The organism is Arcicella sp. GW822-FHT02H01 (genome assembly GCF_058802005.1).
Genome location: NZ_JBXANT010000005.1, coordinates 1 through 57,671, shown reverse-complemented (window position 1 = coordinate 57,671; position 57,671 = coordinate 1). Strand labels below are relative to the sequence as shown.

Sequence of the window (57,671 nt, the reverse complement as noted above, 5' to 3'; positions counted from 1 at the left end):
TTATAGGGACGAGCATACAATGTTACTAGACTAAAATAGCTTAATGCTCTTAAAAACTTAGCTTCTGCGATGTATTGTTTAGTAAGTGTCGCACTTACTTTATTAGGGTTATCTGTCAAACCCTTAATAACAATATTAGCATTGTTGATAGCGCCATATCCTGCTGCCCAAAAACCCGCTACAAAGTTTGAACCCGAATTAAGGGTTTGATTCCAAGCTTCATAAGCTGTAAATGTATTGCTAGTACGGTTGATGAATTCTTCTCCACGAGCTTCCGTATAGGTATAATAATTCCCTCCGTAATAATTTCCATTCTTTACCGCTTTGTAAATACCATTGACTAAGCCTAAAATTCTTTCAGGCGTATCAAAGGCATTTGTTCCAGAAATAGAAGTAGCAGGCGTTGGATTTAGGTATTCTTGATCATTACAAGCAGTTGTTCCTAATACCAATGATAAACAAAAGATGCCGCTAATACGAGAAATATATGTGTGTTTTGTGAATGTTTTCATATTTAATACTATTTATGGATAGCCATTTTAGGCTAACGCTTTCGTTAAAAACTTACGTTTAGTCCCAAAGTAAATGTTCTTGCTTGTCCAACTGAATTTTTCTCTACACCTGGAGTAGTGTTTGAGTTACCATTTACAGACGATTCTGGGTCAGCACCTGTGTATTTTGTTATTAAGAATAGGTTTGCTCCTTGGGCATATACGCGCACTGAGCTAATGCCTATTTTTGTAAACAAAGCAGACGGGAGCCTGTATCCTAAAGAAAGATTTTGCAAACGAAGGAAATCAGCTTTTTCAGCATTGGTTGACACAGGGAAAGAAGAACCACTTGATAATTGGTCGTTATAAACCAGTCTTGGTACATCTGTAATGTCTCCCGGTTTTTGCCAGCGATTTAAGATTTCAGTAGAGTTATTATAAGCACGTTGGTCAAGCAAAGTAGCTCTTGTTCCATTCATGATATAGTTGCCTCCTGAGAATGAAAGATTAATTCCTAAATCAAAATTGCCATATTTGAAATTGTTTGAAAAGCCACCATACCAAGTTGGTAGTGCATTTCCGATTAAGTAATAATCAGCACCAGTAATAGCTGCTGCTTTTTCTCCATTTAGGTAAGTCCACTGACTTTGTCCAGGTAATACCACTTGGCTGTATTGTACTTGTTCTCCCTTTTTATTGATGAAAATTCTTTGACCATTCGCAGGGTTAACACCAGCCGTTTTTGCGCCATATAAACTACCTACTGAATAACCTACTCGGGTGATATTCGTCGTTTCGTAAGATACGTGCGTAGTACCAATGATGTCAGTATTTCCTTCAGCTAGTGCTGTTACTTTGTTTTCTAGCTTTGTGAAATTGAAAGAAGTATTCCATGAGAAATTGCCTTTGCGGATAACTGTCGCTGTAATTCCTAATTCAATACCTCGGTTATACATCGAACCCACATTACCTAAAATAGCATTGCCAGGAATCCCCTTCGATACTGCTTGTGGAGCGCTCAAAATCAAACCATTTACGTCGTTGTTAAAATAAGTCAGTTCTACTTGAACCCTATTATTTAATAATCCTAAGTCTGCTCCAATATTGGTTTGATTACTTGTTTCCCAACCTAAGTTCGAGTTGCCTGCTTGAGAAATTGCCCAAGTAGCAGCGTTTCCATACAATGAGCCACTGTATAATTCTAATGAACTGAAGGCATCGCTTAAATTACCATTGCCTACACGTCCCCAACTTGCTCTTAGTTTAACATTGTTCAAGACAGAAGAAATAGGAGATGATTTATAAAAATCCTCTTCTGAAATTGCCCAACCTCCAGAAACACCACCGAAGTTTCCATATTTTCTTCCAGAACCAAGCGCTGAGTTACCATCACGACGGAAGTTGAAAGTAAGGAAATATTTTTTATCAAAATCATAAGTCAAGCGAGAGAAAAAAGAAAGGAAGGCTCGTTCACTAATTTCGTTGTTTGTGGCCGAGATTGCTCCCCAGTTTCCTTGGTAGTTTTCAAAATAAGGGTCAGCACTTTGTGTTCTTGAAGCACCCCAAGCACTGTAATTGAATTTTTGTAAATCATAGCCCACTAAAGCTGAAACATTGTGCTTCTCAGCAATAGCAGTATTGTAAGTAAGGGTATTTGTCCAGTTCCAGTTATCTCTTACAGCCGAAACATTTGTTGCGTTTCCTTTACTAGAATATCCATTTCCTTGAATCGGACTGTCATAGCTATAAGTATCTGTTCTAAGGCGGTCAATTGCATAAGTCGTCGTAAATTCTAAGTTTTTATACAACTTAGCCACGGCTGCAAAACTCGCAATAACACGGTCGTTTTCAGAGGTATATTTGTTTTCACGAAGTAGGGCTACGGGATTCCCCCAGTTACTTACAAACTGATTATTACCAACACCAATTGTGTTTGGACTATTAGGGTTGATGTTATAAGAACCATCGGCATTGAATGCAGGTACATTTGGAGGTAAAGCCACCGCCAAGCGGGCAGCACCCACTAAGAAAAAGTTAGAGTTGGCCAAAGAACCAGAATAAGGCGATTGGTTAAAACTGGTATTATAAGAAAGACTACCTTTCAATTTCAACCAACCTGTAAGTTCTTGGTCAATATTAAAACGAGCAGATTTTCTTTTAAACTCATTCGTCACTAAAAAACCTTTTTGGTCTGTATAGTTAGCTGAAAAGTAATACGAAGTTGTTGGTGTTCCGCCAGAAACATTCACATTATGGTTTTGTGCAGTACCTGTTTGATAAATATAGTCATACCAACGGGTATCAATAGGGTTGTTGTTGGCATCGTAGTTTGGATAAAATAATGCTGACGCCACACTGTTATTATTGGCATTTCCTCCCAAAATTTTAGCATTTAAAACTGCTTCATTTTTAATAGCAATAAACTGCTCTGCATTTAATAATTTAGGTAAACGCACTACGTCAGAAACACCCGTCCAGCTATCAAAGCTAATACGAGGCTTTCCTGATTTACCTCTCTTTGTCGTGATTAATAATACGCCAGCCGCAGCTCTTGAGCCATAAATAGATGTTGACGCGGCATCTTTTAATACATCTATTGATTCAATATCAGCAGGATTGATATCTCCAAGTGGGTTGTTAGGTACGGCCGTGCTTGATGAAACATTACCCGTATTAATAGGAATACCATCTACTACAACTAATGGATATGAACTCAAGGAAATAGAGTTTACTCCACGAATACGAATAACAGGAGGGTTGTTAAGGACACCGTTAGGTTGTGCCACATTTACGCCAGCAGCACGTCCAGACAAGGCTTGGTCAAAACTTTGAATGGGCTGTTCTTTGATAGCTTCACCTGAAACCCTGACAGCAGAACCTGTAAATTCAGCCTTGGTTTGTGTACCATAGCCAACAACCCTAACTTCTGCTAATTCATTATTTGATGGAATCAAGTCTATAGAAATTATAGATTGATTGCCTACAGTTTTTTCGATATTAGCATAACCAATAAATGAAAAAACTAACGTCGCTTTTTCCGACACATTGATTTTATAATATCCTTTTTGATCTGTAACAGTTCCACTGCTTGAACCTTTAATCAAAACTGAAACCCCAGGAAGAGCATCTCCAGTTTCTTTGTCTTTGATAGTCCCTGAGATAGATTTTATTTGAGCAAACAGCGATGTGCTGAGGCTCAAAAATAGACATGTGATGATGTGTAATTGTCTGATTTTCATACGTGTTTTTTTGAGAAGTTTTAAATGAAAGTTAAGGGATTTCCAACTTGCTAAGGATTTAGCAAGTTGGAAACACATTGGGTAATAAATAAATTTAGTTGTACTTGCCAGCTTCCAAGGTACTTCTTGAAAGAGCATATTTTTTAGTATAGCGGTTTAAAGTAACGTGAATAGAATCTTTATTTTCGTTAATACCCGAAAGTAAAACCCTGTTTCCACCATCTAAAACGGTATACTTCAAAATCATTCGATTACGTTTGCTTGGCTTGCTTTCTGCTTTGATGCCTTTTGTACGACGAGAAGAGCGTGCGATGGCTTCTATCTTTGGGTCTTCTGAACCAATATTGGCTAATGCTTCTTTTGGAATCCAATTATCCGCCACTTCTTCTGCTTTTGGTTCTTTCTTTTTACGAACAGCCTCGCCTCCTAAATCACGATTGTTGACTAAAAACTCTCTGTTTTCTTGGTTGCGTGAGCCTCTATTTTTATCCTGCAAATACAATACTTTATTAACGGTGTCGGCTTCATAATAGAAAACTCGCTGTCCGCCAGCCACACCCGTTAGCTCAAACGTTCGGTTAATATCTCGCATTGGCGCACCCCCACCATTGGATAAATCTAATTCGACAAGCTTATTCACTTTAAAAGTAAGCGTTGTCCATTTTTCAAAAGTAGCTTGTTGCCATCTTACTGTGTCTGTAGGTGAGTAAGGGATAACCTGATTATTGATTTTGAACTCAGAAACCTCATAATTACCTCGTAACTCAGGGATACCTTTAAGTGCTGGTTGTTTATAAGGGTCGTATAAGAAATTAATGATGGCTAAATACAAGAATACAGGCAAAAACAAGATAATGGTAGTAGTCTTCAACGTAACTCTTGTGATTCGTTGCCACGCTTTGTCAAATACAGGGTAGTGAGTTACAGGAATCGTCAGACGTTCTAAAATCAGTAATTTATAAATTCTAGGTACATAATCAACCAATAAAAATGCTGAAAGTAATACAAAATATGAGCTGTAAACATGTACACCACCATCATAGGCGATGTTTACATACACAATATCAGCCAATGCTCCAAAGAGTAAGACAGAACCCCAGAAAGTGGTTGCTCTGAAAAATAACAATGCCCCAGCGGCTACTTCAACTACCCCCGTGAAAACTTCGTACCAAGGTACAATACCGATAGATAACCAATAGATTTTTTGAAGGGTTAAATCACCAAAATTTGTATTAAGGATTCCCCAAGATGGATAAGGTAATTGTGTTGGCGTTAGCTTAGTAAAACCAAAGCCAATAATCCCGATTCCTGCACGGTAACGCACTATTACTTTCAACCAATAGTATAGAAGATTATATTCTTTGGGTTCTTTCTTAAGAAAGTAAACGATAGCCGTCCATAGCAATCCTCCAACTACAGCAAAAATTAGCGTAATTATCCAAACAGCATACCCGTTGAGTGAAGACCCAAAAATTTTGTTACCAAAGAAATTTAGTCCCGAACCAAATCGTGCAATATCATATAAATCTCTGTAGTGTAAATGCAGCCAATTGAACGTAGCTATTTCCTTATACCATTCTAAAGTATTGGGTAGCGACATCGCCACAAAGAACACAAATGCAATACGAAAAAGCACTTTTTGCCAGCCAGTCCACGTTGTTTTTGGAGGGGTATTTTCTTGACTGTTTATGACATTTTCGGGCAATTCAATACCCAAATTCTCACGATCTAAATCGAAGTTTGAATGTGACATAATTTTATGGAATTTATGGTAAGAATTAAAGTTTAAGCACACCTCTACGTCCTAATTTTTGCGCTTCGAAAGTCAAATACTTTTTGTTGATTTTATTCAAAACAGCATAAACAGAATCATGTTGGGTATTTACACCCGACAAAACAAGCGTCGAATCGTTGAGTCTTTTAAATGATAAAGTGTATTTATCGCTCTGATGATTGACATTCTTATTACTAAGAGAAAGCGTTGATTTTGAAGGGTCTACACTATACTGATAGTAATGACGACCTTGCGAACCTGACAATTCATAAACCCGCAAAGAATCTTCTTTAAAAATTTCTTCGCTTGGTAAATGTTCTAATAATACAGTCTTGTTAGATTTTATGCTGATGGTATTCCATTGCTCAAATACTACATTTTGCCAACGAATCGTATCTGTTTTTGAATAAGGAATATTTTGGTTATTCCATTTAAACTCACTCACATTATAAAGCCCAGCAGTATTGTCTAGTCCCTTTTGAGCAGGGAAATGATAACCGCCTTTCTGGTAACCGCCATAGGTTTTTAAGCCATAAAATATTACGAAAAACAACACATAGCCAAATTTGATAGCAACTCTGGCCTGATTCCATTTTTTATTAAAAATAGGCTGAAAAGTGTTGGGTAGCGTAGGTTTTTCTAAAGAGAGCAAATTAAATAAACGAATAGCATCAAAGGCAAAAAGGTAAAGTGCCAAAGAGATTAAGTAAAAAGCATACACGTATTCACCACCTTCATAAGCAATATTCGAAATGGCAACATTTCCTGCAAATGGCAAAATTATTAAAGTAGCAATCGTCGTCGTTTTACGATTTAAGAGTAATAAACCTCCCACAATCTCAACTAGTCCCAAGAAAGATTGGTAACTTGGCACAACGCCCAAACCTAGTGAAAATAGTTTCCATGCCGTAAAATCACCATATTCGGTATTAAGGTTACTGATAGAAGGAATGGGCGATTGGATAGGAAAGAATTTGAGAAACCCATAAGCAATAACGCCTATGGCTAAACGATAACGCACTAAAACGCGTATCCAATAATAAAGTTGGTCATAGTTAATGTCTTTTTTGTAAATACTATCCCATACAAATGTTCCGATTCCCGCTATGATAGCAATGATGAGCCAGTTGATAAAATTGTCATTACCTACAAAACTTGGAGCATACTTTGATAAATAGAAAATATCAGCATAGCCTACGTTCAACCAATTGATAGAAAAAAGATGTTTGAAAAACCTTCCATCTAAAGGGAGTACCTGCAAGAAGAAATAGATACCAAAAAACTTGAAAGCGAGTTTCTCTGTATTTGTCCATTCGCTTTGTGCGTTAATTTCTAGTGTTTTAGCCATTTGAGTATTGGGTTTAAGCCACAGGCTAGTTGCCTAGCCTGTGGACTAAAAATTAATATCCTTTATTTTGTACCAATGATTTATCAATCAATAATTCTCCTGATGGAATCGGCAAAACGAATCTGTTCGCATCGCTAAGGTTAAATACCTGTGCGGCACGACCTGTTCTGACGATATCATACCAACGATGCGGTTCTAAAGCAAACTCTACTCTTCTTTCATTTTCAATGGCTAAGAGTACATTGTCTTTGTTTGAAGCAGTGCTTGCTACAAGGCCTGCACGGTCACGGACAGCATTTAAATCTGCAAGTGCGTCCGTAATTTTGTCTAGGTTAGCACGCGCTTCCGAGCGAATTAAATATAATTCTGCAATACGAATTACATAAGTAGGGTCGGCAGCAGGCGTTCTGTAATACAAATTGCCATACCAACGATTTTGGTTGTCTTTGGCAACTAGCGTACTGCGAGTACCACCCACAGCAGGGTCGTTGAGCAATGCTACAAGCGCATCATTGGGTGCCCATTGGCGAGTACCCCCGTTGGTTTGAGGTTGCCATTGGTTGCGGTGAGTATTAGGTTCGTTGGCACTATAGAAAATTTCAAAAACCGACTCTTGCGTTCCTCTTGCATCGTTAGTAAAAAAAGTATTGAATGGTTTCAGTAAACGATAGTTCGTATCTGTCAGCAATTTAGTTGCATATTCCTCTGCCTTTGCCCACTCCTTTTGGTATAAATGATAACGAGCACGCAATGCCCAAGCTGTTTTGCGAGTAGCTCTGTAGCGGTCTGTCGTAGCAGGCAATAATGGTTCTGCTGCCTCAAGGTCTTTCAATACTTGCGCATACGTTTCTGCCTGTGTACTTCTGCCAATGCCTCTGTTTTCAGTTGGGCTAGCTGTTGGTTTCGTTACGATAGGTACGCCTCCCCATGTACGAGCCAAGTCAAAGTAAGCCAAAGCCCTAATAAAATAAGCTTCTCCGATAATCTGATTTTTCAGCGCTTCTGTTAAAAGTGGGTCTGTTACTGCTGGTACTTTTGCTATAATATTATTAGCTCGGTTAATCGTAGTATATATAGCTGTCCATGCCCCTGAAATAGTTGAATTTTCAGCATTTACCTTTTTATTGATAAACTCCTGTACTTGCGATTGCGAGCCAGTCCATTGAATATTATCACCTGATAAATAGCCAATAGATTGGAACGTAGTGCCATAATAATTGCCACTAGCAAGTGCTGAATAAACACCCCTAATAGCTGTTTCAGATGACGTTTTATCATAAATAGTCTGTGCATCTGAGATAGATTCTAATGGCTTTACATCCAAATAGCTTGAACACGATGTAAATAAAGCGATTAGACCTATTGAATATATAAATTTGAATGTTTTCATACATCTATTATTTAAAAGTTGGTTGTCTGTTCTGATGCTTAAGTTGATTTAGAAAGTCAAATTAAAACCAGCTTGAAAACTACGAGGTTGTGGTGGTGTTCCTAAATCGATACCTTGGGCATTTTGGTCACTACTAGCACTAGACTCTGGGTCGAGTCCAGTATATTTAGTAATCAAGAACAGATTGGTACCATTTACAAATACCTTAAATGCTTCTGCACCGAGTTTTTTAGCAAAAGATTTTGGTAAGTTATAGCCTACATTTAACGAACGGAGACGTATAAACGAACCATCTTCTAACCAGCGACTTCCACCATCACGATAGTTATTTACATTAACGCCATCTGGACGAGGGACATCGGTGATGTCACCTGGTTTTTGCCAACGAGCTACGTTACTGGCAAAAATAATTCGAGCTGCATCTCTAGATCCACCGCCTTCGCCAAAGAACTTATTATGGTTATAGATTTTGTTTCCATACTGAAAAGCTAAAAATGCTGACACCTCAAAGCCTTTGTAAGTAAAATTGTTAGTAAAACCACCGAAGAACTTCGGCCAAATACTTCCTACAATTTGTCGGTCAGCCACAGTGATTTGTCCATCTTTATTTACATCTTCATACACCACGTTTCCTGTTTGAGGGTCAACATACAATTGTTTATATACCCAGAAAGAGTAAAGAGGAGTACCTTGTTGTTGAAGAATCAATTCTCTACTTCCATAACGAAGTGGATTTTCTAACTTCTCAATATTATTAATGTTTTGAGCAATATTTAAACTAGATGTCCAAGTAAAACCACCTTGTTGGATATTAGTAGTATTGATACTAAACTCAAAACCTTTATTGCTAATCTCGGCAGCGTTGCTCCAATAATTGGCAAAGCCAGTTGTGCTTGGTAAAGCCAATTGCAACAAGCCATCTTTGGTATATTTAGTATAATAATTTAATTCAAAGGCAATTTTTCCATTTAATAAAGAAGCATCTATACCCACATTAAATTGATTTGTCTTTTCCCATCTTAAATCTGGGTTAGCCAATTGCTGTGGCGCTGTTCCTGCACTTCCTTGGTATGGTGCACCGCCTGTCCACAAACCTTGCGAAGCAAAGTTCCCGATACCGTTTTGGTTACCCACAATACCATAACTTGCTTTTAATTTCAAGTCTGAAATAACAGTATTGTTTTTAAGAAAATCTTCCTGTTTTAATCGCCAAGCAGCACCTACCGCTGGGAAATATCCCCATTTTCGGTCTGTTCCAAAGCGTGAAGAACCATCTGCTCTCAGGCTTACATTGAATAAGTATTTGCCATCAAAATTATAATCTGCTTTCGCAAAAAAGGAAGCTAAATTGCTTTTACTCCAGTTTTGAGAACTAATTGTGGTAGCCGCTGAAGAAATAATTTTGAAAGAATTATTGGCAAAACCTCTTCCTTCTGCATACGTTCTGTTTAATACGTCACTTTGTAATGTATTACCAACCACAATACCAAAAGAGTGTTTGTCTCCCAATTTTTGGCGATAAGTAAGCGTTTGTTCATTCAATAATGAAGTAAATTGAGAAATCGAAGAAGTAGCCAAGCCACCTTGAGCTCCTAATAAAAGGAATGTATTCCAATACTCTGATTCATTATAATTGTTATAATCAACACCCCAACTTGAACGAAGTTTTAGGTTAGGAAGAAGATAAGCCTCTGCATAAATGTTACCAATATACCTTAAACTAGTAGAGTTTACGTCGTAGTTTTCTAGCAATAAAGTCAAGTTATCAAAGCCTGCACGACCCACTAAAACACCTTGTTCATTATAGGGTGATAAGTAAGTAGGCGTATGCAACGCTGCTTGTAATAAACCACCTTGTGGACCATCACCAGCACGAGCCTGATTACGGTAGGTTCTTGAAAAAGAGTTACTTACACCAATTTGTACTTTGTCGTTAATCTTCTGGTCTAAATTTACTTTAAAACTTGCACGATTAAAAGTGATTGGTTTAAGAATAGCTTCTTGTGAATTGAAACCACCACCAATATAATACTTAGTGGTTTTTGTACCTCCTGATAGCGATACATCATAACTTTGAAGCGTAGCTGTACGGAAAGCTTCGCTCAGTCTATCATAAGTTTGTTGTTCTTCGGGCAAGCCACGTCCACCTTCTGATACAGGTCTGAAAGGTCGGTTTGCTACCGTTCTGTTAAGCGATGGCGTATCTTTTCCTGTATTAATCCACCATTCGTTTACTAATTGAGCGTGTTCTGGGCCAGTTGTCAATTCCCAAAGTTTAGTAGCTTTTGCTTGACCAAAACTTGCGTTCACATTTACTTTTGGTGCTTGTTCAAAATTACCTCTTTTGGTGGTAATCAAGATTACGCCATTAGCACCCCTTGAACCATACAAAGCTGTTGCTTCAGCATCTTTCAGCACTTCAATGCTTTGAATATCAGTGGGGTTCAAGTCTGCAATAGGAGAAGTAGCTTTGCCACCTGTACCAATTGTTTGAAGGCTATTGCTATTGATAAACACCCCGTCTACTACATACAAAGGGTCGTTGTCGGCATTGATAGAAGTTGCTCCACGCACTCTTACATTAACTGCCTCGCCAGGAACACCCGTTGCAGACGAAATTTGTACACCTGATACTTTTCCTTGTAATTGAGCATCAATACTTCCCACAGGAATCGAACTAACATCTGAAGGGTTTACTTTAGTGATTGACCCAATCAAGTTTTTACGTTCTTGTGTGCCATAACCCACAACTACGATTTCATTTAACTCTTTATTATTTGCTTTAAGTTGAATTTCGATGTTGGCGGTTTTTACAATAACCTCTTTGGTATCATATCCTACATAATTTACTACAAGAATATAAGGAAATTTTTGACCAGTCTTAAAGTAAAACCTACCCTCTGCATCAGCTAATACACCATGAGTAGTTCCTTTAATTTTAATAGAAGCGCCAATGAGGGGTTCCCTTGAAGTTTCGTCTAACACTCTTCCCGAGAGTGTAGAATTAATGGTAGCATCGGTATTTTGGGCAAAAAAACCAAAAGGAACCAATAAAATACCTAGCCATAATACTACTAGTAATTTTTTTTTCATTTACTTTGTATTGGTTAAATTAAAAAATAAGGTACTGGGAGTACTGCTTTTGCGCGCTCCTGAATCATTCCACAATGAACCTTTTTTGAACCAGCCACTTCTGTTCCAGCAGAAGTGGCATTTTTATTTAAAACAGATAATCTTTTTTAAATCGCTTTATTTATATTTTTAGATTGTTGATTTTATATATAATCTATAGTTATTATAGATTATATATACAAAATTAGTTTTCTAAATTAAACTTTACAAACATTATTGAAAAAATTTAATATATAGGTAAAAATAGATGATTATAAAACTTGCTTTGCCCCTCCTATCTTTAGGATAATCTACATACTCGTTTTCTTTTAAGTAGTGATGTTTTTATTATTTTATAAATTTCCAACCTCCCTGATTCTCTTCAATATTTTGACAATACCTGGTATGTTGCTCTTTAATTGAAATGGTGCTTATTTTGAGCATATAATTCTGAAAGCAATATTATAGCAATTAATTTTTGAAAGAGGGTTTAGCCCTTAGGAATTAACATTTCATGTGGATATAGTTCAGATAAATATGCGATTTACCTGTGTCTCTGGACTCAAGCTCTATTAAATTATAGTCATTCTCGAGAAAAGGAGCTAATTGAGTGAGTGGTAGTAATTTTGAACGGAAACTAAACTACCTCTATCGTTTGTAACAGAGCCTCTATCCAAAATACTCTACGCCCTAAAAGAAATTTTATAAAGAGTTTCTTATAATAAATGTAGTAAAATCATCATGCTATAAACTATTTCATTCTCTAGTGATAGGGATAAGATAACACAAACTGTCTATATTGTTCTCATTCAATCAAACCCAATTTAGCCTTCAAATCGGCAATTTCGGCTTCTAAGTTTTTGATGTGTTCGTATTGAGGTTGTAAAACGGCTTCAATTTCTTCAACTGTAAATCGTGGTGTAATATGTTGTGGGCAATTCCAGTCGTAGGCTTCTACATGAAGTATCATTAGACGTTCTGGGCGAAACTTATACCCTTCTAAATCAAGCAAATGATGTAATTCTGGGTTATCTTTGAGTGCTACAATTTCGGCTTTAGCATATATTTTTAATCGTTTTTTGTTTGGGTAATCTACTAAAAACAGTGCTACTTTGTTGTTAGTTGCCATATTACCCACCGAGATATACTGCATATTTCCTTTGAAGTCAATAAACCCCAACCGATTTTCATCCAATACTTTTAAAAAACCCTTGGGGCCACCACGGTGTTGAATATAAGGAAAGCCATTTTCGCCCATAGTTGCCATATAAAAGCTATCTCTTTGGGCAATAAAATTTTGTTCATATTTGCTTAACCCTTCGTATATCGTTTGGCTTTCCATACGGGCATAGTTTGCTCTGCTACCAAATTGTTCTTGTAATTTTTTGGCAGCCGAGCTAAATCCGATTTCTGCAAAATTCTTTGCCATAGTTTTAATTATTTATCTGTGTCTTTATCTTCATATTGAGCCAAAACTTTATCCCATAAAGTATCACCACATTCATCAGGAATAACTATTTCTTCATCATTATCATGAAGTTGAACTTGTTTTGGCTGACTCTCTAATAATGTTGCTAAGTCTAATTTTTCCGGTTTCTTTAATGTATTTTTCATTGTTCTTTTGTTAAAAATAAATTTTAATTAAAAACAGACTTGTCTGTTTTATCTTTTGAATAAAAAACTATAATAATTTTTCTACGATTCTGCGAGTAGCTTCAATAGTCCAATCTTCTTTAAAAACTTTACTGCTTGCCAAAGCTCCTTCGAATAGTATATATAATTCATCAGCAAGGGCTTCATTATGAATAGGTTCAAGAATTTCGACAAACAACTCACGTATTTTATTCTTTTGGTCTTGAATTAAAATAAGTATGTCTTGGTTGTTTTGTGGAATTTCCGCTGCAATATTTAAAAAATGACAGCCGTTAAAGTTTGTTTCATTTGAAAATTTGACCAGAAAATCAAAGATACTAAGCACTTTTTCTTGTGGTGTTTGTTTTTGGTTGACTATGCTTCTTAAAACCTCATTTGAACTAACGGAGGTATTTTTCAAATAGCTTTTCAGTAAATCGACTTTTGAAGGAAAATAAGCATATAAACTGGCTTTTGCAACGCCCGCTTCCGCTATTATTTGATTGATACCAGTTGAGTTATAGCCTTGTTCATAAAATAATCTTGCGGCCGTATTTTCTATGTTTTTCTTGGTTTCCATTAATTTCTTTCTTTTACTCAACAAATGTAATTGAAAGTTTTGACAAATCATACAGACCTGTCTGTTTTTTATAAATTATTTTTTGCCTCATAAAATTGTAATTCAATATCTATTCAAATTTCAAGAGTACTATTTTCTTGTTTGATTAGTACTCTTGAAAAACGTATTACTATCTAAATTATTCGAACACAATCACAAAACCATCATTTCCTTTTAAGGTAATATCTAATTTGCCATCAGAAGGAATGATTATATTGCTTTGTTCAAAGGAAGGCTCATTGGCTACCTCATTTTTACCTGTTTTGATTAATTTACCTTTCTTATTTTTGAAAGAACTCAAGTCTAAACTAAGGAGCTTCTCTATATTTTCTCCATTAATGCCTGCTACATACCATTTCCCAGCAGACTCTCTTGCTACAACATACAATTTACCGGGATAGCCATCAATAAATTTAACGTTGTCCCAAGTATCTGGCAAATTTCTCAAAAAGTCTTTTACATACTCAGGTACGTGTTTCATCCCTTCTGGACGTTCGGCATAATGTTGTATTCCCGATAAGAAAACTACAGATGTTGCTAATTCAAAAGCTGAGGTAGTTACACGTTTTATACGAGGTATTTTGTATAAGTTCATGGGTGTAAAGTCCATTGGGTCGAAGGCATTACGAACCATCGCAATCATTACCGAATGCTCTGGAGCTTTATTAGCAGCATACTGCGAAAAAGTTATCATTTCGTAGCCATCGACAGCCTCAGTAGTCATGAGGTTAGGATAAGTACGGTGCAAGCCTCGGGGCAAAGTAGCTCCATGAAAGTTTACTAATAAATGATAAGTAGCGGCATCTTCTAAAATATCCTGATAGTAGTTAATCATAGATTGTCCGTCACCAGCAAAGAAATCAATTTTAACACCTTTTATGCCCATTTTTTGGATTCTGCTAAATTCTTCTACTCTGCTTTGGTGAGTAAGTAGTTTATCTCTTGGCGTAAATTTTACTGTATTCCAACTACCAGCCGAATTATACCAAAGGAGTAGTCCTACATTTTTTGTTTTACCATAGTCTGCCAACACTTTTACAGAATCATAGCCAATGGTAACATCCCAATTGGCATCTATCAAACAGTACTGCCATTTCATATCGGCAGCAAAATCTATGTATTTTTTTTGCGCCTTATAAACGGTAGAATCGTCTTTATCTAAAATCCAACTCCATGATGATTTACCTGTTTTGATAAAATCAGCATCCATTTTTTTAGCAGGTAATGCTAAATCTGTGCCTAAAGTTGACTCTGAGATGGTTTTTAAACTTCCTATTGCGATGATTCTCCAAGGGGTTTTCCAAGGTAAAGCTGATTCAGGGTTTAATGTTGCCACGCCATTTTTGAATACTTCTGGGCTTTGTGGAAAGTTTATTTTGTATTCGCTATCTGGCGATTTTTGTTGTAAAGCCGTACCACAGTAAGTTCTGTCTAACGCTGCTTCCGTTATCAATAACCACGTGTTGTTTGTTTTGAACAAAGCTGGATATATCCATCCATTAGGCCCAGGTGATGATTTACCTGTAGGAATATCTATTTCATAATGCGCTTCGTAAGAAGGATTGGTATGTTCAAAACCTGTTTGAGCTTCTGTTTTGGGTTGTAACCAAGCTCTTGATCCTTCGTTAAAATGAAAGCTAGTCGCTTCTGCAACAATCTTTTTAATATCAGTAGATTTTTCAGGAAACTCATAACGAAAAGCCACACCGTCATTTGATACTCGAAAGACAATATTCATCTTTTTGCCCGATGCCGTTTTGGTTTCCCATACTTTTTCAGTGGCTATATACGTAATATGGCTTTTTTTAGCGGTACTTATAGCATAACTATCTTTCACTACTTTAGGGACAGACGATTTTATCAATTGTAGATTTTTTGAGAAATCTTCATCTTCACGTATTATCCCCAATTTTGAATTACGGAGTACCGTTTCCCCCTTATATTCGATACTATAGGATGCTTGTTTTACATCACAAGTTACTACAATGTTCTTATCAGGACTTGCCACTTGAGTACTGGCATTTTGAGCATTACTGGTTAAATAAAATAAGCTCAATAATATTGAAAAAAATATGTTGTGTTTCATTTTTAATAGATTGACGAGTAAATTATCCTTGTTATTTCGGAATGATTTACTCAATTATCAATATCCAATATTCCTTTACTGGATATTGATAATTTAAAATTTACTTAAATAATAATTGTGAAAATTGGAAAATATCATGTCGCCAAACAGGCCAAGTATGTCCACCTGCATATTCGCTGTATTTGTATTTGATACCCATTTCATCAAATTTGCCCAACATTATTTTACAATTATTGTATGCTATATCCTCTTTGCCTCCCATCGAAACCCACAATTCTTTAAGGTTAGTATTGATTGTTGTAGCATTATTTTTCATAAAATCATACTGAGGGTCTGTTAGTTTAGGGTTATTTGCCCACCATCCAGAGCTGAATACGCCCAAGTAGGAAAACATATTAGTATTCTTGATGCCTGCATAAAGTGTTTGTAAACCTCCCATCGAAAGACCTGCCAAAGCTCTATGCTGGGCATCGGTTTCTACTTTGAAATTACTTTCTACAAAAGGAATAGCGCCATTTTTTAATTCATTTTCAAAAGCCCGTAATTGTGCTTCACCAAAATTGGCTATGCCACCTTGCCCACCAACATTACCGTCGAGCATGGCAATTACCATTGGTTTAGCTTTTTGCTCAGCTATCAAGTTATCTAATATTAGGTCGGTACGTCCTTGTGTGGCCCATCCACGTTGGTCTTCGCCACCACCATGCAGTAGGTACAAAACTGGATATTTGTCAGTTGATTTGTCATACCCTGGCGGAGTATAAATGTACATTTCACGCCATGAGTTACTGGCTTTCGAGAAATACTTCTTAATGCGAATATCACCATGAGGTACGTCTTTCAACGCATAAAAACCTCCTTCTTTATACGGAATTTCAATGCCACTTGCTTGGCGACTCATCCCGTAAAACGTTTCACTAGCAGGGTCAACAAGGGCTACGCCATCTATCACTAATGAATAATAATGAAACCCACGACTGATAGAATCAGTTGTGACATTCCACACACCACTGGTATCTTTTACCATATCGTATTTTTTACCCAAATCAATTTGTACTTTTTGGGCATTCGGTGCTTTTACTTTAAAAACTACACGATTGTCGGGCAGAATCTGAGGATACTGACCATTACGAATATTCGTGCTGGCAGGAGTACCTAAAATAGTATATTTATTAAAAGATGAAACATCAACAGGTTTGAACAAAAACTGTGAATACATATACAGCCCATTTTTCCAAACTTTGAAATCGTGTACACCAGGTTCGATGTAGTAAATATGAGGTACATCGTTTTGGTATAAATAATCGTGTGTACGTTTGCTAAAAGAAAGCAATCCGTCGTTATCACCACACGAAATCCAAAGGAGTTTAAGTTTCTTTTTAGCTTCTTCAGGATTCGGAACTAATTCTTGTGGAAGTTTGGTGTTGGGAGCAGATGAAAAACCTCCTACCCAAGCAAATTTGTCTAAATTTCCTAAACCAAAATTAAGCGATTGTCCGCCACCCATTGAAAGCCCAGCAATCGCACGGTTTTCTCTGTCTGTTAAAGTTGGATAGCTTTTTTCAATAAAAGGAATGAGGTCGTTCAATAAATCTTTTTCAAAAGTAGCAAAAGCCTGTACTTTATCAGGAGCCATAATATTGCCAACGGCACGGTCGTCTTTCATTGCACGGCCATTAGGCATTACCACAATCATCGCTTGTATTTTTCCTTCAGCATATAGATTATCTAAAATTACCTGAGGTTTACCACCGTTGAGCCACTCTTTTTCATCGCCACCGATACCATGCAAAAGGTATAACACAGGGTATTTTGTTTTTTTATTAAAACCAGGAGGCGTATATACTAAGGCTTTTCGAGTAGTACCTACGGTTTTAGACTCATATTTTATGGTATCTAATTTACCCGTAGCAATTCCCGTTCTTACTTGGTCAAAGCCTTTAGGACCTTCTTTTTCTATTTTCTGTGCATAAACCATAACGTTCATTAGAAATAATATAGAAAAACATACTATTGTTTTTTTCATATTTGTATTATTAAAAGCTTAATTATGTTGTTGTTTTAGAGTAAATATTTAAGTTGTCTCAGCGTTTTCTACTTGGCGAAGGAATGATGTTTTTATTTAAAGAGTTGTGGTAAAGAGTTGGCTAAAAATAACTTACAATTCATCCAAGTATGCCCACCCGATACGATAAGGGGGTCTATTTTAATTTTCTTTTCTTGAAACATCGCAATATTTTGCTTCACACTTTCGTATAAAAAATCTTCAGTTCCAACGCTAATCGTAAATAATTTTAATTGCTTATTTATTTTTGTAGCATCTGGATTCCAGTCAGTAAAATTCTTTTTAAATTCTTCCGTTGCAGTATATGGTGCATAAGAACACACATAAGCGAATTTATCCGTATTAGTAAGTCCAATATTAAGCGTTTGTCCCCCTCCTACCGAAAACCCAGCTACTGCACGATGTTCATTATCTGTTAGTACAGAATAATTGTTTTCTACATACGGAATGATGTCATTGATAACATCTTTGGTAAAGTCTGGCATTGGTGCTGGTCTGACATTACCATAGGGCATTACAATAATCATGGGTTTAGCTTTGCCTGTTGCTATGAGGTTATCGGCAATGAGGTTTGCACGCCCCACCTTTGTCCATGTTTCTTCTGTATCAGAACCACCATGTATCAAGTATAAAACTGGATATTTATTGCCAGAAAAAGCGTCATAGCCTGGAGGAGTATACACAAGCAATTGTCGAGTAGTCCCTAAGGTTGATGATTGATAATAGCAATAATTAATTTTGCCATGAGGTACATTTTGAATGGAATGAACAAGGGGTTTATCTCCTTTAATATCTACGATACTGCGCTTGAATCTTTCGTTGGCAAAAATATAACTATTATTAGGGTCTGCTATTTGTACACTATCTACAAAAAAACTATAAGGATATATATCTGGTTTAATAGCTGGTACAGTTACGCTCCAAACCCCCGAAGTATCCTTTTTTAATGCAACAGGGTTGGCTAAAAATTCACCAACAAGCGTGACTTTCTGTGCGACTTTAGAAAAATACCTAAAAGTGACACTATTATCAGCGTGTACATCTGGTGAACTAATTGACGGCGGTCGTTGTGCTAAAACCGTAACAGTAGAAAATAACAAGACTTGAAAGAGGTAATTTATTCGTTTCATGAGTTTGATTCGTTTGAATACTTTAGATAATTGATTCAGAATTATGCTATACTTTTTGAGAGGCTACTTTTTTGTTATTTGAACAATAATGGTAGTGTTTCATTAAGATATTTCTTCACATTCATCCAAGTATGACCGCCATCGTTGATATATTTTTTGTAGTTTATGTTTTTAGCAGACAAATAGTCCATAAACTCTACAGCTCCTTTGTATAAAAAGTCTTCATTACCAACACTTGTCCATAGTAATTTTAATTGCTTGTTAGTATTTGGCACATTACTCGTTATATGACTGAAACTTTTATCCATTTCTGCTGGCGAAAGGTATGAGCTATAGCTACAGACCCAAGCGAAGGTATTCATATTGTTAAATGCTGTTCTTAAGGTTTGTCCTCCCCCACGAGAAAATCCGCCAATAGCACGACTCTCACGATTATTTTCAGTATGATAATTCTGCTCTATATAAGGTAATATATTTTTTATCAAATCATTCTCAAAGTCTTTGGCACGTTTCACAGCATCAGCATCATCACGTACTACAGGGTCAGCAGGTTTTTGACCACCTAATTGTTCTGTTAGTCTGGCTGCTATATTTCCATAAGGCATTACAATTATCATAGGTTTTACCTTGCCTTCGGCTATCAAATTATCCATGATGAAGTTCACTTTTCCTACTTTAAAAAAAGTTTCTTCGGTATCTGTCGTTCCACTGATGAGGTAATACACAGGGTATTTAATCTTAGAATTTTTAGCATATCCAGGTGGAGTATAAACTACTAACGAACCTGTTGTACCTGAAATCGAAGGATAATATTCATAGCTGACAGTACCATGTGGCACATCTTTGATAGTGTATATCGAAGGAGGAGTACTTGGTATTTCTACAAGACTAGCCTTAAATCGTTCATTAGGAAAAAATGCAACATTGGCAGGATCCATCACTGTAACACCGTCAACTTGGAAACTATATGGATAAATGTCGGGATTAACAGGGCCAACAGTCACACTCCAAATTCCCTGAGCATCTTTAGTCATAGATACAGGAGATTTTTCAAACTGTGCATTCAATTTTACATCTTTTGCCAAAAGAGACTGATAACGAAACGTGACGGTTTTATCAAGGTTCACCTGTGGAGAAACCACCAAAGGCCCACGTGGCGGTTGAGCAAAAACGTTGCAATAGTTAATCATTAAGCTAATAAGAAAAAAAAGTAATCTCCTGCTTTTCATTGTCTGGATTTTTAATGGTATTTACTCAAATATTTTAAACGATGTTCTACTTATGATAGTAGAAGTACCTTGCTACAGTTTACATAATAATTAATCCCTCGTACTACTCTGTGAAAGATATCCCGACCCAATGTATTTTTCGTGTTTCCTTTTTTTGTTTTTAACAATGCTATTTTTTTCATCCTGCTGTACAAATGAAAGTAGTTTATTATTAATCTGAGAAACTAAGTATAAACTATATCCATTTTTCAAATGCAGTTGAGCGATTGCTCTTGCATCGCCCTTTACAAAAAAATTGCTCTTTGTTACAGATACATTTTTAAAATTCCCTTTGCCATCACCTTGTAAATAATTTCCGATACCAGCGTCATATCTACCTGTTAGTACTTCCGTTCCGTAGTCGTTGCCCACTGATAAAATGTCTAAATTTCCATCATCATTAAAATCTTTGATGAGTGTACCGTACATAACAGAAAATTGTGCTTCAATGGGTAATGGTTTTAGTTCGAAATGTCCATTGCCTTTATTTTCGAGATAGGAATTGGCAAAAGTGTAAGCCTGTAATTTCGTAATATTTTTCAAATCTGCGGGAGGAAGTACTTTGTCGAAAGTAGTTTCGCCATACTCTTTAAATGTTTTAAAACGTCTCCTCATAGCAATTAACTGGTCTATCAGCGCACCTCTTGGATGTACTAAATATTCCTTGTCTTGATTATAAGCTGTGAATAGAGGGTCCATGATAGTATTATCATCAAAATCTTTGTAATATACACTAACAGGTTGTGATTCAGAGGCTTTCATCTTTGTATTTAGCCCTAAGTTCCCTACGATATAATCTGTATCGCCATCATTGTCAAAATCTCCACCAGAAATACTATTCCACCAGCCATTAGATTTTTCTAAGCCTTTGGGTGCCATTTTAGTAAATGATTTCCCTTGATTATTCTTATAAATACAAACGGGCATAAATTCACCAACCACGATTAAATCCATCCACGTATCGTTATCATAATCTGTCCATAAGGCAGCAGTTACCATTCCGCAAAGGCTTAAATCTTGTATGGCAGGAGCAATATTATTGAAATGCCCTTTGCCATTATTTTGAAATAAATATGATTCAGGCGTTAATGGGTATTCTGTTGAACGGACTCTACCACCACGGAAAATATCCAAGTCTCCATCTTTATCAAAATCACAAGCATTAATGCAAATACCACTTGATTTGGTAACGGGCAAATAATCCATTGAAGGTTTAAAATTCCCTTTTCCATCGTTGAAATATAGTCTGTCTTGATACTTTGTATTGTTGGTAGTAAATTCTGAGCTTCCACTTACACAATACAAATCGAGGTCTTTATCATTATCAATATCAATGAGCAGTACGCCCATATCTTCTTCTGTTTTCTCTGTAAAGTATTTTTTAGTAAACTTTCCATTGGCGTTTTGTAAAAAGAAAGCTCCTTGTTTATGAGCCGAACCACCCACAAAAAAATCTTCTAAACCATCATTATTGATGTCGCCTACCGCAATACCCCCTCCTAACTCAGAATGTTTATGCTGTAAAGTATGCTGAATTAAGAAATCGTTATAGTCAAATTCTTCTGAATTCCAGTCGATATGATATTCCTGAGATACTTCTTTAAAAGTGTAGATTTCATCCTTCGGAAGTTGCTTTGAAATAGGCAAAGCATTGTTTTCACTTACAATCAATACTCTGTCTGAGGTAATATTTTTTATCACCTGCTCTTTGCCAGAACCCCATGTAATTTTTAAACTATCAATTTTTGAAGCATTTCCCACACCAAAATGGATAAAATCTTCGACGGTAGATTTATAGCCTCTAATCGTTTGATGTTCAGCAAACTGATATTTTCCTTGATACCAAATATTTACTTTTGCTCCGAATGCACTTCTGTTTGGGCTATTACCTTGTAATTTTAGCCTTAAAAAATGGTTATTGACAGATGAGGCATCTTTGTTTTTATCCATCAATTTATTCCGATAAATAAAAGCTTTATCATCAATATTATTCATGACTAAATCTAAATCACCATCATTGTCAAAGTCAGCATAAGCTGTGCCGTTTGTATAGGAAGCATCACCTAATCCAAAAGATTTTGTTGCATTCTCAAACTGTAAATTACCTTTATTCTTAAATAAAAAATTGGGCTTTTTTACACCTGTCAATGTTGCAAAGGCTTCTTGCATCTTTTTTAGCCTATCTTTAGGATTGTCAATCCTTTCAAAATCTCTACGATAAACGACGAAATCTAAGTCTGTTACATCTAAACGATACCCATTAGTAATCAATAAATCTCTCAAGCCGTCGTTATCGAAATCAGCTAATAATGGACTCCAAGACCAATCTGTTGCTGCTACTCCTGACAAGTATCCGATGTCACTAAAAGAACCATTTCCATTATTAATTTGAAGTACATTCCGCACATATTGTGGGTAAAATTTCTTTCTTAAATTATCTTGAAATCTATCGTACTCAATATTCATAAACATTGTTTTTTGTCGGAGGTTATCCTCTGGAAGCATGTCCAAAACCACCAAATCATTTAAGCCATCGTTATTAATATCGGCCATATCTACCCCCATAGAATTCTGAGATAAATGTCTGAAATACTCATCTGTTTTATTACTAAATGTCCCGTTTTTGTTATTAATGTAAAGGTGATCATTAGAGAAAAAATCATTGCCTACAAAAACATCTGGATAACCATCTTGATTAATATCATTGATAATTACGCCTAAGCCCCAACCATCATCCACAATTCCTGCTTGTTTTGAAACATTTTTAAAAATAGGTAAGCCTTGTTTGTTATTACCTTCATTCCTAAATAATTTATCTACTCTTCGCCCCGATGCATCCTGATGTTGTCCAATACTATTATTTCTATTATACCCTTCCATCGCATTTGTTAACAAATACATATCCAAATCGCCATCTAAATCATAATCAAAAAAAGTAGCCTGAGTACCATAAGAATCATCGGCTAAGCCTACCTCTTTAGCTGATTCCTTAAAAATTGGAACACCATCTTTATCATTTCCTTGATTGATAAATAGTAATTTGAGGGCTGACTTATCTCTGTTAGGATGAATAGTAGAAAGATAAATATCCAATTTACCATCTTGATTGATGTCTATCATCGCCACACCCGTACACCACGATTTTGTGCTAACCTTCGCCTTTGTAGTAATATCTTCAAATTCAAAGTTTCCTTTATTCAGATAAAGTTGAGAACTCACCTGATTACCAGCAAAAAATATATCAGTTAGTCCATCATTATTTACGTCACCCACACCCACACCAGCTCCATTATAGATATACTCAAACTCAAGTACATTTAACGAATCTGTGACTTTAATCTCATTATTAAAGGTAATATTGGTATGATTGGCACTTACCTTTTCAAATAAGGTGTCTTCAGAAGTACAAGCACCAAGCAAGAGTAAAAAAACAATGAAAAAATGATATTTCATGATTGTGGTTTTTATGTAAATCAATTACCTCTACTATATATACGAATACAAATACCTGTTGTATGAAACAATTAATTTTCAATAAGTAGTTGTTGAAGTTCAACGACTACTTATTGAAAAAATAAATGTAAGTCAAAATATATTATATCTTAATATCCAGGATTATTGCTTTTTATATTTGGATTATTGTCTATCTCAGTTTGAGGAATAGGTAATAATTCATGCTTATTAGCAACAAAATATGTAAAAGGTTCTTTTTTCAATTTCCCTTGTTTTCTCCAACGAACAATATCCTTAGCTCTCAACCATTCTGCTGAAAATTCTACTCTTTTTTCATGTTGAATAGCAGTCATCACTTGTTCTTTGGTACCCACTGGATAATTTTTAGTTGGATAATTCGGCATTTGTACATCAGCACGATTGCGAAGCTGGTTTAAAAGTGCTACTGAAGCACTGATATTTCCTAACTCATTTTCACATTCAGCAAGATTGATCAAAACCTCTGCATAACGCATTATTCTCATATTTATGCCATCTAAATCAAAAAAACCATCGGCATTTTTATATAAGCATGAATACTTTCTCCAACTAATTTTTTGTTCAACCCCATCTAAAATTGATGTATTACCTTGAACAGGATAATCAACCTCTAATCTGCCTTTCCCTTGATTAATCAAGTCTCCTTTAAAATATAAGGTGAAACTCATACGAGGGTCTCTTTTTGTATCTCCTTTTTGTGTACGCTCAAATTCATCAATAATCTCATTAGATGGAATAAGGTTTCTCCAACCTACGGCAGAATATTCTTGATGACGAATAGATGATCTTTTTGGACTACTTCCTGCAATATTATCACTATCGCCGTTATCCCAACTCATCCCATTTTTACTATCAAAACCAACTTCAAAAATAGACTCCTTATTATATTCAGTTTCTTCAAGGAAATTATCTAGGTAACTATCTGTTAAACTAAACAAGCCTGACGAAACAATCTTTGTTAGTTCAGTTTTAGCAGCAGCAAAATCGCCCTTGAACATCAAAACCCTAGCTAACTCAAGTTGTGCAGCATGTTTTGTGGCACGTCCTAAATCTACACCAGTATAGGACGACGGCAAATCAGCTTGTGCTTCAGTTAAATCTTTAATTACTTGCGTAAAAACTTCATCTTGTGTATTTCGAGGTTTAGCATCGGTTGATTTTGTAGCAGTGGTTGTATAAATAGGTACACCACCCCACATAGTACTAAGCTCATAATATGCCATCGCTCTTAAGAATTTCGCTTCAGCAACAATTCTTTTTTTCCTAGTCTCATCCGTTGCATTGAATGTTTTAACGTTGTCTTTGGCATCAATGACTACGTTAGCACGGTGAATCATACGAAAGAGACCAGTCCAAACAGCACCTAAAACAGAATTAGTAGGTTGATGTACACCAGTTAACATCTGAGCACGAGGTGCTTCTAATTGCCCACCACCCGTTGCAAAATCATCACTACGTAAATCATTCGTAAAAAAGTATTCTCTCCCAAAAAGGTTTGAGCCTGTCAAAAGACCATACACAGCACTAACGCCTGATTCTAATTCTGTTGTATTTGAAAAATAACTATCGGTGGTAAGTGAGCCTGGGTTTGTTTTATTCAACTCATCATTACACCCAAAAGCAATGCCAAGTGATAATACTCCTATGATTATAAGGTTCTTTTTCATTTTCTTTTAATTTTAATTTTCCTTGAAATGATACTATTCAAGAAAAGAGCATTGTTACGGGATAAATATTAAAAACCTAATTGAAGACCTGCCATCAAAGTACGAGCTTGTGGATATTGTCCATTATCTATACCATATACAAGTTGAGCATTATCACGAGAGCCAATTTCTGGATCATAACCAGTGTATTTTGTGAAAGTCAATAAGTTTTGAGCTGACACATACACTCTTATTCTTGAAATTGAACCCCCTGCAAAAGATTTTAGAATACTAGAAGGTACTGTATAACCCAAACTTATATTTTTTACACGCATGAATGACCCTTTCTCTACCCATCTATTAGATGGACGAGTAGTATTGCCATTAGGGTCGCCACTTACAGCTCTTGGAATATTAGTATTCGTGTTTTGAGGAGTCCAAGCGTTCAACACGTCAGTAGTAGCTCCAAATAAACGAACCATTCCTTGTGTCTGAGTTTTCAGGTTGTTATAAATATCATTTCCTTGAACACCTTGTAAGAATAAAGTAAAGTCAAAGTTCTTGTAGTTGAAGTCAAAATTGACACCGTAAGTAAAATCAGGAAGTGTATTTCCTATCATTGTACGGTCTGAGTCATCTATTTTACCATCACCATTCAAGTCTTTAAAACGAATATCCCCAGGTGCTGCTGAACCTCCTTGATAGCTATCCCAGTTTTTACTTTTTGCTAAAGCTGCATCTGCATCTATTTCTGCCTGACTTTGATAAATTCTATCAACCACATAGCCATAAAGATATTGTACAGGCATTCCAACTTCTGTTTTAGTTACGCTTGCTCCTGTTTCAGCATGACCTCCTGCAAAAATTGGAGCTTCTAATGAGGTTACTTTGTTTCTTACAATACCTACATTCCCTCCTATTTTCCATTTAAAGTCTCCTCCAGTATGGTTGTAGCTAACTTGAAGGTCTAAGCCTGAGTTTTTCATACCTCCAAAATTGGCAATGGTATTATTTGTGTAGCCAAGAGATGATGCTAGAGGTCTCGCTAAAATCAAACTATTATCAGAGGTTTCACGGATATAGTAATCGGCTGAAATCGTAACTTTATTTTTCAACATCCCTAAATCGATTCCAATATCAGCCATTTTAGTTGTCTCCCAGCCTAATTCTGTATTACCAAGTTGATTTGTTGATAAACCCGGTGTTGTTCCGCTAGCAAAAACATAAGTAGTAGCAGCACCTAATAATGACTGCCAAGCATAATTAGGCAAACCACTTGTATTACCTACCAAACCATAACTTCCTCTTATTTTTAACTCGTTAATAGAGGAAATCTCTTTCATAAATTCTTCTTCGCTGATTCTCCAACCAATAGAGGCCGCAGGGAATGTTCCCCATTTTTTACCAGGAGCAAATAATGAAGAACCATCACGACGAATAGAGGCGCTTAAAAGATACTTTCCTCCAAAATCATAATTCACACGTGCCAGATAAGATAAGATAGTAGTTTCACTTTTAGAACCACCAGCCGCTGGACTTGTTACATTTGGTGTAACAATGGTGAAAGTATTAGTGGAGTAATTTCCTGAAGCAGTAATACTTTCTGATTTGGCAAATTGTTGTTCAGCTACAACAATTGCATTAATGGTGTGTTTTTTGAATGTTTTATCAAACGAAAGTTGATTAGTATAAAGTGTCCCGATAAAATCACCTCTTGTGTCTGAAATACTATTAAATGGACTGCTCATTTGTCCCGCAGTATAGATTGGAGTACGACTTAAAGCTCTTGTTGAATTATAATCTAAGCCAACAGAAAACCTATACTTTAGGTAGTCTGTAAATTTTATTTCAGTAAAAATTGAACTTAATACTCTTACATTACGATTTTGGCTTCTAATCAATACAGCTGGAATCAATGGGTTTACTGGGTCAGAACCGTCAGCGTTTGTTGTACCAAAATATCCACCAATTTCTGTAGGATTATATACAGGAGTATATGGCAAACTTTTGATTACATTGGCTAATGCTGTACGTCCGCCACCTACACCTTCATCTAATCTACTTCCCATGGCAACTGTCAATGTTTGTCCGATAGTAAAGTGCTTCCCAATATTATGGTCAGAATTAAGGCGTAAGTTTCCTCTTTCATAATTAGTTCCAACATAAATACCATCTTGTTTGTAGTAACCAAAAGATGTCAAGAAACGAGATGTTTCATTTCCCCCAGTGATAGAAACGGTACTATTAGCTAAAACACCTGTTTGAAATAAGTAATCTTGCCAATCAGTATTTGTATTAGCAAAAGTAACCCCAGAGCCAGGATAGGTTTCATTATTCATCTGACTCCAACGATCAGGGAAGGCTGCTCCAGCGGCGGTCAATAATGCTTTACCATATTGTAAGTATTGTTGAGTATTTAACGTAGGTAATGTCTTCCAAGCATTTTGTGTAGCATAATAAGTTTCTACATTTACATGTAATTTTTTATCTCTTGTTCCTTTTTTGGTGGTAACTAAGATTACACCATTAGCTGCACGCGAACCATAAATTGCGGCTGCACTAGCATCTTTCAGTACTTCTAAAGACTCTACATCTTTCATATCTAAGTCATTCATGTTTCCTACAGGATAACCATCAATAACGTATAATGGGTTAGCAGCATAATTGATAGAGCCAACGCCACGTATTCTTACTACTGGAGCAACCCCAGGAGAACCGTTACTGGTTACTTGTACACCAGAGACACGTCCTTGTAAAGCTCCCTCAATGCTTGGAACAGGCAACGCTGTTAAATCCTTTGCACTTACGGATGCTACTGCAGCTGTTACAGAAGACCTTTTTTGAGTACCATAACCTACCACAACAACTTCTTCTAAAGCACTTACGCTAGATACTAATACTACATCAACTACATTGCGACTTCCAACTTTAATTTCTTGACTAACATAACCTACCGAACTAAAGATTAAAACATCTTGTGGTGAGGCCTGTATGCTATAGGTACCATTAGCATCTGTTGAACTACCAATTTGAGCATTTTGAATCCGTACGTTAACTCCTGGTATAGGAGTTCCATCATCACCCGAGACTTTACCCGAAATATTTTTTTGAGCTCTTGCAAATGAACAGCATAGTAAAAGCCCTAATAGAAACAATAATTGTTTTTTCATAATATATGATTTGAGATTAAAAAATTGAAAAATAACACGGCAAATTGTTTTCTCACTTACCAATAATCTGTGATTCTTTCTCAAGGAAATCCATTATTAGTTTAATTGCTTGGTTTACATAAAGGGCAAAAAAATCCACCCCTTAAATAATTTCATTTAAAATTATTTAAGGTCATAAAGTACTATCATCATAGTATCCATCTGTAATAAAGTCAATATGTCTCTCTGACAAACTTTATGTTGACTTTTAGTAAAATCTGCATTTCATATCAAAAAGCACGGATATTATCAAAAGAAATCCTTTGATAATATTTAATAATTTATTTCACCATAAGCAATAATACTTTGTTTAAAATTATCTTATAACACCATAGAACACTATGTAGAAAATAAAAGGACTCTCTCTGGGAAATCCTTTATTTTCTACCGAAGAATACTTTCTGAACAGGCAAAAAAGAGCACACCCAATAATTTTGTTTGAAATTATTGGCTAATAAAAATCTAACAAGTGGAATTAATCACTTTCTTTAAATTCTTCTCATGGGAACAATGACTTTATTGGATAATTATACCGTCTATCTGAATTGAAATAAATAAGTCTCTCTGGAAATTTACTCCTATTAATTTTTCAACTTCAATAGCTGTTTCATAAAAATCATTTTAAACAATTTTAATCTTTAAATTTATCATAGGCAATATTTTTTTAGAAATGATAGTATAACACAATAGAACACTTACTACAAAAAAAAGCTTGGACAGTTCAACTAAGAGTTTCTACAATTTAAAAGATGGGTTACTCAATAGCGTTCAAATCACTAACTATTGAGAATAATAATGCAAAAAGCATGTGTCAAAGTAACACATTTGAAAAATAAAAGAAGACCAGAGAGAGTCCAATCCACATGGATTGGATATAGTAAAATTAAACATAAAATATAATACTAGCAACTTTTTATTTGATAAATTCAAGAATAAAAAGCATTAGAATGACTATTTTCTTTAATTCGCCTAACTGTTATTTAAATACATACTGATAATAGTAACAACGCTTATTGTTATTCTACATCAGCATATATAAACCTCTCAAAAATCAACTTTCAGTCTAAAATACTATTTATTTAGGCTTGATAATTTGATACTTCCCACTCAGGTGCATCAAACTAAATAAATACATTAGTCCATCATAATAAGGATCAAAATACCCATCTTCGTAAGGCTCTAACTTAGCATTCCAAATTGCTCGTACAAAATCGACATTGTTTTTCTCATGATTAACAAGCGATGCGGTAGCGACTGTAGAGACTAACCCAATTGAATGTCTTAACTTTTTTACGCTACCTGCTTGCAAAATAAAATCAGGTTTTGAACCATCCAAGTTAAATTGGTCGTCATAAGTATCGATACCTTTTGAACGAAAAAAGGCTTGAATCCTTTTGGCGTAATCTTCTTGCCAAGTTTTATCTTTTCCAAACCAAGTATAATCCATGGTAATATTCATTGGTACTCTCCATGAATCATAACGAAAACCTGGGGGCATCCAGCGAGTTGGATGAGGTGCCCCACTAAATTCTGTATAGTCAGAATTTAGTCCCGTAACGGGATGACAAGCTCTGTGTAAAAATACACGAGACGTATCGGCACATTCTTTATAAAACTGCTCATGACCATCTTTAGCATATAATGCCCATACTTCATAAAATGCAGGTAAGTGATACGAGGGGTCTGTCCAATTATAACCATCCCCTTCTGGCACAAAGGTAATTTGCTTATGTGCTGTGTTAATCAGATGATAAATATTTCCTGTACCGTCTTTTTTCCACATCGCATCCAATATTCTTCGCGCTTCATTGTAATAATGAATACCCGTATCATTTCCCCATTTGTTGGCTGCAAATAGTAAACTAGTGACATAATACAATTCGCCATCAGATGCAGAACCTTCGGAATTTTTTTTCATCGTTTCTGTATTGATACTCCATGCGAAATATCCTTCACGAGGACCGCTTTGGTGTTGAAGGTATTTTTTTGACCACCTCCAAATTCTATCAAAAACATCTTTTTTATTGAGTTGAACAGCAATCATCATTCCATAAGAAAGGCCTTCGGTTCGGGCATCATGATTTTTTACATCAGATACATAAGCCATAGAATCACCTACGGCAAAATATACCCGATTGGGGCCTTCAAAAATATCATAATATGCTTTGGCAAGTTTAGCATCTATCTCGCTTTGACTATACCCTACTTCCAAAAACAGATTACGGTATTTCCCCGAAGCAATGGATGCTTGGCTATTTCCTTTCTCTGAATTGCTTTTAGTTTGTCCTTTTACTACAATTGGCTTGACTAAAATTATTGAAAATATTAGTATAATTGCTACTTGTATTTTATGGAGGACTATTGAATTATTTCTCTGGTTTTTCATTTCCTTTTATTTATATGAGATACCAAAATCATTGCTAATTAAAACGGTATCCCATCAACGAAAGCATCTTTACGACATAGTGTTTGTCTAGTTTTCGATAACCCATCATTATTTAAATAATAACGGAGCTAATTCATGTAAACTTCTACGCCATGTTTGGAACTCGTGACCAGTTTTATCTGACACGTAAGAAACAGCGTTAAAATTTGCCTCTTTTAATGCCTCTACCGATTTTATGACCCCTTCTGGTCTTTCTTTACTGCCACAGCTCAAAAATATAAGTTTCACTTTCGATTTATCTTTGATATCGGTTGGTGCATAAGTGCCACCGCTTAGAAGAGCATAATGCGAAAACACATCTGGGTTATTCAAGGTAATGGTTTTAGTTTCCATACCACCCATACTCAACCCACCCATAGCACGGTGCGTTTGTTTAGCAATTGTTCTAAAATGAGCATCTACGTATGGAATAAGCTCGTCTACCAAAACCGTTTGGAAAGGCTCTATTTTAAACTCTTTCATTTTTCCAAACTTTACTTCGTTGGTCATACCATACGTATTTACGATAATGAAAGGCTTAATTTTTCCTTCAGCAATGAGGTTGTCCATAATTAAATTAGCATGACCTTGGTTCATCCAAGCGGTTTCGTCTTCACCCCAGCCATGTTGTAAGTAAAGTACAGGATATTTATCCTTCCCTTTTTCATAACCTGGTGGTGTATATACAAATGCTCTGCGAGATGTATTGGTACTTGGTGAAGGAAACAACACTTGCTGTACATGGCCATGAGGTACGTTTTTGAGCGCGTAAAAATCTTGGTCATGTGCAGGAATTTCTATACCGCTTTCCCAACGAACAGATCCATAGTAGTTTAAAGCACCCGGGTCGTTAAATTTTCCTCCATCAATCTTGATATTATAATAGTGAAAACCTTCGTCCATCGGACCTTCTGTAGTTCCCATCCAACTACCATCGCTGGCTTTTTCTAATTTGGTGCCTCCTTTTCCACCAAGACCCAAACTTACACGAACACTATCAGCAGCAGGTGCTATTATTTTGAAACGGGCATAACCTTGAGAGTTTACCATAGGGTATTCTTGTTGTGGCTGATTGAGAGAAGACGGCTTAAAGTCTTCAATAACAGCAGGTTGCTGTGCTTGTGAAAAAGATATACTACCAGCAGCAATGGTGGTAAATATCATGGACAAAAAAATACTTTTCATTGTTTTTAGGTTAAAATTGAATATTAGTAAATCACTTTGTTAAAATATCAATTTCAGCATAACCAGTTGCTGAGTTTTCTTGAATGTTTTTTAAGGCTTTCAGTTTTATATATCGGGCTTTTATAGCAGTAAATTCTTTTATTTGCCATGTAGGGTTATTTTTAATATTGGCAAATTCGCCTTCGCTTACCAGTTGCCAATTGGAATTATCATTTGAAACATAAAATTGATATTGCGAAATTATACTGGCTTCTGCCCACCAGTTTTGGTCAGGCAGGTAGCGGAAACCTACAAGGTTTTCCTCTTTACCTAAGTCAATTATTAAGTCGGTTGGTACTTTGTCTTTTTGCCAAGACGTATATTCTTTACCGTCTAAAACATTAAGGGCTTTTTTATCCTGTATTCCTACTATCGACCAATGTTTACGAGCAATTTCAAATTTTTCTTCGGCTACTTCGCTTTGTAACTTATTTTGGGGGCTAAAGGCAATGGCTTTTACCGTCACTTTTCCCAAACCTGTGGCAATAGCACCCACGTATTTACTTGATTTTGAGTTTGGTATGCTACCATCCAACGTGTAAAACAGTTCTGACTCAGCATCTGTTGGAGTAATATGCACCTCTCCTGCCTGATTACGGGTAATTTGTGGGGGCGTTAAAATAATCGGAGCTTGGTACACCTCCATATTGCTAATGAGTGGGCAAGCCTTAGCATCGGTAATGTTCAGCCTAATTTGCGTAGCCTTGACGGTATTAAATCTCAAAATTCGTTTGTAGCCAATGGTGGTTTCTTTGGCAATTTGTTGCCAATTGTTATTTATTTTTGCTTCTAAGATAAAGGCTTTTACTCTTTGCCCTAGCCAAATAGGCTCTTGAATCAAAAAACGATTGAATGCTGTAGGTTTTGCAAAACTTACCGTCAATGAGGCTTTTGTAATACTATCATCAGTAGCCCAGTAGCTTTCTTTGTGTTGGTCAATGGATTTTTGTGGTGCAAACTGGCTACTTTTTCCTCGTATATTAGTAGCTTGAGTTTTTGTATTTATTAAAAGATTTTTACTGAAAGCCTCACGTCTTGCTTGGGCAAAAGCAAGCACGTTTTTTTCGTCTATTTCATGTATCAGTCCATTGGGCATTATCGGGAAATTAAGCAAAAGAGTTCCGTTTCGGCCTACCGAATTATAGTAGGTATCCATGAGTTGAGGTAACGTTTTTACCTTTTTATCTTCTTTGGGATGATAAAACCATTCTGGACGTATAGAGGTATTTACCTCGCCTGGCACCCAAGCATTGCCGTTTTCTACACCGTAGCGTAGCATTTGGTCGGGTACATCGCCAGTGGCGTTGAGCAAGCTCCAATTGGTTTCACCCACATAGCCAGCCTCTGTGCCTACCCAGCGTAAATCGGCACGGTCGCCACCATCATTCCAAATCACTATGTTGGGTTGTAGCTTTCTTACTAGTTTATAGGTATTCTGCCAGTCGTAATAAGTTTTAGCATCAATTTTACGGGTTTCGTTTGCTCCGCCGTAGTAGCCTGAGCCACCATTGGCTCCATCAAACCACACTTCAAATATTTCACCATAATTGGTTAATAACTCCGTGAGTTGGTTACGAAAATACGTGATGTATTCAGGTTTGCCGTAGTCAGGGTGGTTTCTATCCCAAGGTGAAAGATATATGCCAAATTTTAAACCATATTCTCTACAAGCATCGGCGAGTTCTTTTACCATATCACCTTGTCCATTTCGCCAAGGGGCATTTTTTACCGAATAATCGGTGTATTTCGATGGCCATAAACAAAAGCCACTATGATGTTTGGCAGTAAAAATTATGCCTTTCATACCTGCCTGTTTGCATATTCGAGCCCACTGGCGGCAGTCTAATTTAGTGGGATTAAATATTTTTGGGTCTTCGTTACCTAAACCCCAAGCCATATCTGTATAAGTATTTACCGAAAAATGGATGAAACTATAATATTCCATTTGCTGCCAACGCAACTGATTTTTGGAAGGCACTGGCAAAACTGGCTTTGGTGCTTTTGTCTGCCCCAAAACCGTAAAACTCAAAGCCAAAAGCAATAGCGTATTAATGAAATTATTTTTCATATTCATTTTAAATAATTGCTAATTACTTAGCCCATTCTTTTCCCTCGGATGTACGACGCCACTTGTAATATTCATCTAATACTTTCAAAGATTCTTCACTGGGAACTGTACGCATTTTGGGGCTTTGCGAAAAGTGCATTACAGCGTGATTACTTTTAGTATATTGTTGCCAAACGGGTAAATCAGCTCCATTTGGGTCACCATATTTGGCAAAGTTTGTCCAATAGCTTACCATAGCATCCGAAATACTGGCATCAGTAGCAGTGGCTAATTTACTTTGCGGACTGGTATGCCCAAATACAAAGCCTACGTCGTGTCCATGTGGTGTGCCTTGCCCGTACTGTGGTGAATTTTCAGGAAAATTGGGGTGCTGGTCAAAATAATAATAATACACTTTCGATTTACTGGTATTAGACTGTAAGTTTGCCCAAGCCCAAGTATGCCAGCCAAAGGCAGCATCACGTGCTAAATCTCGGGCAGTTTTAGGTACAGTAGTTTCGTTTACAGGGTAAGCTTTTATTAAATTATCGGCAAATTTTCCATAGCGTTTTTGTACGCCATCAATATAATCTTTGGGTGTTTTTGGTGGACTAAAACTCAACCCTTCGTCAGAATTATAGCCTACCAAAATGGGAGTATGGTTGTATTTACCTTGCTCGTAAAGTGTGTGCTGTTCGTTAGGAATCACATACCCATCAATAATAGGCCAACCCCCTGGCATACCAAAACCTTGCGGAAGTTTTTCGATGTCTATTTTTCTAAGCTCAGCCAACGAACTTGCCCCTACTTTTTTCATGTATTCCAAGCCACTTTGCTCGGCATCGGCTAGTAATTTTTGATTTTCTCCAGGGTATGTAGTTACTCTCGCTGGGCCAAAAGAACCCCCACTTTGTGAAATAGCTCCGTGAAATAACCCTTTGGCCAACGGCGAAGCACAGAGCATACTTACGGCTATACCTCCTGCAGATTCTCCAAAAATGGTAACTTTCGATGGGTCTCCACCAAAAGCTGCAATATTATTTTTAACCCATTGCAAACCCGCTATCATATCAAGTAAGCCATAGTTCCCAGACGTTTTTTGAGCACTTTCAGCACTTAATTCTGGATGTGCTAAAAAGCCTAATTGCCCAACTCGATAAGCAATTGAAACATATACCACCCCTTTTTCTGCCAGTTTTTCGCCTGAATAAACTCCCTCTGCGGTAGAACCAAAGGCAAAACCACCGCCGTAAATCCATACAATTACAGGTAGTTTTTCTTTAGGATTTTTAGCTGGACTCCAAACGTTTAAGTATAAACAGTCTTCACTTTTACCCGATGGTGGGTTTCCACCTTGATAGGGAGCAGGAGCAAAATTTGTGGTTGTTTTTACGCCTTCCCAATTGGTTACAGGCTGTGGGGCTTTCCATCTCAACTGCCCGACTGGCGGTTGAGCAAAAGGAATACCACGGAAAACCTGTTGACCGTTTTCAAAAGTACCTTGTACTAATCCATTTTGAGTTTTTATAGGCTCCCATGCTTGAGAAAACGTAGCAAAACTTATTAAAAACAATATTGAAATACAGAAAATTAAATATTTTTTCATTGTATTTTTTATTTTAAAAACAGTGAATATTACAACCAATTGTTACGTTTCATCCAGTCGAAAAGTGGTTCCATCCAACCTTTATGGCGAAAAATAAACCCGTGGTCACCTTTCGGGAAAATGTGCATTTCTACCTCAACTTTGTTCTTTCGTAAATTTTCAAAGTATGAAATGCTGTTGTCCACATCTACTAGCTTATCGTCGGCAGCATGAGTCAAATAAGCTGGCGGTGTATTGGCTTTGATTTGCAGTTCGTTAGAGAAAACTTCAATGTCTGCATCAGTAGGGTTTTTACCGATAAGATTGTCCCGTGAACCGCCATGTGTAAGACCTTCCTTCATACTGATAACAGGGTAAACCAAAATCTGGAAATCAGGTCGGAGGCTAGTGTTATTAGGATTTTCGATATACGATTTCTCAAAATGAGTAGCAGCTGTACTGGCCAAATGCCCACCTGCCGAAAAACCCATAATGCCTATTTTATTTTTATCGATACCATACTTGTCGGCATTTTCTCTAAGAAACTTTATGGCTTGCTGGGCATCTTGTAATGAGCCTATTTTTTTATCTACCATTATGTCGTCGTTGGGCAACCTGTATTTTAACACAAATGCCGATACTCCCTTGTCTGCTAGTGCTTTGGCAGTACTTATCCCCTCGCCATTGTACACAATTACGCTATAGCCACCCCCTGCTACTATTATTACGGAAGTTCCGTTTGGTTTTTCAGGTTTTATGTATTCCAACGTGGGTATGGTTACATCTTTATACATTCCTTTGTCGCCACCAGTTTCGGTTATATTAGTGGCTTTGGCATTGGGAACAGCACCTTCATATAAAGGAATAATCTGCTGAGCATTAGCCACGTAGCCTCCTAAAACAAGGATAATCGCAAAGAGTTTATTTTTCATCTTTTTTGTAAAAAAGTTTTTTAATAGGATTATGGTCTTGTATAAGTGCTTTCGGGCATTTTCAAATGTGTTTGCTCATAACCACCAGTATCTACAATTACTTTATAAATTACTACGCCTGGGTCTTGAGGTTTAATACTCAATACTTGAGAGCCATCTGTTGTTTTGGGCAAAGCTACCGTTACACTGGTTTCAATCATTCTGGCAGCCCCAGCTGGGTACATTTTGGTATAATTATTTTGCCAAGTTAGCTCGTCATTGATATTCCAAACCTTTTCACTAGCTCCTTCAAATAAGGCAGCTACACGATGTCCTCCTTTTTTGAAAGGTAAAGTACAGTCGAAAAATACACGTACCTTAACACTATCGGTTTTGGTCTGAATATTCATTTTGTACTTAATTGATGCTCCTTGGGTATTTTCAGTATAAGGCATCAATGCAATACCCGAAAGCGTTCTGCCTAAATCAGGAATGACTGTCCAATGAGTTTTGGCATTTGCTTCTGTATTAAAATAGTGTTCACCTTCCATAACTACAACACCATTTTTTTCCTTGAAAACATATCCTCCATTTTTAGATTCTTCGACTGTTATTCTGCTCACAGTGGGCTTGATATTTCCCCCACGTGGTTCGTCCCATGATTTATAACCAATATGCGTTTGATCCATGATATGGTTCCATTTTCCGCCCGCTATATTGAAGTTATAATCTTTTGAATATTCAGCATCTCTTTTGAAACACGCATCAGCATAATCAGCCCAGTAATTGGCTTTTATATCTTTTTCAGCTGCTAATTTTTCATTCTTGGCCACGGCATAATACATATCGTATAAATTAGCCATAGCTCTTACAGGATGAAGAATGAATTGTTTATAAGCATCTTTATGAGTTTCTGGCAAAGCTATGAACTGTCTAAGGGCTTTGGTTTCGAGGGCTAAATATGCATCTTTTACCTGTTGAAATTCACCGCTTTGAAGGTTATATGTTTTGTGGTTCATCATTTCAGCCGTAATTCTACTATTATATTTGCAGTAATTGCTTATAATTTCGGCTGCTTCAATAGCATATTCATCTCCAAACTGTTCTTGACAAAATTGTTTGGCATATTCGTTCAGATTATTTTCGTTGAAAGCTGTAGGATTCCATGCCATTCTAAGAAAGAAATCCATAGGATATTCATTAGGTTTTAGGTCACCTACGTTTAGTATCCAAATCTTATCGACCCCATAACTATAAGTGAGTTGTAGTTGTTCCCACATGTGTGGTAGTTGCGTCATGTTGAGCCATTGATAAGCGCGAGGTGCACCGTGTAAATCGACATGATAATAAATACCATAGCCTCCTTGATGTTTTTTCGCGCCTAATTCTGGTAATCGACGAACGTTTCCCCAGTTATCATCACAAAGTAAGATGGTCATGTCGTCAGGAACTTTCATACCTTGGTCGAAATATTCAAGTACTTCGCTATAAAGTGCCCATATTTGAGGCGTTTGAGCAACTGGTTTTTTAGTAACTTTTTGAATGATTTCTCGCTGCTCTTTCATGATTCTTTCAAGCTCTTTAAAATTGGCTTCTGCACTTCCAAAATCTTTCATCGGTAAATCCCCATCACCTCTCATACCCATCGTGACCACATTCTCGTAATCTTTATTTCTGTTGAGCCCATCTTCCCAAAACTTTTTCAACCCTGCTTCATTCGATTGATAGTTCCATTCGCCATTCCCATATTCTTTTCGATGGTTTCCCCATTCTTTTTGGGCACGCATCATAGGCTCGTGATGTGATGTTCCCATAACGATACCATATTCATCTGCAATACGAGGGTTTTCAGGGTCATCTTCATTGAAGGCATTACCCCACATCGCTGGCCACAAATAATTGGCTCTCAAGCGTAATAACAACTCAAACATATGAGTGTACATTTTACTATTTAGCCCTCCAAATTTCTCTTTTGACCAACCTGTAAAACAGGGTGCTTCATCATTAATAAAAATGCCTCTATACTTGACTTTGGGTTCCCCAGAGGCATATCTACCAGACAAGACGTAAGCATTTATTCGTTTTTTGGCAGGAACATCTGCCCACCAATACCAAGGAGACACGCCCAATTGCCTAGATAATTCGTAGATGCCATAAATAGTACCACGCTTATCGCTACCTGCAATTACCAAGAGCTTTTGAGCTGTATTTTTAGGGTTTTCTATTGTTGTAATGACAAAACTTTCCCATTTCCCTTTTAAATCCGAAGCATCCAACTTTTTAGAGGCTATCAATTGGTCTATCTGTTTATTCTTTCCGATAGTACCTACTACAATTTCGTAATTTGAACTACTTTCGGTACTAAGTACATTTGGGCTAATACCTGTTACAGCATTAATATCAGATTTTAGGTCACCAATTGCACGAATAACACCTTTAAAATCAGCAACATCGAAGCAAATAGGCGAGGCTATTTTGTTAGAAACTATTGGGAACGAATTATTAGCATCATTCTTTTCTGAAATGATATTGGCAGTGAGCCCTCCTAATTGCTGTGCATAACTCGATTGAGTAAGCATTGAGCTTAAAATCCCCACAAGAATTAATGTATAAAAGAATTTAGTTTTTAATCTCATCAACATTTTTTTTGACTTATTGCTATCCATTAATGCCTTTTTTGACCAGATTAATTTTGTTTTGAAATCTGATTTTCAATTCGAAAAAAGTCAAAATCGGCATATCCGCCTATATTTTTAGTCGCATAGTTAAATAACCCAAAACGATAACCCATAAAATGCGGAATAGTATAAGGCATTTTGATAGGTTCACCAATAGGTTGCCAAACTTTCCCATCAAGACTGTAAAAGAAATAACCTGTATCAGCACGATTTTTAAAATCACATTCAGCTTTTAAAAAGATGGTATTTTGCTTTAGGGCTACTTTTTGTACCTCAACTGGTTTTCCAGAAGAAGCGCTATACATTACAATTGATTTTTCTCCATTTTCAATTTTTACACCTACCGAACCAAAGTTTTTTTGCAGTAGACTCAATCCAGCAAAGTCCCCTTCTTTCATTTTTGAAATGTCTAAAGACGTAATTCCCGAAGAAACTGGTCCGATTGTTCGCTGAGTAAGCGTATTTCTGGCTAAAACAAAACTGCTATCAATTCTGCCTGTTTTTAATCGTAAGTATCCTTTTCTTTCAGCAACTGACCATAAATTATTGTCAGGATTATGATTCCACTGCCATACTAAAGGCAAACTTGGTTCTCCTTTTTTGCGAGTAAATTCATCGGAAGCGACAATACCAGGGATTAAACTTTTATTGGCTGGAAGGTCTAATTTTTCGGGAACTTTACCATTTTCGCCCAATACTGGCCAACCATCTTCCCATTTTACTGGTACTAAATAGGGAATCCGACCAACTCCACCAAAATCACGAAATAAGTATGAATACCATTTCCCGTCTGGGGTATCAATCAGTCCACCTTGAGCAACGCCCAAATCTTGCAATCCTACTTTCCCTTCCCAAGGTCCTGTAATTTTATCGGCTCGGTGGATTACTACAGTACGCATACCGCCACGTGGCCAGCTAATATTGAATAAGAAGTATTTGCCATTTACTTTAAAGAGCTGAGAACCTTCTGCGGGCAAACCACCGTTGGTTCCTGACGGCGTACTGGCATTTTCAATAATTACTTGTTCAGTGCTACCTTCTTTAACGCCCGAAGCATCAGCCTTGAGTTCTACTAATTTGAGTTTACCACTACCATAAATCAAATATGTACGACCATCATCATCAAAAAACAAAGTATGGTCATGATAAGAAGGCCTGAAAGAAATAGCTTTCCAAGGGCCTTTTTCAATGTTTTTAGTGGTATAAATATGTGTTTTGCCTGTGGTTTGTGCAAAAGTAGTCAGATAATAAGTTCCATCATGGAACCGTAAGCTACTTGCCCACGAGCCTCTGCCATAAGTACTTTTGCCATTGGTTAAATTCAGTTCGTTGATGCTGGCCAATGTGTCGTAGGCATAGCCAACCATCTCCCAATTGACTAAATCTTTTGATTTCATAATAGGCACACCCGGACTCATGTGCATGGTTGTGCTACTCATGTAATACGTATTGCCCACTCTAATCATAGCCATATCAGGCACATCTGCAAAGATGATAGGATTTTGCGCCTGTTTTACTTGTGCAAATACTTTTTGACTAAATATTAATATAGTCAGGAATAAAAATCTTTTTATCATTTTGTTCAATACTTAAACTGTTAATCATTACTTGTCTCTCAAGTTTTTGGAAACAGCATAATCCCACATTATTATTTACTTAAACATACTGTCATTACCTGTGTATTTCAGGTATTTAAAAGAGGCAGTATTATTGCTATCTTCACCAGACGAGGTTGCATACATCCCATAAATACAGCCAATGAACCCTCCTGCTGTTTTTGTACTCAAAAATTTTCCATCTACTTTGTCTTTGATAACTTGCCAATTCTCTTTGTCAGTAGCATAATAAAAGCTGTACTTATCCCCTTCTGAAGTGATACGTAATTTTATCTGTTCTTGCTTTGAATTGATAGGTACTTCCGTCAATAAACTCATGGTTTTATTCTTGGTATCGCTTTGATAAAGTTGTAATACGGGCTTCCCTCCTGCAATTGATTTACCCAAGAAATAGAAGTGGTTTTCATTCTGAAAAATCGCTAACCCTGCTTTTTCATTTTCTTTTGTTGCAGAAAATGTCAAGGCTGTTTCGGCTGTGCTGTAAAGATGTTGCTGACGTTTTCCCACGAAAGAAGGATTCGCAAAATCCATTACGGTTGCTGACTTTAGCTTTAGTGTCAATCCTTTGTTAGAAGAAAGGGCAAAAGAACTTGAATCAACTGTTCGCATGAACAAAAGTGATGGATCTAGTTTTTTGTCGAAATTGAACGTATAAGTAAAATTGCCCGATTGTGGCAATACTCCTTTTTGTTTTTCTTCCTTAAAATCAGTGGCATAGCTGTATTTAATTTCTTTGCTATAAGGATTAATAATTGGCCATTCGTCTTTCCATTCTACTGGAGCAATAAATGTTTCACGCCCCGTATTATAATAGTCTCCTTCATAAGGGCGAACGGCTAGAAAAATAGCATAAGTTTTGCCATCTGGACCATCCACAAACTGCGCATGACCTGCTGAGGTAATAGGGTCTTTTCGGTCTTCTGGTAAATCTCTTTGTGTTAAAATAGGATTGTTTTCATAAGGTATATATGGCCCCGAAACGGATTTACTTCTGAGTATTACCTCTGAGTGATTGACAGAAGTACCACCTTCTGCGGCATACAAATAATACCAACCAAAACGTTTCATAATATGTGGACCTTCAATCCATACGGGTTTTTTGCTGATGTCTACTCCTCCGTTTACTAACTGTTGCTCTTCCCCAATAACTTTTAGGTTTTTATAGTCAAATTCATACATACGGATAGTACGATGCCCTGAATAAAGCGGTTTGTAATTGGGGGCGTCGCTATTATAAACGATATAGGCTTTGTCTGTTTCTTCATCAAAATAAAGCGAAGGGTCGATGCCTTTTACCTCTGGCAGTTTTACTGGATTACTCCACGGACCAGCGGGGTTACTAGCAGTTACCACAAAATTTCCGTCGTGGTCAATATCAGTACAGGTTACATAGAAAATGCCTTTATAATAATTAATAGCAGGTGCAAAAAGGCCACGAGTCATACGCTCGCCCATAAAATCCATTTGCGACGGGCGGTCAATTACATTACCAATTTGTTTCCAATTTTTGAGGTCTCGGCTGTGCATAACGGGAATGCCGGGGAAATACGAAAAGGTAGAGTTGATAAGATAATAGTCTTTTCCTACTTGTACAATACTTGGGTCAGGGTAAAAGCCTGTCATGATAGGGTTTACTAACGTTGTTTTTTGAGCGTTTGTGATATTGATTGTAATCAAATATGTCAATACTAAAACGAATATTCTTATTTTCATGATAATAAAATTTCAAAGATTTATTTTGTTGAAAAAGTATAGATTTTACCTTTTTGAGTTGATATATCAAAAAGTGCCGTTTCTTTCAATTCAAGGGGTTTAATGGTTGATTTTTCAGAAATAATCGGTTTTGGCGTTTCTTCTAATTGATAAAATGGGTTAGGATTTTTACCTAAAGCTTTACTCAAATTAGCTCCTTTGGTTGATTTCAATTCACTGGGTAATCGTAAACGAAGGTTCCCTCCCAAGTTAGATTTTATTACTACCTTAATAATTTTGGCATCTTTCCATTGCATTTCTACTACTTCAAATCCTCCTTTAGCACGAAGTCCTCGAATAGAACCCTCCGTCCAAACATCGGGAAGAGCAGGCAATAAATGTATCGCATCGTCGGCACTTTGCATGAGCATTTCAGTAATCCCCGAAGTACAACCAAAATTGCCATCAATCTGAAATGGAGGATGCGCATCAAATAAATTGTTGTAAGTACCACCACCTTCAGCATTTACGCCCAATGGTGTAAGCTGGTTTTTAATTAGTTGATAGGCATGATTTCCATCTTGCATTTTTGCCCACCAGTTTACTTTCCAGCCCATACTCCAACCTGTGGAAACATCACTACGCTGAATAAGGGTATTTTTTGCTGCTGCAAATAGTTCAGGTGTTCTGTACGGTGATATTTGATTGGATGGAAACAAACCGTATAAATGTGAAATATGACGATGGTGGTCATTAGGCTCATCTACATCATCGAGCCACTCTTGCAATTGATTATGCTTACCGATGTGCATTGGGGCTAATTTACTACGTATTTGCTTAAGGGTATCCACAAAGGCATGGTCTTTACTGAGGGCTTCGGCGGCTCTTATGGTTGTACTGAATACATCATAAACAATTTGATTATCCATAGTTGTCCCCGCATCTAAAGAAGACCCTTCATGCGCTCCTGGTGCATTCTCGGGTGAGTTAGCTGGTGATACCACAAGCCAATGGTATTTAGGATGTTCTACTAAAAAATCAACGTAAAAGGTAGCTGCACCTTTTAAAATGGGATACACTGAAGCTAAATATTTTTTATCACCATTGTATAAATAATGTTCCCAAAGGTGCTGACTTAACCAGCCCCCTCCTGCATTCCAAACGCCCCAAAATGCACCATCTACAGCACCATTAGTGCGCCAAATATCTGTGTTATGATGTGCCATCCAGCCACGAGCTCCATACATAACTTTTGCGGTTTCTTTGCCCGTCTCCGACAATTCTCTTATCAGTTTGATTAAAGGCTCGTGCAGTTCAGAAAGATTGGTTTTCTCAGCAGGCCAATAATTCATTTCAGTATTGATATTGATGGTATATTTACTATCCCATGCTGGACGTAGTTTATTATTCCAAATACCTTGTAAGTTGGCTGGTTGTCCGCTTGGTTGTGAAGAGGAAATCAATAAATACCTTCCATACTGATAATAGAGTGTGACAAAATGAGGGTCATAAGTCTTGTTGAATTTTTTCAATCGTTCATCAGTCGGTAATTTTATGGCATCTGTTGTCCCTAAATCCAATTTTACTCGATTAAAATATTTTTGATAAGCCGCTATATGTCCATTTACAATGACATCATAAGACTTTGAAAAAGCTTTATTCAAATATTCCGAAGCTCTTTTATTTTCGTCGGCACTTATATCATCATATTTGTTAAAATTGGTAGCAATCGAAATAAAAATGGTTGCCACATTTGCATCTTTCACCGATATAGAACTATCAGTAGTGGTCATACTTCCTCCTTCAATGTTGATTTTTGTTATTCCTTTAAGTCTAACCAAACCTTTTACGCCTTCATGGTCGGAGGTAGTGGCTGATAAAGTAAGTTCTTTGGTTGGAGTTGTAGCTATTGATTTTTTAGTGTGTAGTGAAGAATAAGTAGCTGTAAATGAGAGACTATTAGCTTTATTGGCTGTGAGTCTCAATACAATTACTCTATCTGAAAAAGAAACTAAGGCTTTGCGAGTATAAGTAACGTCTCCGACCGAATAAGTGGTGGTGGCAATTGCTTTTTCAATGTCTAATTCACGACGATAATTTGTATAGTATTGATGTCCCTCAAAAGTAAGATGTAAGTTGCCGACAGGCTGAAACATTTGCCCATGCGATTTTTTAGTAATAATTGACTGGTTCGTTAATTTTTCAGCTTCTTTGTATTTGCCCTCAAAAATCAATTTTCTAATAACTTGTAATGACGCCAAAGCATCAGGATTATCATTGCGATTGGGACTACCACTCCATACTGTATGCTCGTTGAGTTGGATGGTTTCTTTTTCAACATTTCCATAGACCATTGCTCCTAAAAATCCATTTCCAATAGGCAGTGCATTTTCCCAAGTATTTCCCGAAGGCTGGTTATACCATAGCTTTAATTGCGATTTATTTTGTGAAAAGCAATGCGTGACTGATAAGAGTAAAAGTACTAAGTAAATTTGTTTCATAAATATTGAGCTTGTTTGAGTATTAGCTTTTATTGATTCTACAACCGTATAAGTGTGTTCGGTAATGGATATACGTGTACAGTCGACATTACGCTTTTTTGATGGTGTAAAGTAAGCAAATCAATAAAAAATTGAGTAGCACAAATTGGCAAATATTACTTCAAAATGTTCAATAGGTATGAAATTTTCAAATTAATATAAATAATATTATAAAATGGGCTCTGTATAGGTAAAAAGTAAGTGGTTTTTTCATAAAATACGCTATCAGGATAAAATGAAAAAATGCTCTATTATCGCTAATTATCTTTAATATCTAAAAGTCTTTTAAGATGAATCTATCAAGTAAAAGACTGCTCCAAATAAAAACATGGAGCAGTCTAGTCATGTGTTAAATCTTAATAACCTGGATTTTGTGTAAATGCTGGGCCTTCGACAGTACGATCTATTTCAGACTGTGGAATTGGTCTTAAAAGATGGAAATCTTTTATATAAGGGCTAGCTTCATTATTCCAAAGTTTTATACGTTTAACCAATGTCTTGGTACGTACTAAGTCTTGGAATCTCATCCACTCACCAAATAATTCACGGCTTCTTTCATCCAAAATAAAGTCGATAGTTACATCTGCTTCTTTTATTAACATAGCATCGGCTGCGGCGGCATTTTGAGCTGCAGAATTAGTCTTACGATAAGCTGCTCTTTGACGTAACACATTCAATAGTTCAGCAGCCTTTGCTTTATTACCCGATTGAAGGTAAGCTTCTGCTCCTACAAGATATACTTCTGCAAAACGAGTAATTACAACTGGACGAGTTGAAGGGTCATTGAAATTACTTCCACGACTTGGGTCCATTTGTTTCTTTATTGCAGGATAAACATCTGACTTCCAAAGACTCGGCGGAACAATAATTCCTTTAAATGGTCTTGTTCCATTAAATTGAGGTGCTCCGACAACCTCAAAGTCTGGAAGCCAAACAGCAGTATCAACCCCTATTTGAGTAGTATAACCAATTCCTCTTTTGTTATTGGCCGCTGTCGCAGTATTCGTAATTGATTGATTCGCAATATACACTGTATAAAATGTATTGGCGTATCTCGAATCAATATCTCTTTTTACAAAAGCTTGGTCAAGAAAATAATTCTTTCCAGCAACGTCACCAGTAGCTTGCTTTACGCTATTTGGACGAATACGTTGGTATGGACGACCATAATATGAATCACGAACCATCAATGAAGTACCTGAATTCACCAAAACACCACTTGCATTTACAGTTGAGTTAACACCACTATTATTAGGGTAATTCCAGTTAGTAAACCAAGGTGTAAGATTTTGTCCAGCACCACCACTGGCACCACTACCAACAGAATAATATCCGAATTTTGCATCATTTGAGTGGTCGCTGACAAACATCGTTTCTTTTCCATAATCATTAGCAGGCACAAATGCATCTCCGAAATCTTGCCATAAATCCAATCCGGATGTTGCCTTATTAGCAATGATATCACTTGATATTTTTGCAGCTTCAGCAAAGTCTGCTTGTGAATTAGTCAACCAGCCACGTGTTAGGTATGCTTTAGCCAAAAAGAACTGAGCAACAGGCTTAGTGGCTGCTTTCCCTAAGAATGGAGCTGTTGGCTTATCTGGTAAATCAGCCGCCGCTTCCGTTAAATCCTTAATGATTAGTTTATAAACCTCGGCTGCTGGGTCTCTTTTTGCAGCTTGAGAAGGCACTGTTATAAATTCAGTATGCAAAGGCACATCTCCCCACGTCTGAACTAAATAAAAATACCAAAATGCTCTTAAAAACTTAGCTTGTGCTAAATATTGTTTTTTAGTTGCTTCTGGCAAATCAATAGTCTGACCAAACTTCAATACACCATTCACTGTATTGATACATGTAAATGATGTTCCCCATGCCGAACCAAAGTTAGTACCATTGAGTCCATTAAAAGTATGAACAGGGCCACCACCACTACTTGCACCTTGAATAAATTCATCTGTTCCTGCTTGCAATTCTGAAGAGAAACCTTCAGTACCCCATTGGTTACGAATTTCGTTATACACCCCTGCAATACCGCCAAGTACTCCCGCTGGACTATTGAAGTATGAAGGTACGATTTGAGATTGAGGGTGTTCTTCAAGTATTTTTTCACAACCTAAACTTAAAAATAAAGTACAGGCTACTAGTATGGAAATTTTTATTTTTTTCATGTCTTTATCAATCATTAAAATTTGAGATTTACGCCTAAAGTAAATTGACGTACTGGTGGATTATTTAGGTTTACACTAATTACACGGTTAAAATTACCGCCCTGAATTGTATTCCCATATCCATTTCCTTCTGGATCAATCGCAAGTTTATCTTTCACCAATGGCGAATAAAGGATAAATGGATTTGTTGCATTCACGTATATACGAGCAGAACTAATGCCAAGTTTCCCTAGTACTTTTGTAGGCACAGTGTAGCCAAAATTTATACTTCTCACTTTGATAAATGAACCATCTTGATATTGTGTTGTTGATGTAAAGTCTCTTACACCACCACCCGCATTTGGTTTAGGGAAAGCATTTGTTGGGTTTTCTGTTGTCCAATAATCCATTACTAACTGGTTAGAACGACCTTGGTTAAGGAATCCAAATCCTGAACCACCACCCGATGTCCCAGCTAAATAAGGAACTAATACTTTCATGCCCATACGTGCGTATGTAACGATAGATAAATCAAAACCTTTAAAACTGATTCTATTGGTAAAGCCACCTTCCCATTTTGGTTGGAAGTTACCAATAACTTTGCGGTCATTAGCATCAATTTTACCATTACCATCTACGTCTTCAACCCTGATTTCTCCTGGTACTTGTACTGGCGAGGTTTGTTTTGCAAGCGTACCGTTGTCTTTATCAGATTGTTGCCAAATCCCGATTTTGTTGTAGTCATAGATAACTGTGAGGGGTTGTCCAACAAACCAAAAGTTTCCTTTATTGTCTAATTCTGAAGGAGTTGTAAGCTGAGTAATTTTTTCACGATTAAAGAAATAAGTTACGTCAGTACTCCAATTAAAGCCGTTTTTATTTCTGACGATATCGAATGTTAAAGATGATTCAAATCCGCTACCTTCCGTTTTTCCTAAGTTTTTCAAAGCAGAACCTGCTCCGTTACTTTGAGGAAGGTTTACAGAAAGCAAAATGTCTTTAGTATTTTGTTTATACACATCAAATGAACCCGTAATTCGGTTATTTAATAACCCAATTTCCAAACCAAAATCAGATTGTGATGTTGATTGCCATCCTAAATTGCTTGCAGGTAAACTTGTTACTGTATAAGCAAGTGCTTGCCCAGCAGTGGTAGTACCGAAGTTATAATATCCAGAAGATAATGCCCCTAAAGTTGCATAAGCATCTACGTTACGGTTACCAGAAATCCCCCAACCACCTCTTAGTTTTAAGTTAGAAAACACGGTAAGGTCTTTCATAAATGGCTCATCAATGATATTCCAACTCAAACCAATGGCAGGATAGTTAAAATACTGATTCCCTGGCGATAATGTAGAAGAACCATCTCTACGGAAAGTAGCTGTAAGCGTATATTTATCATTGAACGTATAGTTCAAACGTGCCATATAAGATACTAATCCTGTTTCTCCGTAACCGTTACCGAAACTAGTATTAGCAGTGACTGCTCCAGATGCCAAAGTAAAGTTTGCAGTTTGAATATAATCGGCTGGTACGCCTTTTACATTAAAATTGCTACCTAAATTGTGGTTTTTTGTAATTTCATATAACGCTGTTAACCCTATTTTATGTTTTTCAGCAAATACTTTATCATAATATAATAAGTGCTGTAAATTCACGTCCCAATATTCTGTATTTCTAATATCTGCACTTGATACACTTTGATCTGTTCCTGTGTTAACAAATGTATTTGGAGGGCTATAACCATTAAAATGTACTTGGCTAAAGTTAAGACCAGCATTGAAGCGGTATTTAAGTCCATCTATGATATTTACTTCTGCATACAAGCTATTGAAAGTTCTTAAAGAACGCTCATTTGAAAGGATATCAGCTCCACGAGAGATAAGCGTCAAGGGGCTAACAGCTTGCGCTTCGATTGTACCTTTTTTAGGATTTAGGTTTACAGACCCATCAGCATTATAGGCAGAAACTAATGGAGAAAGACGTACCAGTTCTGTTGGAATACCACCACCCGCAGGGTCGTTCTTATGGGTCAATGTATTGATTGTGTTCAACCCAATTTTTACATGTTTTCCGATTTTTTGGTCTATGGTTGCACGTATAGTCGCACGGTCAAAGTTTTGGTTTGGCAAAATTCCCATTTCATTGAAATAGCCTATTCCCATCCCATATTGCGTATTTTCTACGCCTCCTTGTAAACCAAGTTGATGACTAGTATTAAACCCTTGTTTGTACAATAAATCTTGCCAGTCAGTTGAAACGCCAGCAGCTAGATTCGCTTTTTCCTCGTCTGTTAAAGGGTAAGCTGTTGTTCCTGCTCCTTGGGTATTATAAGCTGCTGACAAATCTTTGAACTTTGCATATTGTTCTCCATTCATAACGTTGTATTTGCCCATAATATTCGTAATACCATGATACCCATCATAAGTTAATACAGGCTTTCCAATTTTACCTCTTTTGGTCGTTACTAAAATAACCCCGCCCGCACCACGCGAACCATAAATTGCCGTTGCAGAGGCATCTTTAAGAATTTCAATATTTGAAATATCATCTGGATTAATATCATTTAGTCCTCCATAAGGAATACCATCAACCACGACTAAAGGTCCATCAAGTCCGTCGCCATTACCAGTTGTCAGTGAGCGATTACCACGAATACGAATCGACGCTTGGCTACCTGGGGTAGACCCATTGCTTACGATTGATACGCCAGCTGCTCTACCCTTTAAGGAATTTAAAAGGTTTGGTGCTGGTACTTCTTTCAGAGTTGCCTCTGTAACTGATACAACTGAGCCAGTGATGTCTCTTTTCTTTTGAGTACCATAACCTACCACGATAACTTCCCCCAACTCTCTGTTATCAGTAAGTAAGGTAACATCAATAACGGTTTTGGTACCCACGCTAATTTCTTGTTTTATATACCCAACACTTGTAATAACAATCGTAGCATTTTTAGGTAAATTATTAAAGAGATACTCTCCATTGCTATTAGCAACCGTACCAATGTTTGTTCCTTTAATTAAAATGGAGGCTCCGGGGATTTCCTTCCCAGCATCTGTAGTAATACGCCCTTTCAGGGTTTGGGCACTCAGCGTAATACTCGAAATACAAAAGAAAATAATATACATCATAATAGTGTATAGTTTTTTTTTCCTTTGTAGGATTGGATAGTTGAATTGTTTCATAATGAATCAGGGATATGATTGTTTTGATAAAAAATAACACTTAATTGCTGTCAATGGTAGTTTTGACGGTGTAAAGTAAAAAAAATGAAAAGCAAATATTTAGCACTAATCGTTAGATATACATTTAAAATGTTTAATTGTATAAAAAAATGTCAATTTGACACATTTATAATCATATAATATCCCTATTTCGAGGCAATATCCCGTCTAAAAAGAAAAAAATAGGGCTTAATTGCCCACTTTTAAATAGGATGGACATAAAATATATAAGCCTAAAATGCATATTTAGGCTTATCATGATTAGCTGAAAATTAGTATTGAAGTAAAATTGTTTACACTTAGCAGGGTGCTTTAATAAGAAGAAACTACCAATTTAGGGTAGTCTTTCCAACCTAAGTAAAAGCTTTATTATGCCTTAAAATAAGGAATGAGCTTTATTTGCCTCTTTTTAACTTAATATATTCTGTAGGCGAAATTTCGTATTTGATTTTAAAAGCACGCGTAAAATAGTTTGGATTTGAAAACCCTGCTTCATACGCAATTTGTGAAATTTTCATGTCACTTTTTTCAAGCAAAGGCAACGCTTTAGTCAATTTAATTGAACGAATATACTCTATAGGGGTTTCCCCTGTAATCTTCAAGAGTTTACTATAAAGCGTCCCTCTACTCATATTCATTTTCTGGCTTAACTCTTCAATTGATAGCTCAGAATCATGAATATGTTCATCAATGTATTTGTTTATTTTTAATAAAAATTTTTCGTCTTCTAAAACCACTTCTGTTTCAGTGGTTTCTATATTAATTTGCTTTTTATACGTATTTTTGAAAGTACTGTTTAGTTTTAAAAGGTTGTCTATTTTAATACTCAGTACCTCAAAACTGAATGGTTTAGTCAAATAGTCATTTGCCCCTGTTTTGAGCCCTTCTAGTTGCTCTACTTCATCTGTCAAAACAGTTAAGAGTATAACGGGGATATGTTTCGTTCTTTCATCTTTCTTTATTTTGTTAACCATTTCTATTCCATCCATATTGGGCATATTTACATCACTCACAATGATTTCTGGATGCGATGATAATGCCTTTTGCCACCCCTGTTTCCCATCTGCTGCTTCGATGATTTTATACTTTGATTTTAAGCTTTCCCTTAAGAATATACGTAGGTCGTAACTATCGTCAACAATCAGGACTACAGGTTTTTCTGTAACGTCAATTTCTTCTTCACTCTTATGTATATACGACAAACTTTCTGATGCTATTTTTTCGTCCTCTTTATTGGTTTGGTTAATTTTTTGTTGCTCCTGAATAAAAGGGAAATATAGGGTAAAAACACTTCCTTTATATTCTTCACTTACTAATTTGATGGTTCCGCCATGTAACTTAACAAACTCCTGAGCAATAGATAATCCTATTCCACTTCCTTGATTAAGGATATGAGCTGGACTACTTACTTGGATAAACCTTTCAAAAACTTCTGCCTGCATGTGCTGAGGTATACCAATGCCTGAATCACCAATGATGAGTTCGACACCACTATTTGATATAGACTTGATATGACAATACACATTACCATTTTCGTTCGTAAACTTGATAGCGTTTGAGAGTATATTTATTAAAATACGCTCCATTTTATTTTTATCAAAATATGTATTATACTCCTCAATAGTACTGGCAAATTCAAGATGAATGTTTTTTTGCGAGGCTATGTACTTAAATGAATCAAAGATTTCCTTCACCAAAGGAACAAGGTCTTGTAGCATTAAATTTAGCTTGAGTTCATTTTCTTCAATTTTCCTAAAATCAAGTAATTGATTTACAAGATTCAAAAGTCTTTTTGAATTTCTATTGATAAGATTTAGCATTTCAATTTTATCATTGCTTTTCTCTCTAAACAAAAGGTTTTCAACTGGATTCAAAATTAAAGTAAGGGGTGTTTTTAATTCATGACTCAAATTGGTCAAGAATTTGATTTTCAGTTGTTCCAACTCCATTTTACGCTCCGCCTCTGTTCTCTCCTGTTCAAGTGCAAATTCATTTTTTAACTTTTGTACTCCCCTTCTCCTTATCATCCATAAAGTAAATATCAATACTACCAAATATATTATATAAGCATAATAAGTACGCCAAAATGGTGGATGTACATTAATAAGGATGGTTTTTTCTGGGGTTTGCCAAGTGCCATCCTCACTTTTTACTTTCAACCTAAAAATATATTGCCCTGGGTCTAGATTAGTATAAACAGCAGTCGTTACAGAGCCAACATTGTTCCATTCTTTATCAAAGCCTTCAAGCTGATAAATGTATTGGTTTTCATGCGGAGCAGTATAATTTAAAGCGACAAAGTCTAAAGAAAAATTTTGTTTATAGCTTAAGTTGATTTCCTTGGCTAAAGTAATATCCTCTTTAAGTTCTGTATTTTCAGTAGGGTTAGCTCGTTTATTATTGATTTTTATATCGGTAATCACAACCGATGGCGTTTTAGTATTTTGAAATAATTGAATAGGGTTGAAAAAATTAAAGCCATCAAGCCCTCCAAAATACATTTCTCCTGTCTTTGTCTTGATTCCAGCACCTACATTGAATGTTGTATTTTGAATACCATTTCGATACGTAAAATTCTTAAAAATCTTTTTACTTAAATCAAACATCGAAATTCCTTTGTTGGTACTCAGCCAAAGCTTTCCAGCATTGTCTTCTAATATTTTGTAAATAACATTATTAGAAAGTAAGTGTTCCTCTCCATACTGCTCAAATTTTCTTCTTTTTTTATTGTACAAACATAATCCTTCTCCCCACACACTCACCCATGTTCTATCGTGTTTGTCTGAATAAATACTTAGTATTCTATGGATGGGGAAATTATCATTCTTCTGATTAAAGGTAATTAATGTATGCTTGTCTGAATTATAAATAATGAGACCACTTCCATTTGAGCCTACCCAAATATTTCCTTCTTTATCTTCTTCGATTGCTGTAATATAATCATTTAAGGAATACTCTTTTTTGAGTTGTTTATCCAGTATATCCCTGAAAGGAACGAATGTACTTGACTGTGCTAAACAAACATACAAGCCTGCACCATTTGTACCAACCCAGAGGTTACCCTTCGTGTCTGCTTTTAAGCAATTAATCACAATAACAGATTTATTCAATTTGTCTCTAATAGCGAACAAGGGTTTTGTTAGATGTGTTTTTTCATTGATACTAAATATTCCTTCGGTGCTTGTGCCAACAATCAAATCATCCCCTTTTTTTTCTAAAGCTGAAATATTTTTAATCTTTCCCTGAGAAGAATAAATACTAACATCGTGGAAAACATTATTTTTAGCATCAAAAATATTAAGTCCTCCCCCATCTGTACCTACATAAAGATTACCAAAAGCACCTTCTGCAAAAGCCATCACAGAAGACCCTTTTAATCCGTATGATTCATTGGGCAGATGGAATCTATGCTGAAAAAAGGCTAAATTTTTATCATATTTATTTACGCCTCCGTTGACGGTAGCGAACCAACTTATACCGTCTTTCCCAATATAAATGTCTTTTACCTTATAGCCAGCAAAGCTTCCAAATGGATTATTTTTATCTGGCAAGAGGCTCTTAATTCTTAATGCTGTACGGGTTGTAATATCAAAAATTGATACTCCATTTTCTGTGCCAATCCAAAGGTTTCCATTGCTATCAAAAATAACTTTATTAATGATGTTATTGCTAATCGTTCTCTCGTCAGACTCACTACTTTTAAAACGCTCAATCTTTCCTGTGGTAGGATTCATTACATTTAAGCCTAAGTTGGTGCCTATCCATAAGTTACCATTTCGGTCTTCCGTAATAGCTCTGACGTTATTATCAGAAAGTGAATTAAGGTTATTGTTTTGGTGAACATACTTTTTTACCACATCTTGATTTTGGTCAAGTAAATATAGACCTGATTTTGAACCAACCCAAATTTGTTTTTTTCTATCTTCAAATATGCAATAAACCAATTCTGAAGCTATATTTTTTGTAGCTATTTTATGAGTATTAAAAGCCTTCGTTTTTCTTGTTTTAGTATCAAAATAAAAAAGTCCATTGTATGTACCAACCCATATATTGCCCAAATGATCGGAAGATAGCGTATGTATCCAGCCTGTTTTGGTAAAATCAAAATTGGTAAATTTGTCTGAACTCCTATTATATAATGCCAACGTTAACTTAGTTCCTATCCATATATTTCTATTTTTATCTTCAGTAATACCCATTACTTCTCCCCTTCCTATGCTTTCTTTTTCATTTTGTTTATGCCTATAAACGGTAAAATTTTGTCCATCAAATTTATTAAGTCCATCTTCAGTACCAAACCACATAAAGCCTAATTTATCTTTATAAATAGCATAAACTGTATTTGAAGCAAGCCCATCTTTGCTATTAATATTGATAAAGTTATAGTTTTTTACTTGCCCAAAAGATTGTTGGAACAGCAAAAGTAAAAAAAGAAGGAGGTATTTTTTTGTCATGATTAATCACGTTATTCATTCAATAATAGGAATACTATCTTTCTGAAAGACAGTATTTAAAAGAAGCTATATAAAACAACAAATAATTATCAATCTTAAATATTGATACATAAACTAAAAATGAAATGTGTAAAATAGACACAAATGTAAGAATACATATCAAAACACTCATCCTATTGTTTAAAATAATATTATAAAAATATAATTTTATCTCTTTCCCAGAATATATAAATTTTATTTTTTAGTTAAAACAAAGTTAAAATATATATTTCATTACAACTTTTACAGAGTTTTCGATAGTTAATAATATTTATAAAAAATTTGCAAAAACTAAGGATAGAGGATAGTATTACTTATATTTCTAAGAATTGTTTGCAGAAATCATATAAAACTTTAGTCCAATCAAACGCCCGTTTATTTATACAATTTTTCTATCCAATAAATTTATAAGAGAAATAATTTAAAAAAACCTGAGGGTATTTTAATTTGTATATAATACTTGTATATTAATCAAAGTATAAATATCTTTACTTATACATGAATAACTATATACCAATGAAGATAGGATACGCTAGAGTTAGTACCAAAGACCAAAACCTCGAAATGCAAACAGATGCTTTGGCAAAAGCAGGTTGTGAAATCATTTTAACCGAAACGGCTTCAGGTGCAAAAACAGATAGAGTTGAACTTACTAAAATGCTAAGACAGCTTCGCAAAGGTGATATCGTAGTTGTTTATAAACTTGATAGATTGGGAAGATCTTTAAAACATTTGTTAGAAGTAGTTGCTCAACTGAATGACAAACAAGTTGGTATTCAAAGTATCAGTGACGCCATTGATACAACTACACCACAAGGGCGTTTATTTTTTAATATATCTGCTTGCTTTGCTGAATTTGAAAGAGACTTAATCAGAGAAAGAACAAAAGCTGGTTTAGAAGCTGCTCGTGCCAGAGGGAGAAAAGGTGGTCGTCGCCAAGGAATGACTAAAGCAGCTGAACAAAAAGCAATATTGGCAGAAACTTATTATAAAGAAGGTAAAATGGGTGTAAACCAAATTGCCTTAGAAATCGGGGTATCAAAAATGACACTTTACAAATATTTAAGACATCGCAAAGTGGTGATTGGGAATTATAGTAAACCAATCACCGAGCAATCATGAAAGTCTATAAAAAAGAAAGTCCTTAGTTAGGACGAAAATCTGCCTTGATATGGGCTTGGCTTAGAAGTGGCTTTTCAGCTGTCTTCAACTCCATGTTCCATTCCTTTGTAGCGTTATTTTTTTCTGAAATCTTTCAAAAAACCAATCTACAAAAACAGATTCTTTTGTTTTATTTTCTTTTTCTAAGAGCTTCACTCCTACTGAGCTATTCAAGGCTTCTTCATTCACGGAGCCGTCTTTATACAAGAATAAAGTAGAAAAAAGTTTTTCTGAATATAAATGCCTTAGTTCTTCTACAATATTATGAAAAACTTCATGTGGAGAAGAAATTGCTATTTGTTGAAGATAATCTAAAAACCATTGATTAAAATCACCTTTCCAATAGTTATCAATTTCTTTGCTACTCAATTTTAACTCTTCTTGGTGAACGATTTGTACCTTCAAAGGCGGCGGCGTAGCACCTTTTATTACATTAGGGTTTTGTAAAGCCCAAGTAACAAATCCTACAGGATTATGAACATTTTTACCCTCTAAAATAAGTTTATTAGTTTTTATAATTTCTTTACTGACCTCTTCAATCCCATAGATATTTACCCATTGTTCAATAAGAGCCGTAGTCATTCCCTCCCAGTTTTGCGTCAGTGTTAATAAATCATCTGTTTGTCCACTGCCTTTAAGTTCTTCAGCAATCTCTGGGAAGTATAACATTTTTCCAACATCTTGTTTATTTTTATTCGGCGTAATCCAAAAAGTTATGGCTGTAACAGCTCTTCCCGTTTTTACTTCATCAAATGTAAATTTGATGTCTGTATATTTTTCTAAATCTTCTTGTGCTTTTACAATAACCCTTTGCTTAAAATTTCCATAAAGAGGATACTTTTCTACTACATCCAACATTTCTTTTAATTCATGAATTTTGATTTGCCTCTTCCCTATCGTTTCATATTGTTTCAATAATTCATAGATTCTGATTGAAAAAGAACTTTGAAGTTTAAGTATGTTTCTTACATCATACATCAAAAACTGGCTTTGTAATTGAAGTAAAAAAGGCTTCATATCAGGATGAAAAGAAATATCTAAATATTTAGCTGATTTTTCTTCTACAAAGCTCTTAACGCCTGTTGCAATGTGGGTAAACAACTCCATTTTGCCATCTGGAGTGTCCATCAATACTCTAATTTCCCTTCTACCCAAACGTTCTGCTCCTTGTTTCAGATATTTGTATGAATGTCCATCTTCTTGTAAATCAAAATCCTGAATTACTTCATGTAGGTAAATTCGATACACCTTAAAGTCTTCATCATCCCTATGTATTTTCATTAACATTTTGGTAAAGACTCTCATCTCCCAAATGTCAAAACGGTATTTACCTTCGACTAGTCGATTAGCCTTGCGTATTAACTTAACTACGTTCGTTTCTTTGTTTGTATTACTGCTATTTTTATCCTTATTATCCTTTTTCAT

Annotated in this window: 30 protein-coding genes and 1 pseudogene (1 of these 31 running past the window's edge); 1 reads left to right on the top strand and 30 read right to left on the bottom strand. The window is 36.1% G+C overall.

The genetic code is table 11. The features are described from left to right. The 29 genes and pseudogenes from AC1RNE_RS22650 to AC1RNE_RS22510 all read right to left on the bottom strand — a co-directional run. Positions 1–512: the beginning of a RagB/SusD family nutrient uptake outer membrane protein gene (locus AC1RNE_RS22650; RefSeq protein WP_492804415.1), read on the bottom strand. Its footprint begins 949 nt before the window's first position; 512 of the gene's 1,461 nt are visible here — the first part of the coding sequence; the start codon lies at positions 510–512; the stop codon falls past the left edge of the window. Positions 513–556: 44 nt separating this feature from the next. After that, positions 557–3,730 carry a SusC/RagA family TonB-linked outer membrane protein gene (locus AC1RNE_RS22645; protein ID WP_492804413.1) on the bottom strand — a complete coding sequence of 1,058 codons (3,174 nt, stop codon included), beginning with the start codon at positions 3,728–3,730 and terminating at the stop codon, positions 557–559. A gap of 94 nt (positions 3,731–3,824) precedes the next feature. Further along, a complete protein-coding gene (locus AC1RNE_RS22640; protein ID WP_492804411.1) occupies positions 3,825–5,483 on the bottom strand; it encodes a hypothetical protein in 1,659 nt (552 codons plus the stop codon). Between the two features lie 25 nt (positions 5,484–5,508). Beyond that, positions 5,509–6,852 carry a DoxX family protein gene (locus AC1RNE_RS22635; protein ID WP_492804410.1) on the bottom strand — a complete coding sequence of 448 codons (1,344 nt, stop codon included), beginning with the start codon at positions 6,850–6,852 and terminating at the stop codon, positions 5,509–5,511. 52 nt (positions 6,853–6,904) lie between these two features. Continuing rightward, the gene (locus AC1RNE_RS22630; protein ID WP_492804408.1) at positions 6,905–8,242 is read right to left on the bottom strand and encodes a RagB/SusD family nutrient uptake outer membrane protein; all 1,338 of its coding nucleotides are present in this window, start codon (positions 8,240–8,242) and stop codon (positions 6,905–6,907) included. Between the two features lie 48 nt (positions 8,243–8,290). Next, complete coding sequence (locus tag AC1RNE_RS22625) at positions 8,291–11,335, bottom strand: SusC/RagA family TonB-linked outer membrane protein (protein WP_492804406.1); 3,045 nt, start codon at positions 11,333–11,335, stop codon at positions 8,291–8,293. 522 nt (positions 11,336–11,857) lie between these two features. Next, positions 11,858–11,941: pseudogene (locus AC1RNE_RS22620) on the bottom strand (hypothetical protein); the annotation flags it as partial. Positions 11,942–12,158: 217 nt separating this feature from the next. Continuing rightward, on the bottom strand, positions 12,159–12,782 hold the full coding sequence (locus AC1RNE_RS22615) for a pyridoxamine 5'-phosphate oxidase family protein (RefSeq protein ID WP_492804404.1): 624 nt from the start codon (positions 12,780–12,782) through the stop codon (positions 12,159–12,161). 8 nt (positions 12,783–12,790) lie between these two features. Then, positions 12,791–12,967 carry a hypothetical protein gene (locus AC1RNE_RS22610; RefSeq protein ID WP_492804403.1) on the bottom strand — a complete coding sequence of 59 codons (177 nt, stop codon included), beginning with the start codon at positions 12,965–12,967 and terminating at the stop codon, positions 12,791–12,793. A gap of 67 nt (positions 12,968–13,034) precedes the next feature. Next, a complete protein-coding gene (locus AC1RNE_RS22605; protein ID WP_492804401.1) occupies positions 13,035–13,565 on the bottom strand; it encodes a TetR/AcrR family transcriptional regulator in 531 nt (176 codons plus the stop codon). Positions 13,566–13,743: 178 nt separating this feature from the next. Then, a complete protein-coding gene (locus AC1RNE_RS22600) occupies positions 13,744–15,690 on the bottom strand; it encodes a glycoside hydrolase family 97 protein (protein WP_492804400.1) in 1,947 nt (648 codons plus the stop codon). 100 nt (positions 15,691–15,790) lie between these two features. Next, entirely contained in the window at positions 15,791–17,716 is a 1,926-nt protein-coding gene (locus tag AC1RNE_RS22595; RefSeq protein ID WP_492804398.1) for an alpha/beta hydrolase-fold protein, read from the bottom strand. Positions 17,717–17,808: 92 nt separating this feature from the next. Next, positions 17,809–18,885 carry an esterase gene (locus AC1RNE_RS22590; RefSeq protein ID WP_492804396.1) on the bottom strand — a complete coding sequence of 359 codons (1,077 nt, stop codon included), beginning with the start codon at positions 18,883–18,885 and terminating at the stop codon, positions 17,809–17,811. Positions 18,886–18,959: 74 nt separating this feature from the next. Beyond that, positions 18,960–20,114, bottom strand: a complete 1,155-nt coding sequence (locus AC1RNE_RS22585; protein WP_492804394.1) for an alpha/beta hydrolase-fold protein — start codon at positions 20,112–20,114, stop codon at positions 18,960–18,962. Between the two features lie 90 nt (positions 20,115–20,204). Then, positions 20,205–23,606, bottom strand: a complete 3,402-nt coding sequence (locus AC1RNE_RS22580) for a VCBS repeat-containing protein (RefSeq protein ID WP_492804392.1) — start codon at positions 23,604–23,606, stop codon at positions 20,205–20,207. Between the two features lie 149 nt (positions 23,607–23,755). Next, complete coding sequence (locus tag AC1RNE_RS22575) at positions 23,756–25,312, bottom strand: RagB/SusD family nutrient uptake outer membrane protein (protein ID WP_492804390.1); 1,557 nt, start codon at positions 25,310–25,312, stop codon at positions 23,756–23,758. A gap of 68 nt (positions 25,313–25,380) precedes the next feature. Then, positions 25,381–28,461, bottom strand: coding sequence for a SusC/RagA family TonB-linked outer membrane protein (locus tag AC1RNE_RS22570; RefSeq protein WP_492804388.1), 3,081 nt, complete (start codon positions 28,459–28,461; stop codon positions 25,381–25,383). Between the two features lie 1,114 nt (positions 28,462–29,575). After that, positions 29,576–30,886 carry a family 8 glycosyl hydrolase gene (locus tag AC1RNE_RS22565; RefSeq protein WP_492804387.1) on the bottom strand — a complete coding sequence of 437 codons (1,311 nt, stop codon included), beginning with the start codon at positions 30,884–30,886 and terminating at the stop codon, positions 29,576–29,578. Positions 30,887–30,994: 108 nt separating this feature from the next. Next, positions 30,995–32,089, bottom strand: coding sequence for an alpha/beta hydrolase-fold protein (locus AC1RNE_RS22560; protein ID WP_492804494.1), 1,095 nt, complete (start codon positions 32,087–32,089; stop codon positions 30,995–30,997). Between the two features lie 52 nt (positions 32,090–32,141). Continuing rightward, positions 32,142–34,217: an alpha-L-fucosidase gene (locus AC1RNE_RS22555; RefSeq protein WP_492804386.1), complete on the bottom strand. Its 2,076-nt coding sequence runs from the start codon at positions 34,215–34,217 to the stop codon at positions 32,142–32,144. A 22-nt stretch (positions 34,218–34,239) separates the two neighbouring features. After that, positions 34,240–35,802 carry a carboxylesterase/lipase family protein gene (locus AC1RNE_RS22550; RefSeq protein ID WP_492804384.1) on the bottom strand — a complete coding sequence of 521 codons (1,563 nt, stop codon included), beginning with the start codon at positions 35,800–35,802 and terminating at the stop codon, positions 34,240–34,242. A 29-nt stretch (positions 35,803–35,831) separates the two neighbouring features. Then, the gene (locus tag AC1RNE_RS22545; RefSeq protein ID WP_492804383.1) at positions 35,832–36,713 is read right to left on the bottom strand and encodes an alpha/beta hydrolase; all 882 of its coding nucleotides are present in this window, start codon (positions 36,711–36,713) and stop codon (positions 35,832–35,834) included. A 29-nt stretch (positions 36,714–36,742) separates the two neighbouring features. Continuing rightward, positions 36,743–39,328 (bottom strand): glycosyl hydrolase 115 family protein, encoded by a 2,586-nt coding sequence (locus AC1RNE_RS22540; protein WP_492804381.1) that lies wholly within the window; start codon positions 39,326–39,328, stop codon positions 36,743–36,745. Between the two features lie 50 nt (positions 39,329–39,378). Continuing rightward, complete coding sequence (locus AC1RNE_RS22535) at positions 39,379–40,947, bottom strand: glycoside hydrolase family 43 protein (RefSeq protein WP_492804379.1); 1,569 nt, start codon at positions 40,945–40,947, stop codon at positions 39,379–39,381. A gap of 75 nt (positions 40,948–41,022) precedes the next feature. Beyond that, positions 41,023–42,699: a glycoside hydrolase family 43 protein gene (locus AC1RNE_RS22530; protein ID WP_492804377.1), complete on the bottom strand. Its 1,677-nt coding sequence runs from the start codon at positions 42,697–42,699 to the stop codon at positions 41,023–41,025. A 20-nt stretch (positions 42,700–42,719) separates the two neighbouring features. Beyond that, on the bottom strand, positions 42,720–45,179 hold the full coding sequence (locus AC1RNE_RS22525; protein WP_492804375.1) for a glycoside hydrolase family 95 protein: 2,460 nt from the start codon (positions 45,177–45,179) through the stop codon (positions 42,720–42,722). Positions 45,180–45,574: 395 nt separating this feature from the next. Next, positions 45,575–47,389, bottom strand: a complete 1,815-nt coding sequence (locus tag AC1RNE_RS22520) for a RagB/SusD family nutrient uptake outer membrane protein (RefSeq protein ID WP_492804373.1) — start codon at positions 47,387–47,389, stop codon at positions 45,575–45,577. A 14-nt stretch (positions 47,390–47,403) separates the two neighbouring features. After that, positions 47,404–50,499 carry a SusC/RagA family TonB-linked outer membrane protein gene (locus AC1RNE_RS22515; protein ID WP_492804371.1) on the bottom strand — a complete coding sequence of 1,032 codons (3,096 nt, stop codon included), beginning with the start codon at positions 50,497–50,499 and terminating at the stop codon, positions 47,404–47,406. A gap of 488 nt (positions 50,500–50,987) precedes the next feature. Next, entirely contained in the window at positions 50,988–55,046 is a 4,059-nt protein-coding gene (locus AC1RNE_RS22510) for a hybrid sensor histidine kinase/response regulator transcription factor (RefSeq protein WP_492804370.1), read from the bottom strand. 555 nt (positions 55,047–55,601) lie between these two features. Between AC1RNE_RS22510 and AC1RNE_RS22505 the strand changes: the two genes are divergently transcribed. Next, positions 55,602–56,207, top strand: coding sequence for a recombinase family protein (locus AC1RNE_RS22505; protein WP_492804369.1), 606 nt, complete (start codon positions 55,602–55,604; stop codon positions 56,205–56,207). 84 nt (positions 56,208–56,291) lie between these two features. Here AC1RNE_RS22505 and AC1RNE_RS22500 read toward each other — a convergent pair. After that, the coding region (locus tag AC1RNE_RS22500) for a replication initiation protein (protein ID WP_492804368.1) at positions 56,292–57,671 on the bottom strand (1,380 nt) is incomplete at its 5' end.

Coding starts and splice junctions, on each gene's coding strand:
- AC1RNE_RS22530 (WP_492804377.1), bottom strand. CDS start 42,699: ATGAAAATAAGAATATTCGTTTTAGTATTGACATATTTGATTACAATC.
- AC1RNE_RS22600 (WP_492804400.1), bottom strand. CDS start 15,690: ATGAAACACAACATATTTTTTTCAATATTATTGAGCTTATTTTATTTA.
- AC1RNE_RS22515 (WP_492804371.1), bottom strand. CDS start 50,499: ATGATGTATATTATTTTCTTTTGTATTTCGAGTATTACGCTGAGTGCC.
- AC1RNE_RS22585 (WP_492804394.1), bottom strand. CDS start 20,114: ATGAAAAGCAGGAGATTACTTTTTTTTCTTATTAGCTTAATGATTAAC.
- AC1RNE_RS22575 (WP_492804390.1), bottom strand. CDS start 25,312: ATGAAAAAGAACCTTATAATCATAGGAGTATTATCACTTGGCATTGCT.
- AC1RNE_RS22630 (WP_492804408.1), bottom strand. CDS start 8,242: ATGAAAACATTCAAATTTATATATTCAATAGGTCTAATCGCTTTATTT.
- AC1RNE_RS22505 (WP_492804369.1), top strand. CDS start 55,602: ATGAAGATAGGATACGCTAGAGTTAGTACCAAAGACCAAAACCTCGAA.
- AC1RNE_RS22535 (WP_492804379.1), bottom strand. CDS start 40,947: ATGATAAAAAGATTTTTATTCCTGACTATATTAATATTTAGTCAAAAA.
- AC1RNE_RS22635 (WP_492804410.1), bottom strand. CDS start 6,852: ATGGCTAAAACACTAGAAATTAACGCACAAAGCGAATGGACAAATACA.
- AC1RNE_RS22590 (WP_492804396.1), bottom strand. CDS start 18,885: ATGAAACGAATAAATTACCTCTTTCAAGTCTTGTTATTTTCTACTGTT.
- AC1RNE_RS22640 (WP_492804411.1), bottom strand. CDS start 5,483: ATGTCACATTCAAACTTCGATTTAGATCGTGAGAATTTGGGTATTGAA.
- AC1RNE_RS22520 (WP_492804373.1), bottom strand. CDS start 47,389: ATGAAAAAAATAAAAATTTCCATACTAGTAGCCTGTACTTTATTTTTA.
- AC1RNE_RS22595 (WP_492804398.1), bottom strand. CDS start 17,716: ATGAAAAAAACAATAGTATGTTTTTCTATATTATTTCTAATGAACGTT.
- AC1RNE_RS22545 (WP_492804383.1), bottom strand. CDS start 36,713: ATGAAAAATAAACTCTTTGCGATTATCCTTGTTTTAGGAGGCTACGTG.
- AC1RNE_RS22615 (WP_492804404.1), bottom strand. CDS start 12,782: ATGGCAAAGAATTTTGCAGAAATCGGATTTAGCTCGGCTGCCAAAAAA.
- AC1RNE_RS22525 (WP_492804375.1), bottom strand. CDS start 45,179: ATGAAACAAATTTACTTAGTACTTTTACTCTTATCAGTCACGCATTGC.
- AC1RNE_RS22555 (WP_492804386.1), bottom strand. CDS start 34,217: ATGAAAAATAATTTCATTAATACGCTATTGCTTTTGGCTTTGAGTTTT.
- AC1RNE_RS22540 (WP_492804381.1), bottom strand. CDS start 39,328: ATGAGATTAAAAACTAAATTCTTTTATACATTAATTCTTGTGGGGATT.
- AC1RNE_RS22565 (WP_492804387.1), bottom strand. CDS start 30,886: ATGAAAAACCAGAGAAATAATTCAATAGTCCTCCATAAAATACAAGTA.
- AC1RNE_RS22570 (WP_492804388.1), bottom strand. CDS start 28,461: ATGAAAAAACAATTATTGTTTCTATTAGGGCTTTTACTATGCTGTTCA.
- AC1RNE_RS22645 (WP_492804413.1), bottom strand. CDS start 3,730: ATGAAAATCAGACAATTACACATCATCACATGTCTATTTTTGAGCCTC.
- AC1RNE_RS22510 (WP_492804370.1), bottom strand. CDS start 55,046: ATGACAAAAAAATACCTCCTTCTTTTTTTACTTTTGCTGTTCCAACAA.
- AC1RNE_RS22550 (WP_492804384.1), bottom strand. CDS start 35,802: ATGAAAAAATATTTAATTTTCTGTATTTCAATATTGTTTTTAATAAGT.
- AC1RNE_RS22605 (WP_492804401.1), bottom strand. CDS start 13,565: ATGGAAACCAAGAAAAACATAGAAAATACGGCCGCAAGATTATTTTAT.
- AC1RNE_RS22580 (WP_492804392.1), bottom strand. CDS start 23,606: ATGAAATATCATTTTTTCATTGTTTTTTTACTCTTGCTTGGTGCTTGT.
- AC1RNE_RS22625 (WP_492804406.1), bottom strand. CDS start 11,335: ATGAAAAAAAAATTACTAGTAGTATTATGGCTAGGTATTTTATTGGTT.
- AC1RNE_RS22560 (WP_492804494.1), bottom strand. CDS start 32,089: ATGATATTTACCACCATTGCTGCTGGTAGTATATCTTTTTCACAAGCA.
- AC1RNE_RS22610 (WP_492804403.1), bottom strand. CDS start 12,967: ATGAAAAATACATTAAAGAAACCGGAAAAATTAGACTTAGCAACATTA.